Here is a 57,671-nt window from a genome sequence, read left to right on the forward strand (position 1 = left end):
TGGATTCAGCCAAGTGATACTAATCGCTCGATCGGCTTGACCATATTACAATATACACGTGCTAAACGTGTATGTCATTGAAAGCATTGTTTGTTAACTTATATGTCGTATACAAATGTTGGGAGAAGCTCTGAATGGAAAAGTTCAGGGCTTTTTTTAGTTGTGAGAATTTTTTTCTTCAATCTCAGGTTACCCTTGCAGAATGTATTTCCATCGGAGGCGGCGCAGGATTGCGGAGCTCGCGAGTCTGGGCAAGGACGCCCAGTCGAGCAGGAGATGGGAAGGCATTCTGCTGTGTCTCCGCAGGCTTTCCCTCGATCCTGGTTGATAAGAATCAATTCTGGAAAAGGAAAAGAACAGAACCTCTGTCGTATACATTTGTTGGGAGAAGCCTTTGGTCATAAGATCAAGGGCTTTTTTTATGTCTTGAGGGGAGAGTGGTTAAAGCTTTAAATCTGTTCAGGGGTAAATAGATGGCTTCGTATAATACGATTTCTTAGCTTTTCATGTTGGTGAAAAGTAAATCTATATTTTTGACAAATGTATGGAAGAAATAAAATTGCCAATCATGGGCATTCTAAATGATTAAATATCGGCCTGAGATAGATGGTTTACGCGCAGTCGCAGTAATATCTGTTATCTTTTTCCATGCAGGTTTTACCTTCTTTGAAGGCGGATTCATCGGTGTTGATGTTTTTTTTGTAATTAGCGGATTTCTTGTAACATCTACAATACTAACGGAATTGGAGAAAGACCAATTTTCTATCATTAACTTTTATGAAAGACGTGCGCGGCGAATATTGCCAGCTTTGTTTTTTCTTTTAGCTATCAGCTTCCCTATTGCATGGATTGTTTTTTTACCCAAAGACCTTGAAAGCTATCTTAAAAGCTTAAGTGCAATTCCAATATTTAGTGCAAACGTTTTTTTTTTAAAGGATGTTGAGTATTTTTCAACGGCATCAGAATTAAAGCCACTACTACATACATGGAGTCTTGCTGTTGAGGAGCAGTATTATATTTTTTTTCCTCTACTAATTTTGTTTACTAGAACAAGAAACAAAAAAAGCAAGAGACAAATTTTATTCGTTATTTTGCTTTTTCTTGCCAGCGTAAGTTTAATCTATTCGCAGAATTTGTCTTCCTCAAAAGTCTCTACAAACTTCTATTTACTTCCAAGTAGATTTTGGGAAATTGCAATAGGTTCTATTCTTGCATTCATTCCTACATCTGTTTATATGATTTCAACTTCGAAAAAACAATTACTAAGCTTTGTTGGTATTAGTTTGATTCTTCTTTCGGTAGTTATGTTTAGGCGAGATACACCTTGGCCAAGTTTTTATACTTTGATTCCGACTATTGGAACAGTATTCATTATTATGTTTGCAAATACTTCTGATACATTTGTTGGGAGTCTATTGAGTAATAAATTTTTTGTACAGATAGGGCTTATTTCTTACAGTGCTTATTTATGGCATCAACCAATTTTTGCATTTAGTCGTTATACCTTTAGTTCAAATTATTTAAATACATATACTATGTTTATTTTATCTTTTCTTTCGATGTTCCTTGCTTATAGTAGCTGGAAATATTTTGAGCTGCCTTTTCGAGATAAAATACGATTCCCTCGCGTGCTTTTGTTTAGACTAAGTTTAATTCTCAGTTTATTCTTTATTGTGTTTGGCTATTCACTTTCCAGGGTATTTCGTTATTTTCAAGGAGAATCAATTGTCGCAAAACAATTATTAAGTAAGGGATTCGCCTATGCAAAACTCATTTCAGATGAGCGTATTTTTGTAAGGGAGCGAATTCATCTCCAAGATAAAAGTCCTGATATACTGATTATTGGGTCATCAAGAATCATGTCTATTGATGGTATTTTGGGTAAAGAGTCTTTGGGACTTGGAGTAAGTGGTGCCTCAATTGAAGATGACATTGCAATCGTATACATGAGTACTAGGAAATTGAACCCTAGCAAAATTTTGATCGGTGCAGATCCTTGGCTGTTTAATCTAAATTGCGGTCATGAACGCTGGAAATCCTTAGCAAGTGAGTATTATGAAGCCCTTGGAGAAAAAACTCAAAACAAAAATAGTCCAAAAGAAATCAACTCATTAGGATATTCAATAATCAATTTATATGAAACATTAAATTTTTCTTTGAAAAACTCCCCAATAGATGATGCGACTGAGTTTCATGCTAAGATTCGTCGTGATGGGTATCATATTTATGACCTTATCTATAGTTCTAAGTCGCAAAAGGAAATTGAATCTGAATTTAATGCTCAGATAAACTATGGTATGGATCAATATGTTTTTTCGCCTAAAGCTAAAATGGAATTTATAGATATGCTTCGAGAGCAGTCTCAAAAAAGGGAAGTAGCTTTAATTTTGACGCCATACCACCCGCAGTTATATGAGAAAATGAAGAAAGAAAAGCCGATTTTTCTAATAATCGAAAAAGAGTTTCGGGATCTCGCTAGGGAAAATAATATTTTAATCATTGGTTCATATGATCCAGATAAAGTAGGTTGTGCAGCGGATGAGTTTTATGACGGAATGCACCCTCGTGCCCAATGTATGAAAAAAGTAATGAGTCAAACATCATTTTCTCATAAGAAATAGATCCGAATTTGCTTTGTTAGAATTCAAAGATTAAATTTAGCCATAGAGTTATTCCTTTCTTCTAATACACCTGGATTAGCTCTGAATGACAGAACTCCCGAAGGTGTATCTTTAGAAAAAAATCTCTTTTTACTCAATACAACGTACTCTGGACTCTCGACTTATGATTTCGGATTTCATTTATCGATTTGGGAGAAGTTCTTAGGTAAGTTTAACTGAGTATGGTTCGTATTTTAAAGGAGCCTATGGAATTTTAGGAATGATGATTTTAGGGATGGGGCTTTCCGGTTTAAAAGGTGGAGGTCATCTTGATTGGAAATTTATTAACCTTTCTCTTGTTTTTAAGTTTATTCTTTGGCCACTTTTAATGTTTGGTTTGATTGCATTGGATCATTATATCCTTCACTATCTAAATCCAGAGTTTTATATAGTGGCGATCATATTTGCATTAGTGCCAATGGCAGGGAATACGGTGACTCTCGCGGTTTTACTCAAGACGAAACCGGAAAAAGCTTCCATCGTCGTTTTTATTAGTACGGTGATTGCGATTCTTTATATTCCCCTTATGCTTGTTCTTACAAGTTTACTTCCGTTTCCAGTTCCTCCGGACTTTCTACCCACAATGCATGGACAGTATCAAAAAATTCTTTTACCTTCCGTATCTTGCCTTCTTGTAAGGTAAAGAGAAAATGATAATGGTTGTTATACTGTTTCCCTGTGGACTTTCGAATTCCGAGTGATTCTGCAACTACGCTCACTCGGTCTTCTTCTGCCGTCATTTCTTTCAAGGTGAACTGGAAGTTTTCAAATGCTCTAAAGATCATTTTAAATCCAAAGGATATCTTTTTTAAGTCGTAATCACCAGAAACCGGTATATTTCCTAAAATCCACCAATGTAAGTCATCATCTAATAATGCGAATGCTTCTTTCATATTTCGTTCATTCAGATGATTAAAAAAATCGGTAACTATCTTTTTATTAGCAGGTAAGTTCATATGAAATTCCTTCCCAATCGGTATTTTTTGAAAACCAGAGTTAATATGTAGACCAATTGGTCTACGTTTAGTAGCAGGTGCATCTTCTGTCGATCGAAAACTATCGTAAAAAAATATCATCCATTATTTACGTAATTTTGATTCGCGTAAATCAACCTATAAACTTTATGTAGCACTTTTGCTTCTCGGAATGTTTGGTTTTCTGACAAGAAAATGGATGAGGTGGAAAAGGAATCGTCCATTACGGCTAAATCAAATTTTTACTACATACTTGGTTTAATCTTATTTTTGTTCTAAGTTGCTAAACATATCACTTCATATACGGTAATTGGTTTTGATTTTCCTTTGACAATGACTTGGTCAATTTCTCGAATTTCAAAACCATCCTCTAACGAATATTTACCGTCTACTTGTTTGAAAGTAGACTCGGAAATAAGTATAGGGCAATTGTAATGTTTTGTTAATCCTTCAATCCTAGAAGCTAAGTTTACATTGTCACCGATTACTGTGTAATCTAATCTTCTATCTGAGCCAATATTACCAACGATTGCCTCTCCTGTATGGATTCCAATTCCGACTTCTAGTTTGTCTACAGGACTATTCATTCTCAGATTTAACTTTTCTAATTCACGAATCATGGAAACAGCGGATTTGACGGCACGGAGAGCATCATCGTCTCGTTTGATAGGGGCGCCGAATATAGTCATGATAGCATCTCCGATAAACTTATCAATGGTCCCGTTAAATCTAAAAATTACATCTGTCATACGAGACAAATATTCATTTAAAAATTGAACAACTTCTTCGGCAGATCTTTGTTCTGCAAATTTTGTAAAAGATCGGATATCGGAAAAAAGAATGGTTACTTCCTTATTTTCTCCACCTGGTTCAAGTTGTACTTTGTTTTTGTAAAACTCGCTGACTAGTTGGGAAGGAAGATATCTTTCCATCATTTGTTTTGCATTTGCTTCTTTCACCATTTCGATATTGGAAACAGTAGTCACATAACCAACTGCTAAGATCATTCCGAAACCGATCATCATCGGTATTAAATCAAATGGATAACCTTCCCCTAATCCGATGGAAATCACCAGAAAATAAACAAAAGCAATGAAAGCCCCGAAGATGGTTCCGATTTTAGAATGTCTCAATAGATTGAACTGGTAAATGAAAATAGCACTAGTCATTGCGATAAAATAAATGAGTCCATTCTCTTTTTGGATGGTCGGATCTAAATAGATCATTAGGCCAATAATAAAATAATCGATGGTGATTGTGAAAAATTTTAAGTAATGTTTGTAAGGTAAAAATGTTACAACAGGCAATACGATACTAGCAAAAATAAGAAATATAAAGTCGAGTGTAACTGTTACTAAACTTGGGGTAACAATTGTGTATTTGATCCAACCAAGATACGATAATGAATCCATAATAGATGTTATGGAAAATAAAACGAACCTGACAAGGGCCACTGTCTTTTCGTTTTTCATCTCCCTTGAAATCAAAATCTCATCAACGATTGATTGTTTCATTTATCATTCCCTATATAAAATTCATAAAGTATTTCTAAACATAAGATTTTATGTTTAGGGTATTTTGAGACGCAATCGCCATTGTAGGTATGGAGTAGATGCAGTGGCGACTCAATTTTACTTCTTAAGGATTTTGTCTTACTGTAAAGGAAATAGGTAAGGGTTGTTCTAGATCCAACCAAACATTTCGAATGGTCCGATCCGATTCGCGGTAGTTTTGACCAAATCGGTTTCGCTGTGGCAAAGATTCGAGAAAATTTAATTCGAAAAGCGGTTTTCTTTATCTAAAGAATGGAAATTTTTTTTCCATAGAATTTACTTTCTGGAATCTAAATCGAATTGCGTTATTGAAAAGATATGTTAAGATACCCGATAACTTTCGACTGGTAAAGGATCTTATGAAAAAAATTATTTCATATTTTATTTTCTTCCTTTGTGTTTCTTTCTGTCCCGCACTTCGAAGTGAAACCCTCCTTTTGAAATCCGGAGAGAAATTGGAAGGCAATATCGTCGACCAAGACAAGGATTATGTGACCTTCAAACTTGCTGACGGAACTACAAAAGTTTATAAAAAAACTCAGATCAAAAAGATTTCATATGCTAAGGTCGTAGATCAGGCTTCCAAAAAGGAGGAGGCGCAGAAGATTGAAAAAGAGGAAGCCGAGAAAAAGAAAATAAAAGAAATGGAGCTAGCAGAAAAACAGAAAGCGGATTTCGAAAATAATAAACTCGAGGAGGAAAAACGCAAAGCCAACGAAGAAAAAGCCAAAAGAAGAGATGAGGAATTAGCAAAAACTAAACGTCATTATTTGGAAGCTTCATTCGGAATAGGAAATGGGAAAGAACAATCAGAATTAAGGCCATTTTACCAAACCATTCAATACGCTGGACTTTTATTTAGTAGCTCTGGTCAGGCAGAGATTCTTACCAATCCATATAAGACAGCTAACAATAGTAAATCTGGTAGAATTAAATATGTTTGGAATCGATTCTCACTTGAACTAAAAGGGATAGAAGCGAAGGGAATCATTGAACCCAATGGTTTTCAAACTTTATCTTTCGGAAGCGGTGGCGGATCTGGTGGTTCTTCTGGAGAAAGAGTTGTTAATATTCTTTTAGGTGATGCAAATTCAAAATTCCAAAAAGTTTCCTCTCGAATTGGTTTTACTCCTTATCCTTTGCCTTCTTTAGATCTCCAGGTAGTAGGTGGGATCGATAGGATTTGGACGAGTGCTAGTGAAGAAGTGGATAGCGTAGGAGGAATCACACCAACAGGTATGAATCCTGTTCGAATCAGTTATCGTGAATATTCTAGCAGTTTCCGAGGTGGAAGTTTAGGAATCGGATTTGAATACGAGTTTTTAGATCGATTTACTCTTCAAGGGCAATTTGTTCATATCAGTGGCAAAACTATATCCTCTGCAAAAAACTATGAATACAGGGCAAATGGGTCTAATGGAAGTTTTCTTCCTAATGCGACAGGTTTGGATTACTGGTGGACATCTAAGGGAAGAGAATTGAACCTAAGACTTTCGGCGAGAGTATATAATAACCTGAGCGTATTTATCGAAGCAAGTGATATGATATTGAAGAACACTTTGCAAACTGGTTATATATCAGATAATGAAGGTAGCTCTGATCAAATTGGTTTAAAATTGTTTGGACCAAAAATCATTATTCCTATTTTACACGATTCTAAAACAATACTTACCTACTACCAAATAGGTGCAAATTATCGTTTTGATTTTTGAAGTTTTCTGGAATTTCGCAAACTTCAATTTGGCTAATTCTTGTTCTGTTTTTGAAGGAATAAATAAGAAACAAAAATGATTACGAGTATCGAATCAAAAACAAGGGCAATGCCGGACCTCATAAGAAAAGATGTTCCATAAATAAGATTGAGTATCACAAAAATACTTTTGCTTACGGAAGCCACTACCAGAACCAAGTTGCGAGTATGTTCGTGATAGGCTCCATAAATCAGCATTCCACCAACAATGGCTATCAAAGCAGCCCAATTGCGAACAATAATATTGGCCAAATCTCCATTCAATGTATCACCAAATGTTAATGTTAGTCCTAAACTTGGGTGGAGTGCAGAAAGGAGCATGGAGCAGGTGATGATTCCTGAGCCGAGCATGATCCATTTGATATTAGAAAAGATTAAATTCATATTGAATACCTGGGTATTCAATGAAATAGAAGTCAAGAGAAATGTTTGATTTATTTTTTATCAATTTGAATTAGATTTATCTTTTGTTATCTTTTGAAACGATAAAACCTTGCGTTAGGAATCCGTAGGGCTTGGTCACCTGCCATCGTTAGATGGCTGGGGACGGGAGCGAACGCGCACCCCGAAGGAGTCCGACCCGAATTCTATCGGAACACGAAATTGAAATTCATTGGGAACGCTCAGAGATAAATTTGTAACGCTCACTATGAGATAATCGTCTAATATGTAAGTTCTATTTTTTTAAACCGGATATTCTAATGATTTCTTTGTTTTTTCTGATGCTCGGGAAAACTCTTCCTCTTTATTTCAATGTTCTGATCGGTTATCTTGCATCTAAAAAACTGGGTGTAGAGAGGGAGTCTATTGCAAGCCTTCTCATTTATGTGATTGGTCCGGTCGTTGTTTTTTTTGCGACGGTAAGCGTAAAGATAGATCTAGCACTCGCGTTGTTTCCTTTATTGCTTTTTATTCTCTCCAGTGTTCTTGCATTTGTAGTTTACTACTCTTGTCGAAAATATTGGCAGGATGGAACGGGTAATATCTTAGCGTTCACTGCAGGAACTGGGAATACTGGTTTTTTTGGGATTCCACTTGCGATGGTACTATTACCTTCGCATTTGGCGGATATTTATGTGTTTGCTGTTTTATCCTCTTTGTTGTATGAAAGTAGCACAGGTTTTTATGTTACCGCAAAAGGCAAACTAACAACGACAGATGTCCTTCGTAAGATACTTCGTTTGCCACCTCTTTATGCTTTTCTTCTCGCTTTAGTCTTCAATTTATTCGGATTGGAAATCCCTCGTGTATTATTTGAGTATGGTTCCTACTTTAAAGGAGCCTATGGAATTTTAGGGATGATGATTTTAGGAATGGGGCTTTCCGGTTTAAAAGATGGAGGTCATCTTGATTGGAAATTTATTAACCTTTCTCTTGTTTTTAAGTTTATTCTTTGGCCACTTTTAATGTTTGGTTTGATTGCATTGGATCATTATATCCTTCACTATCTAAATCCAGAGTTTTATATAGTGGCGATCATATTTGCATTAGTGCCAATGGCAGGGAATACGGTGACTCTCGCGGTTTTACTCAAGACGAAACCGGAAAAAGCTTCCATCGCCGTTTTTATTAGTACGGTGATTGCGATTCTTTATATTCCCCTTATGCTTGTTCTTACAGGTTTACTTCCGTTTCCAGTTCCATTGGATTTTAACAAATTATAGATCAGAATTGGTTGTGAATCAATCGTGAGACCGCTTGACATCTTTCTAAGGAAACAGCTCTTATTAAGTTTATTGGGAACGACCAAAAGAAAAGAATTAGGTTCCTTTTGGCTTAAGCAATTTTTCCCATACGTTTTAATACGTGTTCTGCCATCCCGCCAGCTATCTGTTGTTCGCTGAGGAAAATTTTTCCAATTGCTTCTTCGGTCCACAACTTGGCCTCATCTTCGTTGTGGGTGCGAATCACAGTTTCGATTTTTGGATTCAACTTCCTTGCGATTTCAACCATCTGGCGCACATGGAATGTATTGGATGTTGCAGCCACGAGTAAACTTGCATTTGCAATGTGTGCTTGCACTAATACATTTGGGTCGGAAGCATCACCACATACTGCGGGTATTTCTCGTGCGCGCAATTTTTCCACAACTTCACGGTTTGATTCCGCAACAACGTACGGGATTTTGTGTTCATCTAGAATATTGGCAATGCGTCTTCCGACTCGTCCATAACCAACTAATACCACCTGGCCAGATAAAAAAACATTCGCCGTAGACATTGGAAGCATGGAAAGTGGATCATCGGGCATTTCGAGTTTCCGCGCGAATGACGAATGTTTGCGAATCCATTTTTGAAACGGCTCAAGTACAGTAAACAATGTAGAATTAAATGCAATCGAAACTAAGGCACCTGCTACAATTAGATTTTGACCATCGATATCTAAAAGTCCAAGACTCAATCCTAACCCGGCCAAAATAAAAGAGAATTCACCAATTTGGGCGAGACTTGCACCTACCGTCAAAGCAGTGTTTAACGGATAACGAAAGATTAATACTAATCCAATAGCCACAAGTGTTTTTCCAAACATAATGATGGCTATTACTGTAATCACTTTTAAGGGTTGTTCCAGTAAGATGTGTGGATCAAAAATCATTCCGACGGAAACAAAAAATAATACAGCGAAGGCATCGCGTAGTGGTAATGATTCTTCTGCAGCACGATGACTGAACTCGGACTCACGCAACATCATACCAGCAAAAAAAGCACCTAAAGCAAAAGATACATCGAAGAGTAATGCCGAACCGTAAGCAACACCAACTGCAGTGGCAATTACGCATAAACTAAATAGTTCCCGTGAACCAGTACCTGTAACCCACCAAAGTACTTTCGGTAACAAACGTTTTCCTACGACTAACATTACAATTATGAATGTGATGACTTTCGCAAGAGTGACCACAAGGGTAACCAGTATGTTTGCATCAGTTGGAAGTTGGATGCCGTCAGCCTTGCTTCCCATGATACCAGCTAATGGCGGTAATAATACAAGCACAAGTACCATGACTAAATCTTCCACAACTAGCCAACCAATGGCGATGCGACCATTGATACTATCAATGACTCCTCGTGCTTCTAGGGCCTTAAGAAGTACAACCGTACTCGCAACGGAAAGTGCTAAACCAAATACGCAAGCCTCTCCCCAACTCCCTCCCCAAAATAGGATGGCGCCGGCTCCCATAGAAGTTGCTACAAGAATTTGTACAATGGCACCCGGAATGGCAATGCGTTTTACCGACATTAAGTCTTCGATGGAGAAGTGAAGTCCTACACCGAACATAAGCAACATGACACCTATCTCAGCAAGTTGTGCAGTTAGTGCTGCATCGGCAACGAATCCAGGAACATAGGGACCAACAATGATACCGGAAATTAAATATCCCACGAGTGGTGGCATTCGTAGGCGGATTGAGATAAATCCCAAGATCATTGCTAGGCCAAAGCCGACAGCAACTGTAGAGATCAGGTTTACTTCGTGGGGCATATAAAATTAGAATGATATGAGTCTTCTTGTTACAATCTTTTTTTGTGACTTTGGAAAGCTTCTGTGTGTTGATCAGGTCACTTCCTCGTGGTCTTTTACGTCAACACTACAACCATTGATATATATCAATGAGGTCTGAATGGGTATAAAATTTCACTGGCAAAATTGTGTGATTTCTTTTTTTAGTCTGCTGATTAAAATGATTCCTATCTTTACTCTCTGTGTTTCCTTTGTCTTGTGAAGTATCGGTTTTATTTAGGATTCTTTGCTGTTATCATTCTAAATTTTTATTGTTCTAAAGTAGAATCTCGGATTGTCAATGAAGTATCAGAATTTGAGATGGTGGAACCTCCGCCAGATTTTCGCCTATCTTCTGTTTGTCCCTCTGGTTTGAAACAAGAGAAGGGTTATTGTGTTATTGATTATCAGTATGTGATCCCACTTGAGAAAAATGGTGGTCTTGGACAACCTCTACCTCAGGTGAAACTTGATCCCAAAATCATTGACTTAGGTAGGTATTTATTTTTTGATCCGGTTCTTTCTGGAGATAAACAATTATCCTGTGCCCACTGCCACCATCCAGCCCATAGTTTGTCTGACGGACGAAAACAAAGTATAGGGAAAGGAGGAAGTGGTTATGGTCCTTATCGGAAAGATGGACTTCTGTTAAAAAGATCAGCCCCGAGTCTCTGGAATGTTCTTTATATGAAACATTTATTTTGGGATGGAAGGGCATCGAATCTGGAAGACCAAACAGAAGGACCTCTTTATTCTCCTGATGAAATGGGAAGTTCACCTGAGATCGTTGAATCTCGGTTAAACGAAATTCCTTTGTATCAAAAAATGTTTCGTGAGGCCTATGGTCCTAAGGGTTCGAAGGTAACGGCAGATCTCGTCATCAATGCTATTTCAAATTTTGAAAGATCACTGGTTTCTTTTAGTAGTCGGTTTGACAAGTGGTCTTCTGGAGATAAGGATGCATTGAGTCCTGAAGAACTTCTTGGTTACAATGTCTTTCGTTCTTTTGTTGCAAGATGTGCTGAATGCCACCCACCACCAATGTTTACCAATAATGTATTTGCTACTATCGGTGTTTTGGATTCTGGAGAAAGGGATTTCGGAAGAGAAGCCATCACGGGACAAGATTTACTGAGAGGCTCCTTTCGAGTGCCTACACTGAGAAATATAACAAAGACAGCACCTTATATGCATTCTGGGAATTTAGAAACCTTAGAAGAGGTTGTTCATTTTTATAATGAAGGTGGGGGTCGAGGGAATGGTGCTCCTAGAGACCTTAGGATTCATTGGCATGTCAGAAAAATGGGCCTTAGTCAAACTGAAATAAAGTCTCTTGTTTCCTTTCTTGGCGCATTAACTGACGAAACAAGTATGCCAAAATTTCCTAAGTCAGTTCCTTCTGGTTTGCCTGTTGCATTAGATTTTCAATCAAATATCCATCGGAGTTCCAAGTAGTAATGAGTTTTCAAAAAACATCGTTTTCCAATCAAACATCTAAGAATTATAAAATTTTTTACCAGCTATGGTTTCTGATTCTTTCTATATTGTTCATGCCGCAGAGTATGTTTTCACGTACAGTTGAGGTTCGAGAAGGAGAGTCCATTCAAAAAGCAATTGATTCATTGGACAAGGGAGATACGGTAAAAGTTTTTCCTGGTGTTTACCATGAGTTTTTATTTGTAGATAAAACACATTTTACTCTCTCTGGTGTGATCGTAAATGGTAAGTGGCCCATTTTAGATGGGGAAGGGAAACTAAATGATGGGGTCATTGGATCAGGTGCCAATTTTATCATAGAAAACTTTCATATAAAACATTATAAAGCGAATGGTGTGATGACACAAGGTGCAGGAAATATCACCATGCGTAAACTCATTGTCGAAAACACTGGTATTTACGGAATTTATCCAACGATGGGTACAAATGTATTAGTAGAAGATACTGTTAGTCTTGGAATTGCTGATGCTGCTATTTATATCGGAATGTGCCATAATGTTGATGTTAGACGAAATGAAGTATATGGAAGTGTTATTGGGATTGAAATAGAAAATTCAACAAACGTTTTGATAGAAGGTAATACTGTTTACGATAACTCAGCAGGAATTGTTGCTTTTGCTTTGCCTGGACTTCCCTTAAAAAAAGTTGAAAACGTAATCATTCGAAATAACTTCATTTTTGATAACAATCATAGAAACTTTGCTGAACCAGGAGCTCTTGTTGCCGGAGTTCCACCTGGGATTGGGATCGGTGTGATGGCAGGGGATGCTGTCACCATTGAAGGAAACATCATACGCAGAAATAGTTTTGCCGGTATTGGAATTGGAGATAATAATTTGCTTCCTAATTCCAAATCACCAGATCCAGATGTGGAACCAAATCCTGATCGAAATAAAATTTTAGATAATGTTTTTATCGACAATGGGGTTAGGAAATGGAATGATTTTGTTTCTTGGATCTTTTATGTGATCCGAGTCCTTTTCTCAGGGAATCCCATCCCAGAATCTCCTAACGGTGGGAAGGTGGGAATTTTCCCCGAAGGGTATGACGTAGTTGCTTCTGGGAAAGGAAAGGGTAATTGTTTGATCTCCCCGGATTCCGTAACCAAAATTGGAACTGCAGATTACGGAATTTGCCAACCACAAGAAACAAGTGTAAAAATCAAAACAATGATCGGTGATCCAAAACTTGGAGAAGCCAAATCAGATGCCAGAGAATTAGGAAAACAAGTGTTTGGTGCTGTTTGTTCTGGATGCCATTCGATGACACTTCGAACTGTTGGTCCTCCCATCAAAGAAATACAAGAGAAATACAAAAAAAATGTGTTTGGGGTGGTTTCTTTTGCATCTATGCCAAAGAAAGTCAGACCAGGTTTTATTGAAATGCCTTCTCAGAAATATTTGGGGAACGAAAAGTTAACAGCAGTCGCAAATTATATTTTGAATTTGAAAGATGAAGAGAATAGAGGGGTCGCAAAATAATATGAATGCAGAAAAAGTCCAACCTCAGATGAATCCATTTCGCGGTGGACTCATCGCCGTCATTCGACTGCTCGCTCCATCTATTCTAACAACCATCTTGATTTTGTTTATTCGGTTCGCTTCAAGTGATGTATCATGGAAACGTAATGTTCTAACTGTATCTTTTCTTTGTTATTATATTGCTGTTTCTCTGATCGGAACGTTGCGGGCGGGATCTGCCCCGGAAGAAATTCTAGGAGAGGACGAAACCCAGACAGACCGTATTTCTCTTATGAGACGTGTTCGACATTTTATCCGAATCTTCTTTTCGCTTTGGTTTGTGGGAGGGATTGCGATTCTTGCGGGTTTGTATGTCGGAATGAGTAAAGATCGTTGGGATATGCCCATTCCTCTTCCTTCTTTACAAATCCTTAGTTCCATTATATGGGCAATTCTTTCTTCGTTGTTATTGCAGTTAATGAGTTTTCAGAGAGGGCTTTATCTGGCGAAAGGTGGCTCCGCAAAAGGTTATATCTCCCAGAGTATTTTTATTTATGGTTTTCTTATCTTACTTTTTCCCATTTATTTTATATTATATGCCGGGAATGGAAAGATAGTTAATATCCCATATCTTGTTGCTTTCACTTTGCCGACGAATATTCTGTTGGCTTATTTGATTTTAAAAAAATACAAATCTGTTCTCTTTATTCTCGGTGAAAACAGGGATTTGTTTTTTCATCCTGATTCCAAATTCGCCGCCAAAAGAGCGTTTGGTGTTTTTTTGTTTTTATTTCTTTTTGTGGGTTTATTCTTTTTGGATTATTCGCGAAGAAAAAAAATACTTTGGATCTATGCTGCAAAAGAAAATCATTCCATTTTGTTTCAATCACTTCGTTTGATAGGAGTTGACACCAATGAACGTGATGAACATCTTTACACTCCATTGTTTTGGGCGATCCAAGGAGGTTCTCTTGAATTTGTTCGTTCCATTGTCAAAGAAGGGGCTGATTTAGAGGCAATCAACGAATTTGGTCAAACTCCATTGATATTAGCGGTATTATTGAATGATGAAGAGATTGTAAAAGAACTCGTTTCTCTTGGGTCTGATGCTAACAAGGCCGATACGATTGAAGGACAAACTCCTTTGATTTTAGCCGCAAGAGATGGGAATTCTCAGATCGTAAAATTCCTTTTAGAGAATCAAACAAATCCTTTGCATAAGAATAAAAAAGGACAGAGTGCACTGAGTCTTGCTCAGGAGAATGGTCATCAAAATATTGTGGATATGCTCTTAAATCAGAATTCCAAAAAATAATCAGAGAGGTTTCGGAAGTTTTTTTCTGAAACTTTTCATCCATACCATAGAAGAAAGTGATCTATTTTTTGTTTGCAAAAACAAACAAACCAAGGCTAATCGATACAGCTTGGAATGGTAGGGGTCAGTATGGAAAAACGATTTAAAACCTGGGTAGAAATTCTTGATATTGCAATTCTAATTGGTTCCTCCGTTTTGCTCATTGCATGGTTTTTGGGTTATCCTTTATTTTATCGAACCGATGGGCCTGTATTATCTATTTTTACAGCCATTTCGCTATTTGTCATTGCTGGTCTACGACTTGCGACAAGACATTTTTATCTTTGGCCTTTTACAGCTAACCTCGCTTTTTTAATGATCGTTGGTGGTGGAAATATATCATCTATACTAATGTTATTGTCAGCACCTTCCGTTCATATCAATCCCAAATCTTATTTAGTAATGACATCGATTTTTACTTCGATAGGTCTTGTTTTATTTAGTGTTTACGAAATTCTATTGTATTTAAGAAAAACTCCGAAAAGTCCATGGATTTTGGACGATATCTTAATCCACTTAGCACTTGTTCCTGGGGGAATAAGTTTGATCGGCCATCTCTTTCAAAACCCAACGTATCTTAGTATGTCTATAGATCCAAGAGTTGGTATCTCTCCTCTCGAAATGGTATTTATGGCAACCTTAGCTCTTTCTACTATATTATCCAATCCAAACTTGTTTCTCTGGAGATTTCTAAAAGGGGGACTCACCAATCAATTGATCTTCCTTGGTTTGTTTATCAATCAATACATTGCTCCCGTAGTTTATTTGTTATTTGCCGGAGCCAATTGGCATTCGGAACCATTCGGACTAGAGTTGTTTATTTTTTTTGGTGGGGTGATTGCCACTTTAGGTTTTTTATTGATTCAGGCAAAACTAGATAAGAACTTTTCCGATCCTGATATGTTAGAAACATAGGTAGGATTCAATTTTGTTTAGAATTGTTCTAATAAAGTTTCGAACCTTGTAAAATATCATCTATTGGATTTTTTGACTTTTGTTGACTGATTAGTCAACATGGATGTACATTTTAGTCAGTATCAAATTAGAATGTATAGAGGTTGGTTTACTTATGTGGACTTTTAATGCAGAGGCGGGGACATCGACTGCGCAAGGATTTGGAATATGGCTCCTTGTGTTTGTTGCACTTTTTATTTTCAATGAATTTGCTAGAAGATGGAAATGGGCTGGGTTTTTTAGTTTTTTTGTTCTTCCTAGTTTTCTGACCATCCTTTGGTTCTTCTTTATGAAAGAACACACCTATACGGATTGGTTTCACTTAGTAAAAGTCTATTCTGCGACTGCGGGATGTATTATTTTTTGGGCGATCCGGCACATCCAAAAAAAAGATAAAAAGGGATATGTTAGGTGGCGATTGGCAAATGTAAAAGTGGCTCTTATTTTTCCTGCTGCCATTCTTGCCATTAATATCATCGAAGCTGTGACTCGTGACTTTCAAGTGGGCAAAATCTATTGGAACAATTTTTCAGGTCCAATTGAGGGTGAGGTTGTGGGAGTTCTTGGTGGTCCTTGGAACTACATGAATGCGATAGCTGGAATTCTTAATACGGTAACAATCACTGGATGGTTTGGGATCGTCATTCGCAAAGAAACGGAGACAGACAAAAGCCGAGATATGCTTTGGCCAGATATGTTATGGTTTTGGATCATTGCCTATGATTTATGGAATTTTTGTTATACATACAATTGTATTCCAACACATTCTTGGTATGCAGGTTTGGCACTTCTCATTGCTCCTACATTATGTGCGTTTACTCTAGGAAAAGGAGCGTGGTTACAACACCGGGCCCAAACCCTTGCGATTTGGTGTATGTTTGCCCAGACATTTCCAGCATTTTTGGATTCTGGAGCTTATGTAGTAAAGTCAACCTATAACCCTTGGATTTATAATGTAGTGGGTGCGATTGCGTTAGCAAGTAACGTAGCAGTTTTCTGTTATATGGTTTATAAATGGGTAAAAACAAAAAGAAATCCTTACACAGGTGAAATATTTACTGATTTAAATGAGTATAAAGCGATCAAAGCTCTTGCTGAATGATACAGTAAAAACTAAATTCTTAAGGGTCGTTTTTCTACGGCTCTTAAGGAAATCTCCTTCCCTTTTTTAACTTTTGTATTGCCAGGGTTTGGATCCTCGGGTTAAAAAGGAATTCCCCACCATGAAAGTTAGTAAAAATATTTTACAGTTTTTGTCCGAATTAAAGTTAAACAACAATCGAAATTGGTTTCTTGAAAATAAGGACAGGTTTGTAACGATCCAAAATGAATTGTTACTCTTGACGGGGTATTTTTTATCTGAAATTGAAAGGTTTGATAAAACTGTCAAAGGTGTTGACCCTAAGTCCTGTATCTTTCGAATCTATAAAGATGTTCGTTTCTCTAAAGACAAAAGTCCTTATAAAACCCACTTCGGAATTTTTATGAGAGGGGGCGGTAAACAAATTGAAGGTACTGGTTATTATTTACATATAGAACCTAACGGATCTTTGCTTGGTGGTGGTTGTTACAAACCCGATCCAAAATCTCTATTCAAAATCAGAGAAAGCATGATCAGTCATTCAAAAGCTTTTAAAGGAATTTTGGAAAATCGTAAATTCGTGAATGAATTTGGAACTGAATTTTATGCAGAGAAATTGAAAACCGCTCCCAAAGGTTTTGATAAAGATCATCCCATGATTGATTTTTTAAAATACAAAGGATTTGCCGTTGCCAAAAAATTAAAAAATTCTGATTTAACTTCCGATCAGTTTGTTCCTGAGGCAATCAAATCATTTCAAAATTTATATCCTTTGAATCAATTTTTGGAAGAGGCAATGAGGAAATAATAAAGGAATCAAAATATTATGATTTTACCTTTCCTGCTGATGGTTCTTTTCTTTTTTTCCTGTGGTGAACCTGTCACAGAAGATCGATTCCTTCCTGATTCTTTACCGACGGAAGAAGTTGTTAAAGATTCACTATCGGCTGACTCCTATTTAAGGAAATTACAGGAAGCCGCAAAGTTAGAAGGTAAAACTTTATCGGAATGGAAGGAGTCGGAACGTGGACAAGTTTCAGACCAAGAAATCACCAAATACTGGCAGATGGAAAGAAAATCCTTACCAAGGGAAGGTTCAGATACGGATGCCATTGATAGGCTCAGAGAATCCATTCGCATTCGGATTGTTTGGAGTCGAATTTTTCATAAGGTAGGTCTTCCGTGGAAAGGAAAATCTACTAGAATCTTAGATCAAGATCTATTGAAAAAATTGGATCTTCGGAATTCGCCTAAGTTTGGTTTGCTGGATAAGAATACTCGGTGGGTGATTGTGGAGTGGAGTGACTATCTATGTAATTACTGCCGCGAAACATTTCCACATACTAGGAGTATGCTATCAAAATATGGATCAAAAATTTTTTACGTTCATAAAGATTATCCCTTAGATGATGAATCTAAAGAGGGAATTTTCCCCTTGGCTGTTGGTAGGTGTCTCTGGGAAAAGGATCCAAATCAATTTCCAAATCATATGCAGGTTTTGTATACCAATGCAAAAAAAATATTTCGTGGAGAAACTTTTTCTGTAGTTGGCTCGGAATCATTGGAATCCTGCCAGAAGGTAGACCTCGATACCAAATATTTTGACCAAGTTCGAAAAGATATGAAAGAAGCTTCCGCACTTGGCGTAAGTTCTGTCCCCACTTTTTGGGTGAATGGTCGGTGGATTGTGGGGGCACTTAATGCCCAAACATGGGAAAGAGTTTTAAAAGATACAGCGCACTAGTCATTAAAATATTTCTTGCCTTCTTTCTATGGTAGGTTCTCCTTGATCCACGTTTTCTGAGGACAGGTTATGAAATTTAAACCCTATTTGATTCCTTTTTTAAGTTTACTTTTTCTGATGAATTGTGGTAAAAAACTCCACTTTTCTATGGTCACTTCCACATCGATGGAAAATGGACTTCCTTTTTTTGTGTTAGATGGTAAAGAGTGGAAGGCAGAACCTGGAGCAGAGTTTGTCAAATTACATTTTTATGCGGACAATGCGTTCTCTTTAAGTAAAGTATCTATTGAGTCTTGTTCTGGTCCATTCAAGGATCGTGTTGCTGCTTATGTAAACTTTGATGAAGTTTATGCTAGTACTGATGTTCAGAAATCCAATTCAGAAGTAATGTTTGATCCAGTTGTTCAGGCAAGGTCGGTTACTTTGAATTTTCAAAGAAATCAAAACATTTGCCTTAAGTCAGTAAAGTTTTATGATGAAAAGAATAAGGCTTATCGAACATACGCACCGGAAATTATTTCTGGTTCAGTGACTGCTTCCGAAACTGCTTCCCCGGAACCAACTTATTCCGTTATGAATCTATTTGATTCCAAATATGAAAATGGATACGCATCGGTTAAAGGTGGAGTAGGCGTTACTTTTAACTTTGATTTTGCGGAAAAGAAAAAAATATCAATGATCAAGATCTGGAATGGATACCAACGTTCTGATGTTCATTGTATTAAAAACGGAAGGGTTAAGTCTTTCCTTCTCACTGGAGATGATGGATATTCTGCAAAAATCAATGTAGAAGATTCGATGGGTAGCCAAGAGATTTCACTTCCCACTCCTTATAAGGGCCAAAAACTATCTATGAAAGTAGAGGAAATTTATCCCGGACTCACTGAAAAAGGAATCGTACTATCCGAGCTCAGGTTCGGTCATGATGGTGATTGGTTTGCGATGGACACTCTTCCGAAATCCAAGGAAACCGCTGCCAGAAATTTTGATGCTTTCACAAAAGCTTCACTCAGGAAAGTTTTGAATCGCGGTTTGACAGGGAAGGAAGTGACAGAGGTGGCAGAAGGAGAAGTAACCGATTTACCTGCTGGAGCCGATAACGAAGTTGCAGTGGAAGAAAATTTAAATCCTCCGACTGCTTCTGATTGGACGATCCGATTGCGTTCTGATGGAACTTTCTTTTTGGAAGGTTCAACAGCTCGTACGAACTATGATGCCGGTGAAGAAAGTTCACAGAGATTTTACGGAATGGGTAATTACGAAGTCAAAGAAACTACTCCAGGAAAAATTGAACTTCGTATTTTTGGATTTCTTCGCAAACAAACATTCACTAATTTTTTGGACTATGGGGAAGGAGATTGTAACGGTTGTGGTCGCGATTGTAACCAAGTGAAAAATCCAGATCCAAACAACACAGAGAAAATTTTCCAAGAGTTTGTGACCTTGCAAGTCAGAGGAAAACAATACTATTTAACCAATTCCAAAAAAACAGACAATCTGGACTTTTCAACATTGGAACTTAGTTTGGAATAAAAGGATGAAATCTGTGTTTTTTCGTTTAATCTCTGTTATCCCATTTTTTCTTATTTTGGTTGGATTTTCTTGCGGTGGTGAATCAGAAAAAAAAGAGAATTTTCAAACACAAAACTCGGTTTCTAATCCAAACAAAGCAAATAAGGTTTCCCTGTTTATCAAATGGGAAACCACGGGCCTTCCTTTGGAAATGGAAATCCGAGAACCGAGTGGAGCTCAAGCTCTAACTTTATGGACAACAGGATCAGTTAAAGAAGGAAAAAAAACGCCTTTTGGTGATTTGATTCCTGAGAGCAAACTTGTTCTCAAACCGGGTTCCAAAAAACAATTTTTACTCGTGATGAAAAATCCGACAGATTCTCCGGTTTATTTTTTTGCGGCTCCCCATTCTGCAATCCCAGTAGAACATAGTTTTGGATTTAAATTCAAATGCCTTTGTGTGAATCATGCGTTTACTGTCCCTGCAGGGGAAACTTGGTTTCGCGTGGTTGAGATCCGTCTTGCTCCCGATTTTTTAGGTGACCATCTTACCTTAACTCACAATTTAATTGGAGTTAGTCGAGAAAGGATGTTACAATTCGAGAAGAGTGCTGGTAGTTCTATCCCGAGTGAGATGGATTGAGATTGGTCACTGCAACTTTCCGTCCCGGTATCTTTTCCCCTTGGTTGGAACTTTAAGGAAATTATATAAATGAATGAACCTTCCGTTTTAAGGGCAGGTATGATTTACAGGGAGATTGTATTTATTGGAGAGATAACACTCTACAATATGCCGGTCACTCGTACTTAGTACTTGGTCGAAGTAGATCAAATCTCCCATAAAACCTTCGAGATAATCGCCATCACCTGGCGGAGTACCAAGCCAAGCATATTTACCAATAGATAAGTTTCCGCTGCTACAATTGTAAGTGGGTGGCCCAGAACTGGAGGAACTAACCGAGTTTCCCCCTTTGTAGAGATTTCCAGAAGTACCATTATGATCTAGAGACAAAAGGACGAATTCATTGATATTATAGAATGAGGCATTGGAATAAACTCGTGAAGCATTCGATTGTAAATCAAATAAGCTAACAATTTTCCCGCCTCCTCCATTTGGTAAGTATAATAACTTACCAAATTCTCCATTGTGAAAAATTCCATCGCTTCCTCCGTATTTCATATCGTTGAACACGGCAAAGATGGTATTGGCAGGAGTGTTGAGTTCAGGGGTACAGGCTCTCGTGAGAAACGTTCCTACAAGTGCCACATAGCGCAGACTTTTTGATCCGTTGATACCTGTGGCATTAAAGATTGGTTGTTGGCTGCCAGTGCCTTGGCTGACATGAAATCCGTTTCCGCTCCGGTCATCCATAATACTGACACAGTTCGTTCCTCCAGAGCAAGATCCTGGACCAAAAGAGGCAGCTTCCGGCATTAGAAAGAATTTTAAGCTACTGCTAGCAGGTGTTTGGTTCCATGAACTTACTTGTGTGGGATAATGGCCAGATAGAACTCGGATCTCTGCATCAGTAAGGACGCGGTTATAGATTCTGATTTCATCAAGATCACCAGAAAAATTTCCCACTCCATCAAGGCGCCTACCCACTTCCAGACTTGGCCCAGGGACTGTGGACCAGGATTTCGACCCTGAAGCACGTAAAACTCCATTTTCGTAGACTTCCGTGTTTGTGGAATTGAAAGTTCCGCAGAGATGCATCCACTGGTTTCGAAAACCTTCATGAAAGGTTGTGACATCATCTGCCACACCAAACATCCCTGTGACAGTATCGGAAACAACAAGTCCATTACCTTGCGAAGTATTGAAGGTACCATATCCCACTATATATTCACCAAGGGAACTTGATTTATTAAACCAAGCGCAAATGGTCCTTGGGTTATTTCCTGAAGGCAAACCGTTTGGACTTAACTTTTGCATAAAGGAGGCACCATTAAAATAATAAGCTCCGCTTGGGTGGCCGTTGCGATCGTTTGTGGTGATGGCCCCTGTTATGTTTAAGTTGTTTCCTGCGCTCCCATAGTCCTTTGCATTTCCATTGAACGGATAGTAGGTGATGAGTCCTGAAGGAATTTGTACACCTAGTCTCTGGATGTCATCATTGTCTAAAGCTCCGTTAAAAAAACGAACATCCGATATTTTGCCCTTAAAATAAAAACCATTGCCAGCATCTCCCACCTTGAATGTGTTTGCTGGTGCAATGGGATTACTTGTAAAGACAATGGAGTCTTGTTTACCGTTAATAAAAATTTGCCAATTGGGATTTGATCGTCTGAGAACGACATGAGCCCATTGATTTAACGGTAATTTCATTGTTGTATTACCACTAGGACCAACTGCTCCAAGTGAGACACTGAGAGTTCTTGATCCTCCAATGTAGGTCAAACCATACCCGTTCACACCACCTTGACCGTTGTAGAAGATAAACTGAGTTCCAGTCGTACTTTCAGGATAAACCCAAGCGGAAACGGTCAAATTATCGGTGATTGCTGGGGTAATGTTAGAAGTGGATTGGATGAGTTCTCCACTGCCTTGAAATTCATAGGCGCCATTGGCAAGGCCATTTTCATCCATGGTAGGAGTGGGGGCACCAGTCACCAAACCATTGTTTGTTCCAATGGAATCGTTCGTATTTCCATCAAACGTGTATCTTAATAATTCTGATGGTTCTAGATAACGTACCGAATGGTTTCCTGTGTCAGAGATATATACACTCAGGCCATCGGACAATAAATGACCTGGAAAATTTAGAAGTCCATTCCCTCCTGTATTATCAGCATATCCAGTGGTACTTCCTGCAAGAGTAGTGACTTTATTTGTGGATAGATTTAAATGCCTGATTTTATGTCCTGACCATTCCGAGACAAACAAATTTGTCCCATCAGTCGTCAGTCCATGAGGATCATTGAACTGGGCAGCGGTTCCAATTCCATCGGTGGATGCTTGTACACCGTCACCAGCAATAGTATCGACAGCATTGGTTCCCGTAAGATTAATCCTACGAATTTTATGCCCACCACCAGCTCCAAGATCAGTAATGTAAAGGAATCCTCCCAGGCCAACGGCTGTTATAGGAGACACGAAACGAGCGTTTGTCCCTATGGTATTATCGGTAAAAGTACAGAGAGAAGGGCTACCGGCAATCGTACTGACTGCAGTTGTGGTAGGGTTTACAACTCGAATCGTACAATTTCCTCGATCTACAATATAAAGACTTCCGTTAAAAAGTGTAATTGAAGATGGGTTATTGAAAGAGGCGAGAATCCCTGAAATGTTATCAGCAGAAGCTGCACTCCCACTGCCGGCAAATGTAGAAACTACGGAGGTGGCCAGATTAACCTTTCTAATCCTTCCGCCAGAAGATTCCAAAACAAACAAATTGTTGCCGTTTGTTGTTAGTCCAACAATTCCATTAAACTGTGCGGCAGTTCCTATTCCATCTTGGCAATTGGTTGTGACAGTACCCGGACAGGTTGTACCACCACCGGCATTTCCTCCGGCAAGGACCGTGGTAGTTCCGTTGGATTTATCAATCTTACGAATCACTGCGTTTGCCGTATCGGCAACATAGACAAAATTACCATCTGTGGTAATCATACTTGGCCCATTGAATCGTGCAGCTGTAGGTCCTGCTGATGCAACAGCTCCACCGGTAATGGCACCACCACCACCAGCATTCGTAGGATACGATCCCACTCTAGTTCTAATAAATGATCTTCGTCCGATTAAGTTTGTTCCAATATCTGTGCTTGCATTAGGGTGGATATTCCCACCGACAATGTAGCCGGTCACACAAGTGATGAATATAGTTACGTTGGCCGATGCCATGGTTCCAATAGAAAGATTTGGATCATCAAAAGAACAGATTGTACCGGCAGGTTGGGCCGTGAGTGTCACTGCATAATTGGAACCAGTTGCTACAAGAGTTGTAAATTTTGTAAGACCTGTAGTTGCTATGTTTAAAGTATCGGCTCCATTATTCTCTACGGTGATTGTTCCGCTAAGGCCGGAGACATTCACGCCCACTTCATAAAAATTGGCCCCGAGTCCACATGTAACACTTACGTTTGTTATGTTGTTACTTTGTACAACACCTTGGGCGTTGGCAATGGAACAGATGAGTCCTGCGCCATTCGTGACAAAACTGATAGAGTAACTTTGGCCTGAACTGAGTTTTGTTGGGAAGGTGAAGTTTCCATCTTCGGATACAGTGACCGACTCCTGGTTGTTGGTCAAAGTGACCGATGTTCCGGGAATGAGGCCAGAGACGGCGCCACCAATACTATGTCCTGTAAACTGCGGGCCTGAAAAAAAGCGTAGGAAAGCCAGAAACTCTAAGGGGCTCCGAGTCAGAGAAGGGAGGGAACAGGAAGAGAGGAATAGGAATACAAAGGGTAATGTAAATCTCTTCATGGGATTTTTTCTCTTCCTAATGGAAGAATGGAATCTATTGGAATTTAATCAAGAAATTTCGACTATCAAATTTGGAAGTTTTCAATTTTGGATACATCCTGATTAATTCCCTGCATTTTCGTTGTGTTTTTACCTAATTTCCGTTCGGGAAAGTCGTTTCTAATTCATTAAAATTTAAGAGTCAAAATCAAAATTTGAGGAAATCAAATGTCAGTAAATATATATGTAGGCAACCTTTCTTACGAAATGACGGAAAACAAGTTAAATGAACTTTTTTCAGTCACGGCGCAGTTTCATCTGCTAAAATCATTACAGACCAGTAAACAGGTGGTTCAAAAGGTTTCGGCTTTATCGAAATGAAAGAACGTGGCGATGCAGATAAAGCAATTAGTGATTTGAATGGAAAAAACATTCTTAACCGCGAAATGAAAGTGAACATCACGAAACCAAAAACAAACAACTGGAATTAAGTTTTAAAAAAATTATTTTTAATAAATAAATCAACAAAGATATTCCTATTTGGAATATCTTTGTTAACACTTTTCTCTTGGACGTATTATTTAAATACAATTCAAAAGACACTACGAATAAGGATTAGCTTTTGAAATTTATAAAAATGAATTTTCATGATTTCTAAAATCTTCTCTAAATTTTCTCGGAGTTGTACCTGTCCAATTTTTAAATGCATGATAAAAGTTTGCAGGGTCACTGTATCCCAGCTTTTCTGATATTTTTTCAATGCTAAGATTCGTAGATTCTAACAATCGAAATGCTTTATTTTTTATGATATCATTTGCAATATGTTTATAAGTTATTCCCTCGTTTTTAAGTCTCCTTCTTAATGTCCTCGTTGAAATTTTCATTTTTTTAGCCATTTCTTCCATTGTATTTTCTATACCATTGATACGAAATCTTTCATTCACCTTTTCATAGAGCGACTTCTCTGATCTTAAATAATTGTATTTTTCGTTGCATTCGGCGGCATATTTTTTTTGTAATAAACCATTTGCTTTGGGAAGATGTTGGTGCAAATGGTTTGCATCAATAACGAATTGATTTCTTTGTTTTCCAAATTCAACCGGGCAATTAAAAATTTCTTTGTATAAGTTTATATATTTTGGTTTTTCGTAGGTTAATGATACTAGTTTTATTTTTAATGGAGTACCTAGTATATCAGAACAGAATCTAATAATTGAGGAAAATTCTCTTTCGCAAAGAAATATTCGTAAATCGCTTAAATCCAAAAGCTCTTTTGCATTAAGGTAAAGATAACCGCCCTTAACAAATAGTTCATATTCAAAAAATGTTAGAGTGAGTTCTGTATATTTAAATAATAATTTTAGTGCCTCATAGAGAGTATTGGACAACATAGCAGCCATTCCTAAATCTCCCATTAGACCAATGTGATACTCTTTCCCAAGTAATAAACCTAACTCCGGTATTTGAGCCACACGTTGAATGTTTCTTAATAACTGTAATTCTTCTTCTGTTTGAATGTATTTTTCAGGGTTGGACAAATCATTAGGTAATAGCTTTGTACCTTCGAATATTCTCTTAAGCGGTATTTTATGAGATTTTAGAATTTCAATTGTATGAGATATGGAATTAATGCTCCGCCTGTAAGGAAGTTTCCCGTTGCTTTTTAAAATCAAATCCATATCTAATTCGTTCCTTGTCCTGAATTCACAGATATTTTGTCCGTTAGTACAATTGTCATTATTAATTTTTCGATTATCATTGTTTGAATCACTATGATTGGCTTTGGAGGGCGAATAATAAAATGGAAAACGAAAATTTTATTTTAAGAAATGGAACGATCGTTGATGGAACTAATAAACCTAGATTTATCGGAGATGTTTTAGTTCAGAATCATAGAATTCAATTAGTTAAAGAAGGAACGAAAGTATCAGATGCAAAATCAATTGATTGTAATAATAAAATTATTTGTCCAGGGTTTATTGATGTGCATAGCCACATGGATTATTTTGCAATATCCAATCAGAAAGAAAACTTCGATCCTTTTATATCTCAAGGAATAACTACTATGGTAGTAGGAAATTGTGGATTTAGTCCTTTCGGTTTTAAAAAAAATACCATACATCTTCCTTTGATTGAAAAATCACTTTTTAAAGAAGGACATGGATCTATCCATTGGCATGATTTTAATGGATACAAAAAAAGAATCGATAGCTATGGTACGCCAGTAAATCTTTTGAATTTAGTGGGTCATGGAGTATGCAGAACTTCATTTAACGGGTTTTCACCAGTGGAACTAAACCAATCAGATTTGGAAGAGATGTTGCTTTTATTGGAAGATGCTCTTGATCAAGGTGCTGCAGGTGTTTCACTTGGTTTGCAATATAAACCTGGTGTATTTTCGTCAATGGATGAATTAAGGCAAGTTGCTAGGCTTGTAAAACGAAAAGGAAAAATACTCACCGTACACGCTAAGTCTTATTCAGTGCTTTCTGGCACTTATCCTATGAATCCTTTTGGAACTCCACATAATTTGCTTGCAATTGATGACTTAATTTCTTTGGCTAAAGACACTGGTGTCTCTTTGCAGATTTCGCACTTATTGTTTGCCGGAGAGAAGACTTGGCCAACAACAGAAGAAGCATTGAATCGAATTTCCATTGCTTGTGATAAAGGAATCGATGTAAAATTCGATATTTTTCCCAACTGTTTCGGTGCTACACTGCTAAACACTTTATTACCTGAATGGGTAATGGCAGGGATGCCTAAAATTTTGGAAAACAGACTTGCTATGATGAGATTGCAATTAGAGGCAAATCTTGCATTCCATTTGGTAGGTATTGGGTTTAATGATATTCAGATTTCCAATGCTAGTTGTGCAGAGTATCATGAATATAATGGAAAATCAATCGGTGAAATTGCTCGTTTAACATCAAAGTCTCCTTTTCGTATTCTTGTGGAAATATTAAAGTTTTCCAATGCAGAAGCTCGGATGATATTACATAAATACTATCATGAAAATTTAATCCCTTTACTAATGAAACATCCCGCATCTTTATTTATGACAGATGCATGGCCGGAACCCTCAGGAGTGCAAAACGCAAGCGCCTATGGAGCATTTCCAAAATTTTTAAGTATTGCCCGAGATACAAAATGTCTCTCATTAGAGGAAACTATATATAAGATGACGGGCTTGGCGGCAAACAGATTTAAATTAAAAAAACGTGGTATAATTGCTGATGGTTATTTTGCGGATCTAGTTGTTTTTGATTGGGATAAAATTCAGGATAACACATCTCCCGAGAATAGCGATGCAACGCCATCAGGGATTGATCATGTATTTATAAACGGTAAACCTTGTTTGTTGAATTCGAAGTTAACGAATCAAATGCCTAGTGGTGAGTTCATAACGTCATAATAAGCGAATCTAAAGCATTCAATTTTTATTAAATACTACTTAGGAATGTAGGGAATAGTATCTTTTTGGGCATTCGGCAGAATGCTAATTCTTTCGGAAATTAGTTCTGAAATATATATCGGAACGACCAGTATCGGAAAATACCATATACTTCTGCAGCAAGATGAAAAAACGAAAAAACAACCTTGCGCAGTTCTCTTTCCCTACCATTGATTTTTTCTGGATAATTCTGTTTACTGCTTTTTCGTTTAGTTTTTGTCAGCGTACCGATTTGGAGAATGCAAGTGATCTTTATAGTCGCGAATTTACTGAAACACAAATTCTAAACTGTATGCTGAAAGGCCCTTTTTGTTCTCGCAGTGGCGATGCGAATTCAGTGCCGATCCAACCGCTGCTGCAATATGATTTTACCAACGGTAGTGTGGTGAATGCTGGATCATTAACCATTGCCTTATCAACACCGGAAGCGACACCATCCCTCACTCTCGGTAAAGACGGTGATACGAATGGAGCAATCAATTATACTGCAAATAACCAATATTATTCAAGTGGCGATGTCGGTTTGCCTATGGGTACAAATCCTCGGACTTTTTGTGCTTGGATCAAACCTACTTCGCTTCCTGCCAATGGTTCTCATCGTGTGGTTTTTCGTTATGGTTCCATTACTACCGGTAATTTCGCCGTTTTAGCAATTTCAACGGCAACTGGAAATAAAATTTCATTTTTAGGATATGGTTATGATGCCCTCGCGGATTATACCATACTGGTGAATACCTGGTCTCATTTATGTGCATCATATAGCGGAGGTAATGCGGCAGATTTTTATGTGAATGGAAACTTTATTGCCAGTCCATCTTTTGTCGGTTCAGGACCTCTTAATACGATCAGCGGATCACTTGCGATAGGGACCTGGACCGGAGGTGGAGGACCAGCAGACTACTGGCAAGGTGCTATGGATGATATACGGATTTACGGGATGGCGCTGAGTGCTAAACAAATCGGTCAAATCTATCAAATGGGGGTGGCATACGTAGAATAGTCAAAAAGAACGAATCGAAAAAAGGTATCTCTCATTACTTTTCTTTAACATCGTCAGACTGTCTATATAGTAATGGGCTTACACCCGTTGCTTTTTTAAATTCCACATTGAAAGCAGTTTTGGATCCAAAACCTGTTGCATAGGCAATGGTAAGGATAGACAAACCCGGTTTTTCTTTTAAGATTTTTTTAGCTTCAGTGATTCTAAACGAATTGAGATAACTTCGAAAACTAACTCCTAGTTTGGAATTAAGTAATTCTGAAGTTTGTTGGACAGTAAGGCCTATCGCAAAGGACGCAATTTCCAAATCCAGTTTTTCATCCAGATAGGGTCTTGATTCTCGCATCCACGATTCTAATTTGGCAAGTGATTTTTCTGTATCGATTGAGTTTAACTTTGATTTCGCGTAACGTGTAGTTGGCGCATTGTTTAGGGTGACAATTCGATGAAGGATTTCATTTCGCTCGCCCTCTAGTTTTTCATATTTTTGTAAGAGATTAAATAATAAAAAGAATAAATCGATAGGAAAAATAAACACAGCCGAATAGAGGAGGGGGGTGGAATAAGGTAAGATTCCCAAAAAATAAAACATCGTATTGTAACTAATGATAAAATACGTTCCCCAACTGATCAGAAAAAAAAGAATTTTCTTATCCCCTTTGAAATAATTTCGTAAGGCAGTTCCAAGTATAAGAGGGATAGAGATTAGATAAATATAAGTTGCAATTCTAGAAAAATTTTTGGTTGTATAAGAAGTAAGAATCGCTACAACACAAAAGATTGCAACAATCCCAATGATCAGCAAAATTTTATCAATCCGCGGATTGTTTACTTTTGTATTTAAGAACATTCGCACAAATTGAAAAGAAAAAGGAATTCCTAAAGTAGAAAATACTAATATGGCTTTGTTCTGCCACCAAGGAGATTCAGGCCATAAAACATCGTAAGCATTCCCGTATTGGCCATTGTACCAAAGAACGGTACAAACTACATACGCAGCATAAAAGAAAAATTCACTGAGACCAAAAGCAAAAAAGTAAAATAACGCAAACACGAACATCACCGTGCAGACTCCTAAAATAAGCCATGTAATTGCTGTTTCTAGAATCATACGTTTGTTAAGTGATTTTTCGTCCAAGGAACGAATGGGAAAAGAGATTAGCGATTTCGAGTGGATTCTGATATAAAAGTATTCTCCATAATTTTCTTCCGGGATTTCGAAACTTGGGTAGAGGGCTTCAGGGAATGTCCATTTGGACTTAGGAATTGTATCTCCTGTGTCAAAGGATTTGTATTCGTTCCGATGGACGGGATAATACAAAGTAGCAAAGTCGAGTGCTTTCCATTCTAAAGAGAGAATCCTACCTTGAGAGAATCCTTCTCCAGTTGTTTTTGCGCGAAGCCAGATAACATCATTGGAAAAATTAAAGGAAAGTTGGCCTTTCGAAATCGGATTCCAAATTTGTTGTTTTTGGATTTTTTCAAAAACGATTTCTGTGGAAGGGTCTTGGAAAAATTCGAACTGATTGGTTATGTTTTGATCTCCTGATCCATGGGGAGAACAAGAGGTTCCGAGAATCGTAACGAACAAAATGAACGCCCAGGAAATTTTTTTCATCGAGGACAATAGTCATTCCTGCTTTTAAAGTCTGGCAAGACAAATACATCGGTTCGTAGATGTTTTTGCCGATCTATTCCCCTTTGGGAAACTCTAAGGTAAAAATACTTCCGTTACCTGGCTCTGACTGCACTCGGATATTCCCTTGGTGTAGGCGCATCAGTTCAAAACAGAGTTTCAATCCGATTCCAAATCCTTTTTCGTCGAGAGTTCCGCGAGAACTCATTTGTTTGTAAAACAAATCTTTTTGTCGTTCTTTTGTGATTCCTTCTCCATTATCTTGTATGATAATTTCAGTGAAATCTTTGTGATCTTGGTAAGTCACTCGAATCCAACCTTCTGGATTACTAAATTTAATTGCGTTTGCAATCATGTTACGAAGGATTTCGAAAAGAATCGATTCATCCGCATAAACATTTGCAGTGTTGGAAAGGGATAACTCTACCTGTATTGATTTTTTCCCTAGTTCGAATGAGAAAGAATCGATTAAAGATTGAGTCAATTCTAGTAGCTGAATGTGTTTTAAGTTTAAATGGATTTTCCCTTTGTGGAATCGGTTTAGATTGAGCAAATGTTCTATCGCCGACATCGCATTTTCCAAAATCACAAAGATTTGTTTGAAAATATGTTTTTTTTCTTCTTCTTTCGAATCTTTATCTAAAATTAATGTTAGTGCTGAGTAGACGGTGCTTAAGGGCGAACGAAGATCGTGAGCAACTAAAGATATAAATTTATCTTTCCATTCATTGGCTTCTTCAGCGATTTGTTTGGCTTCTTTGTATTCTTTTGTACGAAGGGAAATTGTTTTTTCTAAGGATTCATTAAGTCTTTTAAGTTCTATTCCTAGAACCTCTGCTTTTATAAATGACTTTGTGAAATAAGAAGCCAAAACTAATGCTTGGAATAAAACAGTGATTAGGTAAGAATATTTTAATACTAAGAAATTGTTTGAGATTCCATAGAGGTAAAGAGTGTCATTAATTGCACTTAGGAATAAAAAAATTTGGATTAGTAGCAGGGGTAATGCCAATTCTTTTTTTTGGAAAGCAGCATAAGTGATACAGACAATGGAATAAAATAATCCAAAGATTGTGAGGAATATACCGTAGAAGGTGGTTACAGATCCTAACTCCGAAGGGGCAATCAAAACAAAAAGAAATAAGATAGAGCAGGTGAATACAAAAAATAGATTTCCACTTTTCGGGAAGTTTTCCGGGAATAACTGACCTAAAAAAGAAAGATAAAAAAGAATACCCAAGTAAAAAATTAAAGAAAGGGAAAAAGCTAAATGATAAGGAACATCTGGGAATAAATAATATAAAGAGTCTCCGTTTAAAGAAATCGAGTGGAGGGCGATCATGAAACTATACATTCCAAAATAAAAAATTAAGGATCGGTGCCTTCTGAAGAAAAAAACTATAAAATGATAAAATGCCATAAAGAGTAAGGCACCCGTGAGTAGAGAATCTCTAATTAATTCGTTGAATAGTTGTTTGTTTATGTTTTTATATAAACCTATCATTGGTGGATACCAGAAGGCACCATCATCATGATAGAAATTGGAAATATGGACTAAAACATTGATTTCTGGTTTGGGATTTGGGATGATGACCATCCCAGAACTACGAGTAGGAACCATGGTTTCTTTCGTGATACCAACTTTCCCTAGTTCTAACTGTAAATCCCCATCGATAAAAACGGAGATTGCGGCTCCTCCTGTTTGGAAAAAACGCATTGCATATATATTGTCTTTTGATGTTTCAGGGAATCTAATTTTTAATTGGTAAGTGGCATAACCAGTTCCTTCGCGAATGGTTTTCCACCTCTCTCCGATGACTTGAAAATTTTTCGATCCTTTCGAATTCTTCTTAAGGTGATTTTCGTTAATTGGGGTTTCTTCTGTTTGTGTTTTTTCTGGAATCAATTCTTTCCAATGGAAAGTCCATTCTCCCGAAAGTGGCAAAGGCTTTTCCAAATTCCAAGATCTTAAATCTAATACACCTTGTTTTGCGACGGGAACATCGGAAAAAGAAGTAAGCTGTGTGCAACTACAAAAACATACTAAGGATAGGGAGAGTTTCCAATTCATGCTTCGCAGAGTCCGAAATGACCCGTCTCTGCCATGCTGGAATTTGGAAAGATGCTGTCACAAGTTTATTTTTCCTTATCAAACTCAATCAGAATGAGATCAAGAGAATTGGGATCATGATCGGTAGAAACCAAATCAATTGTTTCTCCATCCCCTCCAAATTGAGCCGATTTTGATAATTTAGTTTTCGTTGCTGATTGGAATTTTTCTAAAAACGAAGGTGATTTGGATTTGTTCACTGCGGCATTGATGGATTTGTAATCTAGCTGCTGTTTTGCGAAAATAATTACGATACTATCCTTTTTCCCAAGGTTATCGACTTCTAAACTTTGTTTTTTAGGAAATACTCTGACTCCGCTTGTCCCACAATAGGGGCTATGTTTATCTGTATAAGGGAAAAGAACGTAAGAACTTCCGTCTGTTTCCTGTCCAAAAATATAGAGATAAATTGGTTTTTCGTTTTTTACGCTAACTTTAAAACGGGTTCCCATTTTGATCGGTTGTTTCGTTTGGTATATGTTATCTTTTACTTGTTTTAGTGGGATAAAGTCTTTTGTCGCGTTATCGACAAGACCAAGTTGGTAGGAGAAAGACTCATTCGGAGCAAATGTTCTCGGTGGATATAAGGCATAAGCTTCTCTTACAAATTGGTTGAAATCTTCGTAACGTAACCAAAAAATTCCTTTTTGGCCAAACCGTTCCCCCCAAGAATTCATAATTTGAATGGCTCCGCCTTCTTTATTGTCATCATACCCAATGGCAGTCATTGCGTGACCACCCCATTCTTCGGAAGAATCTTTTCCTTTTATATATCTTTTGACTGCTTTATAATCTTCTGAAGTAGGAAACCAAACTGCTTTGTTTAAATCTAAAAAACTGCCGCCGACTTCCATGGAGATCACTACGGGAGAACCTTGTGATATATATTGTTTTATTGATTCGATATCAGTATCGTATTTTTCGCCATCTTCTGTTAGGCGCTGATACCCTTCGATACGGAACTCTTTTGCCTTTTCTTTTTGTTCTTTTGTTGGTTTACTTCGGCATGAACTTTCGTTATATGGGAACTCTGAAAATTGTAAATTACCTTGTTTTTTTAAATCATCAAGTAAATCAACTGGGTAAGCACCATCGCAATCTTTATCAGTGTTTTGATTGAAAAGGTAGGCCGGACTAAAACTTACCTTATTTGGATCTTCTCCTGTTGCTTTTGCATGTAAGATTGTACGAGCTGCATACGATACTGCCCATCCCGTGCAAGAGCCTTGGTCTCCTTGGTTTTGTCGTTTAGGTGCATATTTGAGTAAGGATACTTCAGAAGGTAATCCCTCTCCATATTCATTCGAAAGAGGTTCGTAAACTGGAGCACGGTCATAACGTTCTGTATCAAACTTTGCTCCAAGTTTATGAGGACCAACTGACGCTGATTCGGTGGAATTATCATCCTCGGTTTCCGAATCATCAGAAAAACTACCAATACAAATAAGACCAAGTAAACCTAAAAGTAAAATCGGGATCATTACCTTTGGGTATTTAAAAATAAGTCCACCCAAAAAGGCAAAAATTGCGATTAGAAAAAAAGAACTTCCTTCTGATTTAGATTCTTCTTCTGGTTCCTTGTCGTCATCCGTCATTCGAATTGGCATTTCAGTTCCTACTTAAACTTGATTGTACTTTTTGATTTATTATTTGTGACAATTGCGGATTTTTTATTAAATAAAATCGAATCGATAGAATCGTGTTCTACAGGGAGGACAATTTTTCCCTTTCGATCAATAATTCCATATTTTCCACCAACAATTCTACTATGTTCATCACCATCCGATTGAATTTCGCATCCGTTACAAACGATAGAATACCCTTTTTCGAAAGGAAAAACAAAATCATAAGTGGCAGGAATTTGTTTTTTGCAACGAGAATCAAAAAATCCAAACTTTTTATTTTCGATAAAACGAGCCAGTTTTTCTGAATAATAATCGGGGCCGTTGTCATAATTAAAAGCTTCCAAGAGTTTGTTATTTTTTGTATCAATACAATACCATTTATTTTCATACACTACAAAACTAACCAATTCCTTGGTAAAGTCCATTGTGTGTTGGTATTGTGGTTTGATAATTACTTTCCCCGATTTGTTTTTAAAGCCATAAAGGTTATTTTCTTCAAAAGAAATGGGGAGGTTCGATTGTGAATATAACGACAGACAAAATAATAAAAAAGTAAAAAGAAATTTCATAATACCTACTGATTAAAAATTAGAAAGTAAACCATTGCGATGAGAGCCAAACAGGCCAAAATGGGAAAGATTACACCTGGAAAAGAAAATCCAAATACAATAAATAACCCGATCACAAGACCAAGAACAAAACCGATAGGCACGGTAATCATAGTAATCATAGACCATGCGGCACCATTTTGGTCAAACTGAGCAATGATAAAGGGACCAAAGAACCCAATAAGGCCACCGATTACCATACAACCAGCAATCATTAAGATAGATTTTATTAATGTTCCAATCATATCTTTACTTGACGCAGTCCCAACCAGTTTGCCAATTACGGTCGTTTGTATGGTTCCACTTTCCTGTTAAGTGAGTTGGATCTGGGGTCATACGTTTGATTGCAAGTTCGAATTCGAAAGCTCCTGAATCACCCGTTTCTGATTCAGACCAAACACCGCTAAATGTATTGCCAGTAATTGTTCCTCTTAGGCTACCACCATTAGAATCATAAACACCAGTGACTGAAATTCCGGTTTGTTTGAGTGTGAGTTTTCCAAAATTTCCGCAGTCCCAAACTCCCGATACTTTTTTAGTAAATCCACCCTCTGGTCTTGCTTCATATTGTTGTCCTTTCTGTGCAGGAATGGATACAATCAGCGTAAAAAAAATACAAACTGAAACGATTGTTGAAAATTTGAATTTCATTTAGTCTCCTTTAGATTACAAAACTTTAAAGTTCTAAAACTATATGTCAAGTTCTTTGGGTTTCTTTATTTGCTCTTGTTCTTTCAAACAATTTTGGTCATCGCTTGGAAATAAAATTTTTATTTGTGACTAGTAGTTCACCGTATATTTTGTCTTTGTGTTCCCATGCGGTTTCAATCTGAAAGTAAAAATTTATTCTTAGTTAATTCTCTTAAGACTAACCTGCGAATGATTGTTTGGTCTTTCTTCTTTGTTTCTGAATGTATTCGCTCCTTATTCGATTGACATTCTGCTTACCTCCGATAGTGTTCCTGGAAATGTTCTCTTATCTTCGTCATTCGATCCTCTTTCTGTTTCTCTGTTTTTTTTCTGTTTGTTCGAATGGTGCAGAGAATCTCCAGAATCCCGTTGCTATCTCTGGAGTTTTGGATTTGAGTGGATGGGATTGGAGACGGGGAACTGTTTCCTTGGATGGAGTGTGGACTCTTGACGAAATTCCATGGGAACTGCCTTCGACTCAAGGTTTTCATGGTGCTCCCATGGGTTTTGGGATTTATCAACTAAAAATTAAATTGCCAGAGAACTCAACTCATTTAGCACTTTTGTCTCCATTGGTTGGAACCGCCTTTTCTTTGTCAGTTGATGGGAAGGTTCTTGCAGAGGAGGGAAAGGTTTCCAAAACACAAGAGGGAAGTTTACCATCTTATCGCCCTAGAGTCATTTTGCTTCCAGGTACCGATCAACAAGAAATAAATCTCACTATAGAAGTTTCTAATTGGGACGATCAATTTGGCGGTATATATTATAGTTTAAAAATCGGAACATTGGAACAAATCCAATCCATAAGAACCCAAGCTGTGATCTGGGAAGCTTTCCTTTTTGGTGCGATTTTTCTTATGGGACTTTATCATTGTGGTTCGTTTTTCTTTCGCAATCAAAATAGGGCCCCTCTTTGGTTTGGATTATTTTGTATCATGATTTCTTTTCGGTCTACTTTTTATAGTGAAACTTTATTTTTAGAAATATTCCCAGATGTGAGTTGGTATTTTATCATTCGAGGGGTGTATGTGACGATGGCTCTGGCTCTCGTTTGTTTTGCCGCCTTTGTTGATAGGTTGTATCCAAAACTTTCTTTTCGGCCAGCAGTAATCTTAACAGTTGTTGGTGGAGTTATTTATGCCTTTATTAATTTGTTTGCTCCCATCGTTTGGACTACAGCACTTCTTGTTCCATTTCAGTTGTTACTTCTTTCCTTTGGAGTTTATAGTTTAGCCACTGTTGGACGGGCTCTTTATTACAAAGAACCGGGTGCGGGTTTATTTGTGGGAGGAACAGTTATATTTTTATTAACCGTATTACTCGATATCATTAAAAGTCATTTCTTTTGGAATTTACCTTCTTTAGTAAATGTAGGCACATTTATATTTTTGTTAGCACAGTCCCTAGTGGTTGCAAGGCTTTTTGCAAATGCTTTTGCAACTAGTGAGATGCATTCTGCTGCTCTTGAAAAAATAAATTCCTCTCTTGAGAGATTTATCCCTCGTGAAGTTTTGGGTTTCTTAAATAAAAAAAGTATCACCGAAATTGTATTAGGGGATTTTTCAGAACTAAAGATGACTGTCTTTTTTTTGGATATCCGTAATTTTACTGGTTTGTCAGAGTCGATGAGTCCAAAGGAAAATTTTAAATTCATCAATTCGTTTCTTAAATTATTTGGGCCAATCATTCGAGATCATAATGGTTTTGTGGATAAATATTTAGGTGATGGGATGATGGCTCTGTTTCCTGGACCACCTGACGAATCATTGGCGGCAGCAATTGCGATGAGGCATGCACTAAGAGAATACAATGAGGGTAGGACTAGAGGTGGTTACCAAACGGTAGAGTTTGGAATTGGTATTCATACTGGCCCTCTGATGCTTGGGACCATTGGCGAAAATCGAAGGATGGATTCCACTGTGATTAGTGATACTGTCAATGCAGCAAGTCGCTTGGAAGGACTGACAAAGAAATACGCAGTAGATATTCTGATTTCGGGAGCTACAATCCAAAGTTTGGAACATCCTGAAGTGTTTCGGACGAAGTTTGTGGCAGAGGAAACGGTAAAGGGGAAGTTGAAACCAATAGAGGTTTTCCTTCTTACCTATGAACCTTGATCAATGTAAATTTTCCCCTTTTGTATTCGCTAAAAATTTGGAATGATTATGATTCTCATGAATTATGTAGATCAATGGAATCATTTCGTTATTTAAAATTTGATTCTGTTCAATTTTTCATTATTCTTTAATCAATGTTTGCTGTTCTTTTTTTGTTTTTTTTGAATTTTTCTAAAATATCACCTCCTTCCTTTTTGTTCGTTCTATAAATTTTGTAGTTGGGATTTATCAGGAATTTGCATCCTATAAACAATTAGGATGTAAATAAATGGAACAACTGGTTCACCATAATGATTTGATGAAATTTTGGATGTCGGTGACCGACCGCATTCCTTGGTATCAAAAACCAACGAAAGCTTATGGAATCGCTGAGGATGGATTGAATCACTGGTTTCCTGATGGAAAATTAAATACTTCTTATCTTGCTTTGGATCATCAAGTGGAACAGGGGAGAGGTGAAGCTGTGGCCATTTATTATGATTCTCCAGTCACAAAATCCAAAACCAAATTATCATATAAAGAACTTTTAGAATCAGTAGAAAAGATGGCTTTTGTTTTGGATTCCCTTAACGTTAAAAAGGGAGATACCGTTGTTATTTATATGCCAATGATCCCTGAGGCTTTAGTTTCGATGTTGGCTTGTGCGAGAATCGGTGCAGTCCACTCAGTGGTATTTGGTGGTTTTGCACCTCATGAGTTAGCGGTTCGGCTTGATGATTGTCGTCCTAAAGTTGTGATTACCGCTTCTTATGGAATTGAAGTATCAAAAATTATTCCTTATAAACCACTGTTAGATGAAGCAATGCATCTCTCAGCACATAAACCCGAGTCTGTCATCCTTAAGTCACGCCCTAATTTAGAAGTGATTATGCATACAGGAAGAGATTTTGATTGGGACGAACTTATGGAAACTGCAGGAAGAAAAAAGTCGGTTCCGGTTTCTTCTGCGGATCCTTTGTACATATTATATACTTCTGGTACAACAGGAAAACCCAAAGGTGTTGTGCGTGATAACGGTGGTCATGCGATTGCAATGCACTATTCCATGGAAAAAATCTATGATATGAAACCGACAGAAGTGTTTTTTGCTGCTTCTGATGTTGGTTGGGTTGTAGGTCATTCGTATATCGTATATGCACCATTGATTTATGGTTGTTCTACTGTTTTGTATGAGGGGAAACCTGTAAAGACACCGGATGCAGGTGCTTTTTATAGGATCATAGAAGAGTATAAAGTGAAAACTTTGTTCTGCGCACCCACAGCTTTTCGAGCGATTCGGAAAGAAGATCCAAATGGTAAAGAGTTGTCAAAATACAATATATCTTCGCTAAAATATCTTTTTTTGGCAGGGGAAAGAACCGATCCCGTGACCTATGATTGGGCTTGTGACCTTTTAAAGGTTCCCGTTGTTGATCACTGGTGGCAAACAGAAACAGGATGGGCGATCGCAGCCAATATGATGGGCGAATCACCATTGCCAGCTAAGGCTGGTTCGGCGACAAAGCCTGTTAAAGGATTTGATGTTCGCATTCTAGATGAAGAAGGACATGAATTGAAAAATGGGGAAAAAGGAAATATTGTGATCAAATTACCTTTGCCTCCGGGTTGTTTGCCAACTCTTTGGAATGACTATCCAAATTTTGAATCTTCTTATCTTTCTCATTATCCTGGTTATTATTTAACAGGTGATGGTGGTTACTTTGATGAAGATGGATATTTATTCATTCTTGGGCGTATCGATGATGTGATCAATGTGGCCGGCCATAGACTTTCTACTGGAGAAATGGAAGAAATCGTCGCAGAAAATCATTCGATTGCGGAATCGGCTGTGATTGGAATTGGTGATGAGATCAAAGGTCAGGTTCCCATTGCCATTGTTGTTTGTAAAGATGGGCTTGTGATTGATCAAAAAGCCATTGATTCAGACTTAACTCATCGAATTAGAGAAAAGATTGGAGCAATTGCTTCTCTGAAGGCAGTTGTGTTTGTAAAAAGACTTCCAAAAACCAGATCAGGAAAAATCTTACGTAAAACAATGAGAAAGATGATCGATGGTGAGGAATATTCCATTCCTTCTACAATTGATGATCCTTCTATTTTGGATGAAGTAATGGATGCGGTTCGGTTGAAAATGCTGAAGTAATGGTTTGACTTATCATCAAAAATCATTGATCAGCAATTGAATCTAGGTCCAATCTGTGGAACTTAGTTTGGATCTAGAACAAACAAAAACAATTTTTGGTATTTCTAATTTCCGAGGAAACCAAGAAACCATCATTAAACATATCCAGTCTGGGGGGAATGCTCTTGTTCTTATGCCCACGGGAATGGGTAAGTCTCTATGTTATCAGATCCCTGCATTGATGATGCCAGGTTTGTGTATTGTTATTTCTCCACTCATTGCGCTTATGAAAGACCAAGTCTCTTCCTTAAAAAGAAAAGGTGTGGCTGCAGAATTTATCAATTCTAGTTTAGGAAAGTCGGAAAGGCTCCAACGTTATGATAAACTTGCATCAGGTGAATATAAAATATTATATGTTTCGCCAGAAAGGTTTCAAAAAAAAGATTTTTTAGATGCTTTGAGTAAACAAACCGTTTCCCTTCTTGCTATTGATGAAGCGCACTGTATTAGCCAATGGGGGCATGACTTTAGGCCTGACTATACAAAGATTGTTTGGTTTCGCGAAGTATTGGGATTCCCAACTACGATGGCACTCACCGCCACTGCATCAAAAAGAGTACAAGAAGATATCATTTCACAATTAGGAATTGAAAAGGATAAAATTCAGATTTTTGATGATGGTTTGTTTCGTCCTAATTTAAAATTATCTGTTCTGGATTGTTTTGATTCAGAATCAAAATTCAATACAATCTTGGGTGATTTGGAAAAACGCAAAGGTGCAACAATCATCTATTTTAGTTTGATCCAAGACTTAGAAAAATTCAGCCATTGGATGGATACTAAAAGGAAAAAACATTTAGTTTATCACGGTAAATTATCTGCAGACCAAAGAAATAAAGTACAATCTTTGTTTCTCAAATCTGAGGACGGAGTCCTCCTTGCCACAAATGCTTTTGGTATGGGTATCGATAAACCTAACATTCGTAATATTTTTCATGCACAAATTCCAGGTAGTATCGAATCATACTATCAAGAAATTGGTCGTGCTGGTAGAGACGGAGATCCATCTGATTGTATACTTTATTACCAACAAGATGATCTGGCTGTACAAATGGAATTTATTGAATGGCAAAATCCAGATAAATCTTATCTCCAAAAGTTATATAATGTCCTCACCCAAAAACAAGCAGAGTTGTCTGGTTTGGATTATGAAACATTACAATCTTATATGACTTTCAAAAACAAAGGTGATCATCGAATCCAAACAGCTTTAAGTTTGCTTACAAGTAAAGGACTTGTTTCTGGTGATTTGGAAAGAGGGACTTTACAAATAGAATCTTCTTGGTCAGATTCTATTTTTTCTGAAACGGAATTATTAGAGAGAAAAAAGGAAAATCAAAAAAGGTTGTACCAGACTGTCCTTTATACCAAAACAGAAAATTGTAGAAGAAAATTCATACATGAATATTTTGATTCTGCTTTTGGTGGTTGTGGGAATTGTGATTTGTGTTCTGCCAAGTTATGACCTGAATCTAGGGTCATCATAAATTCTATTGTTAGGCCTGTATCAACAGAAGAGTGCCTTCTCTTTATTTCTTGTTTAAATTGTTCGCTTTAAAAAAATGGACTTAATTCCGGGAGGAATGAGGTGTAAATCCTCAGCTGACGGCGCAACCGTGATTTCCATATAACTATTGGATAAGTCGGATCTTCCCGCAAATGAATCGCCCGTAAACGATCATTAGCACCGAAATTTATTTTCAGGGCCCCGGACAAATATGTCATTGGGTCGTTGTAAATGAAAAAATCACAACTTATCAATTCTGCGCTCCTAGTGACAACTATAGGAGACAAAATTGAAAATTCAAAAAAGTTTAATTCTCTTGGGCATTTCCGTGTTTTTAGTCTGGAATTGCGAAAAAAAACCATCTAACGTAGATTCTGCGCTACTGTTGCCACTTTTGCAAGTAGATCAAGTTGGAGACTCTGGCGATTCTACAAATCCTACGAATCCACCAACAAATTCATCTAATACCGGTAAGGGTGTTTGGTTAGCAGATACCGTCACCTCTGCACCTGGTCATACTGGTTCTGGAATTGGGAATAGTAACAATGCGGTGAATGGAGTCAGGGGGGTTGGCATTGGTGGTGGAGGTACGGATGTATTTTCATTATACTATACTTTAGCAAACGATCACATTATTTTAGAATGGGCTGGTCATAAAATTAAAAATGGCCCAGGTATCGATTTTATTGTTTTTGAAAATGCTTTTAAAGTATCAAATCCAAATACCTATTTTATGGATATCATCATTGTTGAGTTAAGTAATGATATGGTGAATTGGTGTGGATTTAATCCTAATTACATATTTTCGCCTGAAACAAGTTATTCGAAGATCCCTAGTGATTGGCCGAGGTTTGCTGGCCGTAATGCTGTTTTGTTTAATGAAACAACAAAAAACTTTGGATATGATCCTGATTTAGTTTTTGATACAGCCAATTCAGGTGGAGATGGGTTTGATTTAGACGAGCTCAGTGATGTATCGAATACGGCTGGTGGCTCTGGTTGTACTGTCAGTTTGAGAGATGAGTTAAAAGCAGGATTTACCTATATCAGACTATCTTCTGCATCTTCTGTTCGTTGGAAAAATCCAGATACAAATTTGGCTTTCGTAAAAGAAGCAATTTCCAATGGCCCAGACATTGATGGAGTGTATGCTAGATACAGAACTCCTAGATAAATAGATCGAACAACCTCTTTCGGCCATCCAAAGTTTTTAGGGAATTTCCTTTTGGATGGCTTTTCCCATTGTCAAAAATTTTAAATTCGATTTTATCTTTGTGACATTTTGTTCGTTTTTCGCAGAAAAATAATTTGAAATGACAAATTTTTTTCGTAAGTAATAATGAAGATACACTCTTTCGAATTTATCATTTCAAATGAAACAAAAAGTTTTTCTTAATATCGGCGAGGCTTATTTCACTTCAGGGGTCTACGAAATTCGTACAATTTTAGGATCCTGTGTTTCTGTATGTATGTACCACGAGAAAACAAAACATAGTGCCATCAATCATATCCTGTTACCAGGAAGTAATGATAAGGTAGAAGAGAAAAAAAGTTCACGGTATGGAATTACTTCGATGGAACTTTTGATCAACGAATTTGTAAAATTGAACATCCCTCGTACGGAATTAAAGGCAAAAATATTCGGTGGATCTCAAACTTTAAAACTAACAACGAGTAACGCTGGTCCAAAAAATATAAAATTCGTTAAAGACTTTTTACAAACAGAAAAAATTCCAATCATCAGTGAAGATACTGGTGGAGATTTATATAGAAAATTAGTTTTTCATACGGATTGTTATGATGTTTTTATCACAAGAATACCTGCGAACCAATCCACTGAAATTCTTACACAAGAAAGACATTTTGAAACGAAGGTTCGCGAAAGAATGGTTAAAAAAACTTCTATTTTTACATTTTAACCAGTGATTCGTTTGAGAACTTCAATCAAATCTTCATCATCAAAGGGTTTCACGATCCATGCTTTAACACCGGCATCTTTCCCTGCTTGGCGTAAATGGTCACTTGATTCTGTGGAAACAATGACAATATTCGCACCTGCACCTTTTGGGTGTGCTAAAAAATCACGAGATAACTCAATCCCATTTTTTCCAGGCATATTGACATCAAATACACAACCATCAAATGGTCCGTTAAGCTCTAAACTTTTCATTGCTTGTTCGGCATTTTCTGCTTTGAATATTTCATAACCTTCATCACCAAGAACCATTTCCATAAGTTTAAGGGCCGTTGGTGCATCATCACAAAGTAATATTTTTTTTGACATATTGAATCTCCTCGTTAACTATAAATATTGTAAAATAACATCAGGTATGGAAGAAAGACTTACTTGTCTATCAACAGCACCTAACAAAAATGCTTCTCTCGGCATACCATACACTACGCTGGATTCTTCATCTTGACCAATCGTACGGCCGCCAGAATCTTTTATTGCTTTTAAACCAACCGCTCCGTCTCTTCCCATCCCGGTAAGTAAGATGGCCAAACAATGGCTCCCCATTTTCCCTTGGGAAATAGAGTTAAACATTACATCTACGGAAGGTCGATGCCCACTCACTTTATCAAACATTTCTACTTCTAAATAAAAACGTCCTGCTAATCGACGTACCAAGAGGTGTTGGTCACCTGGTGCCAAATAAACATGACCTGGTTCTAATATATCTCCATGTTCAGCTTCTTTCACTGGTAGACCTGTGGTTTGGTTGAGTCTTTGTGCAAACAAAGTCGTAAAGTGTTCTGGCATATGTTGTACAATGACAATGGGAGGTAAGTCATTAGGTAATTTATGCAATATAAAATCTAATGCTTGTGTCCCTCCTGTGGAAGCACCAATCGCAATTAATTTAATGTTTGTTTGTTTGCCTTTTAATCCAGATAGTTTGGATTGATTACTCGTTATGTATTGTTTTGGTTTTGAACCAAGGCCAAATTTTTTAATTTTATTCTTTAATTCTTCTAACATTCTTAGAAAATCAGCTTCAGTCCCATCTGGTTTTTTGACAAAATCCATTGCTCCTTTTTCAAGAGCTTGGATGGTTGCATTGGCACCTGACACTGTATATGTGCTAAGCATAATGACAGGGATGGGAAAATTGGGAATTAACCAATCTAAAAATTCAATTCCAGTCATCCCAGGCATATCAACATCTAGGCTAATCACGTCTGGTAAAAGCTGTGGAACTAGACGTTTGGCTTCTAGTGCATTGGAAGCAGTTCCAACCACTTGAATATTTGGATCGTTGGAAAACATTTCCGTAAGAACATTTCTTACAACCGATTGATCATCAACAATGAGTAACTTAATCATCAGTCAATTCGTTGCATTTTTTGGAAAATGGATTTTACATCTAAAATCAAACTCACATTCCCACTTCCTAGGATGGTGAATCCATTGACCCCGTTCGCTTCCTCTAAAATTCCTTGTAATGGTTTGATGACAACGTTTTGGTTCCCAATGATTTCATCAACTCTGAGGCCAATGAGTTTCTTTTCATACTCAAGGACAATCATAAGAGGGTCTAAACCATCATAAAAAATTTCTTCCCTATGGTTTAGGATTTGGTTGATATCGAAGATAGGAATAAAAGTTCCGCGAACATCAATTACCTTCTGGTTGTCTTCTAATGGAATCTCTGTACGATCGCGAAGGCTAATAAATTCTCTTAGTTCTGTTGTTTGAATCGTAAAAAATTTGTTCCCAATTCTAACAACGGTTCCTTCCATAATTCCCAGCGATAATGGAATTCTTAAAATGAAACTTGTTCCTTTTCCTAGATGGCTATGGATTTCAATTTTTCCACCCATCCTCTCGATGTTTTGGCGAACAATATCCATTCCTACGCCACGGCCAGATATATCAGTTACCGATTCCGCAGTAGACAATCCAGGTACAAAGATTAAATTGTAAACCTCTCTATCCGAAAGTTGGTCTGTGTCTCCCGAAAGAATTCCTCTCTCTATGGATTTTTTAATGATTTTTTCTCTATTGAGTCCTCTGCCATCATCCCGAATCATTACCCAGACTTCGTTTACTGATTGCCTTGCGCTGAGTTGGATGGAACCTACTTCTGGTTTGTTTGCTAACGAACGTTCTTCGGCATTTTCAATTCCATGATCAATCGAGTTTCTTAAGATATGAATGATTGGATCTGCGATTAAATCCACTATCGATTTGTCGATTTCTGTTTCTTCGCCACTGATATAAAGTGCGACTTTTTTATTGGCCTTCTTTTGAAGATCTCTTATTAAACGAGACATCTTGTGGAAAACTCCACTGATCGGAATCATTCGCGTAGAGAGAGCAACTTCTTGTAAATCCAAAACAATTTTACGAAGCCGATTGATGGAAGAATTAAAATCTTCGTTTCGAAGTTTCTTCAGAAGAGGGTGTTGTGTTACATTGGATTCTGCAATTACAAGTTCACCTACCAGGTCCATGAGTGCATCTAACTTTTCGTTGGCGACTTTTATCTCTTTTTTGTGAACCGATGAAGAAGGACCTGTTACCTCTTTATCAACTGGTGTTTTCGTTTGGATGAGGGAATCTTGCGTTTGTTTGCCTAATACAGTTTGTGTTTCGACTGGTTCCGGTGTTTTGATATCTTCTATTGGCGAAGTGGTTTCTGATTCACCGAATATTTCAAAACTTTTTTTCTTTAACGGAACATCGGGTGAAACTTCAGATGTCTCTTCTCCAAAGATTTCGAAACTTTTTTTCTTTGTTGGTTTAGGTTCCGTTGGCGCATCGGTTGTTTCTGAGTTTAGTCGTTTGATTTCACGTTTTAAAACTTCGATGATTGCTTCCGATTCTTCATCCAATTCAGGATTGGATTTCGTTTCATCTACTTTTTGTAATAGTCTTCGTAACTGGTCGCAAGTATTGATTAATACCTGGCAAACATCTTCACTCGGAAGGAGTTTTTCCTTACGCAAAATATCCATTAAGGTTTCTGCTTCGTGTGAAATTTTTACTAAACTTTCTAATTTTAGTAATCCACTAGAACCCTTAAGTGTATGAACCGCTCGGAATAGATTATTGATTAACTCTTCATCATATTCACCTGATCTATCATTGATTTCTTCGATAGAGAGGATTGCGGATTCGCAAACCTCTATCAATTCAAATCCTTCAGGAATAAAGTCGAGTAAGAGCTGTTCTCTTCCCATAAATTAACTCAGAATTTTTCAGTTAAAGCGGCATGTTCGTGGCCAGAACTAAATGCATTAGCCTGTTTGTTGTTTTTCCCAAATTCAGCTGCAATGTTTTTTAGATCACCTGGTTTGTTTGTAATGGTTTTTTTCTGTTTAGCCACTAGTAGTTTTTCTTTGTCTATTTTGACTAAAGTTCCCATAATTTCCATTAGGTGGCCGGATTGTTCTTTTAACTCATTGGAAGTTGCTGCTAATTCTTCTGAAGAAGAAGCTGCAATCTGTGTTGTTTGATCCATTTGAGTCATCGCTAAGGAAATTTGGTTGATCCCGGAAGATTGTTCACTAGAAGCATCTGCAATCGACGAAACGAGTTCTGCCGTTTTTTGAATGCTTGGAACAATCTCTTCAATAACCTTTCCTGCCTCTTCTGCGAGTGATACACTATTGGAGGAAAGTTGGTTGATTTCTTGGGCTGCTACCTGGCTTCTTTCTGCTAGTTTTCTGACTTCATCCGCAACTACAGCAAAACCTTTTCCATGTTTCCCAGCACGAGCAGCTTCAATTGCAGCATTTAGCGCTAGTAAGTTGGTTTGGTAAGCGATTTCTTCGATAATTTTGATTTTCGAAGAGATGTTTTTCATCGCATCCAGAGTTTTAAATACAGCTTCTCTTCCTTTTGTAGTTTCTTTGGCAGAAGTGGAAGCGATTTCATTTGTTTCGTTTGCTGCTTGTGAGTTTTGTGTCACAGAAGAAGACATTTCTTCAATAGATGCGGTTGATTCTTCGATGGAAGCTGCTTGTTCACTTGCTCCTTGGCTAAGTGAGTAAGCAGTGGAAGAAACTTGTTCTGCTGCAGTGGAAACTGTTGTTGCGATTTCTACAGCAGAGTTAAGCGCTTTTGTGATGCTTACGATAATCCAAGCGGCAAGAAGAGCGGAAATGATTGCTGAGACTATAAATAGGCCTGCCATAAAAATGAATATACCTTGGTAGTATTCATCAGTAAGTCTATTTGCTTCGTCCATATCGGCTGCTGCCATCGCTGCAATGTCATCGGCAATGGCATCAAATCGATCTGCGGCAGGCCGACCTTTGGCTGAAGAAATATCTTGTGCTTGTTGTGTTAAATTTTTTAAAGCAATTACTTTTACTAGTTCAAAAGCATCCGCATAGTCCTTAAAAGCACCTCTAAGTTCTTCTAGTTTCTCTTTGTCTTTTTGATTTCCGATTTTTTCTAGTTCTTGGATGTAACTAAATAATTCTGAAGTGTAACGAACTCTATCACTTAAACGTTTGTTCATTAGTTCAACTGATTGATCAAGGATTAAGTTTTTCTCGTTTCTTGCGAGCCACATAAACTTTGTTCGTATTTTTTCCGAAAATTGAACCTTCGGTGAATAGATCAATACTAAATCAGTTACTTTGTTGTTAAATATATTAACACTGTAAATTCCTGAGCCAGTGCCGATACCGATAAAAACAATTAACAAGCTGAATCCGAGGATCAATTTTCCTTTAACTGTCATGGACTTTAGATTAAACATTTTTTTTCCTCTTTTATGTTTGATTGCTGATTGCTACATCTAATGCGAGTTGGTCTTCGTCTTTTAGAAGTTTTTCGATATTGAGTAAAACTTTTACATCATCGCTGACCTTAGCTATCGATTTAATAAACTGATTCCCTTGGTGGTCTCCAAATCTTGGAGCCTCTTCCATATTGGTTGGTGCAATTTTGATGACTTCTTTTACTGTGTCTACGATGAGACCGATTAGTTGTTGGTTTACGTTTAGAATGATGACACAGGTTTTGTCATTGTAACCGATGGACTGCATTCGAAATCTATCTCGAACGTCTATAAGAGCAATTACTTTTCCACGAAGATTGATGACACCTTTGATGAAGGTAGGCATATCAGGAATTTCAGTAATACTTTGCATCCCCACAATTTCTGTTATGAATTTAATTTCGATCCCGTAACTTCTATCTGCCAAAGAAAAAATTAGAAACCGACCATCTAGTGTGTCTTCATCATCAAAGTCATCATTGTCATCGGAAAGAGAATCCATATCTAAATTGTTCATAGTGTTACCTACTTATGATCGAAAAAAAGGAATATCTGAACTTGTCTAATCAAAATTATAAATCTACTTAATAAACCGGTTTTAAGCCACAATATCAAATTCCAAGGTTACGGATACTTCCGAGGATTTGTCCTTATAAATATTGGAATCTAAAACATTGAAGTAAATTTTTGCATTCATATCTTCTAGGATTTTTTTTACAATAGGTAAACCAAGTCCCAAACCAAATTCTTCTTTTGAATACCTTTCATCGACGTATCGATTGACTCGATAAAAAGGTTGAAATAAAATAATTTCTTCTGATTTTTTGAAATCAAATTGATGGATTGATGGATCCATTGGTGCATTTAAAATTTTAAGAGAAAGTTTATCTCCTGCTTTCATAAATAAAATATAAATACTCGAATTGTCCGGTCCATACTTCATTGCATTGATTAAGAGTTCGCGAATCGCAGTTCTTAATAGTTTTAAATGACAACGAAATTGATTCTCCTGTCCATTTTGTAAGTTAGAGATATGGAATCTTTGGTTTTTGATGATGGTCATATCTGAAAGATAACTTACTTCTTCTTGAATCAAACTATGTAAGTCTTTCAGGCTTGCAGGTTCCGTAGCACTTGCACTTCCTTCGAAAACGATTTGTGCTTCTGCTAAGGTCTGGACTAATTTTTTTGTACTACGAAAGTTATCGTCAATCAACTCAAAGATAGCAGAAGGAACTTCATAATGATCGTCTACTTTTTTTGCTTTCCTAACAAGGGACCCAACTGTAGTCACTAGTGCTCCTAAACCAGATCCTTGCATAAGCGAAGTGTTGAGATTGGGGAGGGCTTTTTCCATCCAATCTTTATGGCTTCCTTTGCCTTCGATTTCATGGCGCCAGTTGAAGATCTTTATGATTTCTTTATGTAAATTCTCTTCATATTGTACAACTGCCTTTTGGACTTGGGAGAGATCTTTCAGATTTCCCTCTGCAATTTCTAAAGCAGAGATCAGAAAAAACTTTTCTGTTTGGCCTGGAGAGGCAAATGGAGCTACTTTGATAAATAACTGAAACTCAGAAAAAGAAAAATGCGAGGCAAAAGGGATTCCTGTTCCTATTACTTCCGATATTGTTTCCCTCAGGTTGACATAGGATTCAGGAATGAATTCCTCTAAGGTCTGGCCAACAACATTGGAACCTAATTGCCAGGGAGTTGTTTCGGAAGAATAGGCTTCGATAATTTCGCCGGTTTCGGAAAGAAGGATGTAGGTTCCTGCGGGTAGGGATGGGAAAAGGGAACCCGCAAAAGATTTGATTGTATCATCCGTAGACATTTCCGTCATTTCGCCCTCAAGTTTAGAATTAGAACACATTTATAACGGACTATATTTATAACATAATTATTCATAAATTCAAGTAGGTGTATGAAAAAAAGTTCATAAATCCTCGTCTCCAATCATTTCTCGAATTATGTCGTATCTTTTTTGTGGCTCTATTTGGGTAACAGTTTTTTAGGTTACTCTTTGTTCTCCTTTCGTTGTTTGAACGATATATTTATTAATTATAATATACGGATAAGTTGATATGTTGAAGACTGTAGTCTTATTCGCTAAATCACTTCGTTGATACACTAAGATAAGACATGAATTGAAGTACGGTCGCGACCGGTTCCTTTAATTGTTCTTTTCTGATGAGTTTTCTAGTTAGTAAGAAACACAGCGTACATACAATGAATTATTTTTTGGGTGTCCTTCATAGATACTATTGAATGTTGTTGTGAAGTTGATATACCATGCATTGGAAGTCGCAGCATAGGTAGTCGATGTCCAATAATATCCGCTAGCGGAAGAGACTGTATTAGGAAATGTAACTTGGTCAATTGTAGGTCCAGTAGCTTTTGTAAAATCGTACAAACTCACTAGCTCATTACGGTTGGGAAGTTTCCAGGATTTAGATCCTAAAGACAAACTACTACAATAAGTAAGTGCAGTAGCCCAACTTGTTGGAGTTGCTCCACCGGAACAAGTGGAATCATTGTTTTGTCCGTAAGAGCATTTTTGCCAAGTAAGTCCTGTGGAATTGTCTTTTACCGTTCCATCTCCATGGTCGGTAAAGGAAAAAGTTTCGATTGGAGGTAGGGAAGCAACACAGCGGCCATAATATCCATTTGTGTTTATCGTTGCGTATGAATTTCCGGCACTATAGTCCAGATACCAACGATCAGTATTTGGAGGATAGGGAGTAGATGCCCAATAGGCAAAGTTGGCTGTAGAAGGGAGGGTCGTGGGATCTATGATTGTAAGGGATGTTTTGCTTGCGTCGTTAGTGGTTAATAACTCCTTCATGGTAGGGAGACGCCAGGTGTTGTATCCTGCATAACCATTTCCGGAATTCAAAGAATTGAGTGCATTACAGGAGGTAGTTAGAACTGTGATGCCACCAGTGGTCAGCCCCGGGCTGTTTATCGCACAAGTAGGTCCTTCTAAACCTTGCGAACATGTTTTCCAAATGATTCCCGTGGATTGATCCAAAGATATATAATCATTGGGGTAGGTTGCATTGGCACTAGGCCCAGTGTAATTCGTGGAAATTCCAGAGCCAAACGATCCATCATCGCCAGAGCTATAAATTGCAGTTTGTCCAGTTTTTAGAGGAAGGAGGGAATAGGTTCCTTCGACAATGGGACTATGGTCCATTCCTGGTTTGATGGCAATGGCACGAATCCTTTGGCCCGCAAGTCTCCAAATGGAAGATGGTGTTGCATACAGTGTAGATGCATCCGTCGGATCTGACCCATCTGTTGTGATGTAAATGGTGGCACCAGGGGTTATGGTGGAAATGGAAATAAAATGGGGTTCGTTGTAATGCCCTGGAGCTGGGGAAAAAAAAGGAGGCAATACTTGGTTTAAATTCACTGCACAATGTTTGGAAGTATTTCCAGAAAGGATTTTAAAAAGTATTGTTTCGTAGTAACCTTTGAAATTTGGATCACATTGGTTTTCTAAATCGGCTTGATTGCAGTTCGTATAAAAGATAGCAACACATAAGAAAAAAAGAGTGCGGACAAAAAAAACAAGGTAACGGCTCTGTTGCATATCTTAGGCTGCTGAATCGTCCAAATCTATCTTAGTAATTTCTAGATAAAAACAAAATCGTATGCTATTGACAAGTGATTTATCAAATTACAAAGCAATTCTCGGACAGTTTGCACTTAATTTAGGATAGATACTGAACTTGTGACTTTTGTAAACAAACCGGGAATCTAGAGGTTCTGGTTTTGATTATGGACGTGTTGTTTCTCGAAATTCGGATGCTGTAATTTTGAGTTCTTTTTTAAAAGCGTCATAAAAGCTGGAAAGAGATTTATACCCTACTTCAAATCCAATATCACTTACATTCTTTTCTGGGTATTGGATTAGAAGTTCTTTTGCTTCCCCGATGCGGTAACTATGCAGGAAGGAATGAAAAGTTGTTTGTTTTTTCCCGTTTAAAAATTCAGACAGTTGCCTTGGGTGTAATTCCAATTCACTCGCCAGAACTTCTAAAGATAGGTCTTCATTCCGATAAACCTTTTTCACTTCCATAAGATGGGACAAACGATTTTGTAGATCCTCTAGATCTACTTGTAATAAGCGCGATTTCGGAGTGTTTTGATTTGTGTTTTCTTTTTGATAAGTTGTGGCAAAATGGTTATACCTTTCTAGAGCCAATCGGAGTCGATCCTCCGAAATTGGTTTTGCAATGAAATCAATCACACCATATTCAAATGCACGGATTGCGTTGTCAGTATTTGCAGAAACGATAATGGTTATAGTTTTGGTAGTTGGAATTTGATCTAAAACTTCAAAACCATCGGATCCAAAGATATTTAAATCTAAAAAAAATAAATCAATAGGAAATTGGTTTAAGTAAGTATTTGCTTCTTGAATTGAAGTTACATGTTGAATTTCAGTTTTTGAAGGACTTAAAATTGAGTTTAGTAACTTAATTAGGTATTTAGCATGGACAGGTTCGTCTTCTAGAATCAATATTTTCATTTTAATTTTTTTGAATCAGAATCAAAACTCTGTATCCTTTTTTTGATTTTCCATGCGTTAACGACCACTTACCCGGATAGGATTCTTCTAAACGAAGCCGGATGTATTCTAGTCCAGTCCCAGTCCCTGCCGTAGTTGGTTTCGTTTCTTTTTCTTTATTGTGATGATACACTAAAAAATGATAAGAAGAATAGGATTTTTCATTTTCTGTAATATTTTTCATAAAGATACCGAAACTTAATTTTGCTTTTTCTGAATCTTCGTGAGTGAAGGCGTTTTCGATGAGTGTATGAAAAACCAGAGGAGGAATCATGTCTGTGGATTCGAAACGAGAAATTTTCAGTTTATAATCTTTTTCCATCCTTAACTTCATCACACCAATATGGTATTTACATAAATTGATTTCTTCGCTAACAGGAATTAATTGTTTAGAAGCTACTTTTAGGATGATGTGAAGTTCTTCCGCTAATGAATCTAGAATCAAAGCTGATTTCTCTGGATTTTCTGAGACCCAGTAACGAATTGCTGATAAGGAATTTAGTAAAAAATGTGGTTGGATTGTTTTTTTATATAATTCTAACTCCATTCTTTTGGAATGAATGTTTGTATGATGAATTTTATCTTTCAGGAAAACTGTCTGTTCCAGTTCTTTGTTTTGTTTTTCGACTGTAAAATAAAGTTTGGAACTTTTTTTAGATAAAAGAAATGATTGTGAGAAAAATAAAACAAATGTTCCTATCGGGGCATATACTTCTGTTTTGATGATATTTTTTTCAAATAGAATGTCGTTTAGGATCGTTAAGAATAAAAAAATATAACCCAGTAAAAATCCCCATGCATTTTCTCTTTTTTTGATCACTGCTTTGGATAGAATCCAAAGAATAAAAATACTACAAAATAACATAAAGATTTCTGCAGGGAGTAGTGTCTCTTCGACCCAAACAAAGTCACAAACCAATATGAAAATTGCAAACACTGTAAAAATAAATTGGAATGTATGCTTTGTTAATTGGTTTGTTTCTTCTGGAAAAACTTCTCCTATAAAACTGATTAGAAACGGTGGAGCTAAATAGACTGAAAGAAAAAAAATCTTAATCAGCCATTGCCATTCAAAATTAGGGAAGAGGATGATTAAAAAGAATTCTCCGCTTGTGAGTTTATAGACTAAACTGACACAAGAATAGATGGAGAAGTAAAGTAGGCTTCTGTCATTTTTTCGTAAAAGGAAGAGAGTAAAGTGGTAAAGCGAAATCACAAACAAACTTGCAATTAAAAAAATATCCAATGCTAATCGGATTTGTTTGGTTTGGATCATGGTTTCTTCTGATCCAAGTTCTATACTTTGTCTAAACCCGGAATTCAGTGCTTGGTAATTGGCAACATGAACGATGATTTCTATAAATTCTGAATGGGGAGTGAAAAAGGTCAGTTTGGGAAGCCAATGCTCTTTGGTTTCTGATGCAGATGTACCAACAATGCCATTTTCGGAAATTAAAATGCCATTTGCATACATACGGTAGGTATTAAATGCGTGAGGGATATAAAATGAAATTTGAGACTTTTCTAAAGATTTAGGCAATGTTAGTTGCATTCGAAAGGTTGCAAAACCATGCGTTGAATAGGATTTCCCATCTTTTTGTTTTTCGTTCCAAAATCCAGGTAAGGTAATCGTTTCTTTTTGTAAAGGTGGGTTTCGTTTTTGAAAATCTTCGGATAGGAGTAACTTTTCGTAATAGAAATCCCAATCTCCATCTAATTTTATAATGGTTTGGTTTTTTAAATAAAACGCACTCAGATCCATTTTTCCGTCGATCACTTTCGGTAAACCTTTGTCAGTTGATTCGGTTGTGCATGAAATCAGTGTTAGGGCCACAAGGAGAAGAAGTATGTGGGTAAGAGCGCTAGGGGGAATCCATGAAGTAGGCGATTGATTTTTCATTTGTTGGAAATGATATCGGAAATTCTGGTTCATTCTCCGGATTCCCGTCCTCGGACGACAGAATCCATCGATTGGATTAGAATACACACTAAGGTTTTCCATAGTGAAGAATCAATTCAATATTCTATATTTGTTTTTAAGTTTTCATTTACTTTTCTTAAATTTTCAGTGTCGTCCAACAGAGCTGAATTCTACATGTGATCCGGAAAGTAGAAGTTTCGTAATGTCCGCCTTGTTAGAGTTTGGTTCAAATGACGGTAAGTTTCTCTGTTCTGCTTTTAGTGGTTTGAATCCATTCCGTCTGCATTACAGTTCTGATTTTTTTGTAGTCCGTCAAAATGAGCCAACGACACCTCTGGTTCCTTTTGCCTCGGGGCCGATTGAAAGATGTCAAATTAGTCCTAGTTTACCGGCTGGTTTGACTTTAAACGAATCCAATTGTTTCATTTCGGGAACTCCTTTGGTCGGAATGAATTCCACCAAATATTTAATTACGGCGAGTTATGGGAATCAACAAGCAACAATACCTTTGGTGATCAAGTCTTTGTTTGCCCCAAAATATGCTTACGTTGTGAATACAACTTCTGCTTTGGTAAATTTATATTCAGTGAATGCAAACACTGGTGTCCTTTCTTCTATAGGTAACGTCGCAGTTGGAGGTGGCCCTGAGTCTATGGCAGTGAGTCCAAGCCAATTGTACTTAACTGTAGCAAATCGAAGCTCCAATGATATTAGCCAATTTGCCATCAATCAAAACAATGGAAATTTAACCATTTTACAAACGATAGAGAGTGGGGGAGTGTCTCCTCTCGCTATTACATACCATCCCTATAAAGATATATTTTACATTCGTCATCCCCAGAACATAACTACTTTTTTAGTAGATAAGGTAACTGGAAATCTTACACTGATTAGTACGATCCCAGCAAGTACAGGGGCTTCCAGTATTGCGATTGATCCTTTCGGCAATTATTTGTATGTTCCCAATTATAGTGGAAAGATGATCGATTCGTATCGTGTTGATCCATCGACAGGAATTCCTGATCCCAACGTGGTTCAATCTATCTCAACTGGCCTCCAACCAAGAAGCTTAGAAGTGCTTTCAAACGGCAAATATTTATATTTAGTGAATGAGTCAGATAATAATATCTCCGCTTACAAACTTGACTCGAGTACAGGGTTTTTGAATTCGATCGGTCCGGCCACTTCTCCTATGGGATTAATTTCTAGATCGGTCGCTACAGATCCAACTGGTAGATTTCTTTATATGACAAACCAAGGATCTGATTTTGTTTCTATTTATGGAATTGATCCTGTGACTGGTAGTTTGGTTCCGGGAGTCACAAGTTCGATAGGAACTGGTGATGGACCAACAGGTATCGCCACAGATTCTTCAGGAAAGTTTTTATATGTTACCAATTTTTATTCGAATACTGTTGATATGTTCAGAATCAACCAAACGGATGGAAGTTTAATTTCCAATGGGAGTGTGGGAACAAATACTTTACCAATTGCCATTGTGACAACAGGAACCAATCCTTAGCCAGTTTGAAATTTGGAAATTCGACTTGAAAGTTTTTGTTCAACCCAGCTCTCCCTTTTTTAGAATCATATCTCTATTTAAAATATTTCCAAGAAATTCAAAAAAATAGATGAAAGTTGCGTAAAATCCTTTTTTGTTCAAGGAATTGTTTCATTTTAAATTCCGCAAAGAGGGTTTTATGTTCGGTAAATCTTTTTATAAGTACATTTTGATGTTCTTATGTGTTTTATTTTTTTTGTTTTCCTGTTCTACGGAACCTGTCAAAGAAGTTGGATTCGAGTCTGCGGAAAAACCCAGATCCACCAAACGTGTTTGGAACCCTGAACCACAATGTTGTGACCTCCATTCTGAATTTTTAGGAGTGGTAGTTCTAAGTAAAGTTTGTGTATCAGAAACAGAAACCAAATTGGAATTGTACACAAAAGAATCTAAAAAAGTTTGTGTATTGAAAGAAGGAATGCTTTTCCAAGATGATTTGGGAACTTCTTATCCCTTTGTGAAATCCGAAGGAGTGGGACTTTGTCCTAAACGAACTCAGATGAAAAACACTCCGTTTACTTTGCATTTCCCAAGTATTTCATCGGAAGCAAAATCCTTTGATTTGATTGAAGATAAAAATGCAAAACATGCTCATAAACCTTGGGTTTTTCAAAAGGTAGATCTCACGGAGTGCATTTGGAAATAAAAAAGATTCTAAACTATTTTTAAGATTTTTGTGACCAAGCAGAACACCATCCGCGTGAAGAAACAACTCCTGCAGAAATGATATTACATTTTCCCCAGTTTTCATTTAACTTGGAAAATTGGGCACAGTGCTTACAAACTTGGTTCTTCGCTGATTTTTCTTTTCTTTCTGGATACAGATTGAAGTCTGTATGTTTGGCATCCTGATGAAATCCCAAGGCCTTTGCTGTGGGATCGGATTCGGAAACAGGGTTTTGTCCTTCTGGTAAAGATTCTGGAAATTTTGTTTCTGCTTTTAACTCAGAGGTCAAACGGAAACCTCTCTCTACTAGCGAGAGAGAGGTTATCAAATACAAAGATTTGATTAAAAATTTTTTTCGTGAAGTTTTGGGCATTCTTATTTCTTCACATCAAATCGGTCGAGCATCATCACTTTGTTCCAAGCAGAAACAAAATCTTTTACAAACTTGTCTTTCCCATCGTCTGCTGCATAAATTTCAGCAACAGCCCGAAGTTCGGAATGAGAACCAAGGATTAAGTCGACTGAAGTTGCAGTCCACTTTTTAGCGCCTGTTTTGCGGTCAATTCCTTCGTAAACACCTTCTGTTTGGGAAGACTTTTGCCATTTTGTCGACATATCGAGTAAGTTGACAAAAAAGTCATTGCTAAGGACACCAGGGCGAGTTGTCAAAATCCCATGTTTTGATTTTCCTGAATTGGCATCTAGGGATCGTAATCCACCTAACAGAACTGTCATTTCTGGAATGGTTAGGGACAACATATTGGATCTATCCACTAACATCTCTGTTGGAGAAAGGGAATTACCAGCACCATAGTAGTTACGAAATGCATCTGCCTTT

The 57,671-nt window shown here is 37.3% G+C and carries 45 protein-coding genes and 1 pseudogene (1 of these 46 running past the window's edge); 23 read left to right on the plus strand and 23 right to left on the minus strand.

Features of this window, described 5'->3' with window-relative positions; translation table 11 throughout:
• Positions 1–581: 581 nt before the first annotated feature.
• Positions 582–2,621, plus strand: a complete 2,040-nt coding sequence (locus tag CH361_RS11495) for an acyltransferase family protein (protein WP_100790973.1) — start codon at positions 582–584, stop codon at positions 2,619–2,621.
• Positions 2,622–2,883: 262 nt separating this feature from the next.
• Complete coding sequence (locus CH361_RS19890; RefSeq protein WP_425268685.1) at positions 2,884–3,303, plus strand: AEC family transporter; 420 nt, start codon at positions 2,884–2,886, stop codon at positions 3,301–3,303.
• On the opposite strand, the gene CH361_RS11505 is transcribed toward CH361_RS19890, so the two are convergent.
• Together CH361_RS11505 and CH361_RS11510 are read right to left on the minus strand one after the other, a co-directional pair.
• Complete coding sequence (locus CH361_RS11505; protein ID WP_244279806.1) at positions 3,197–3,736, minus strand: nuclear transport factor 2 family protein; 540 nt, start codon at positions 3,734–3,736, stop codon at positions 3,197–3,199. The genes CH361_RS19890 and CH361_RS11505 overlap by 107 nt on opposite strands.
• 173 nt (positions 3,737–3,909) lie before the next feature.
• Complete coding sequence (locus tag CH361_RS11510) at positions 3,910–5,148, minus strand: adenylate/guanylate cyclase domain-containing protein (RefSeq protein ID WP_100790975.1); 1,239 nt, start codon at positions 5,146–5,148, stop codon at positions 3,910–3,912.
• 398 nt (positions 5,149–5,546) lie between these two features.
• Between CH361_RS11510 and CH361_RS11515 the strand changes: the two genes are divergently transcribed.
• The gene (locus CH361_RS11515) at positions 5,547–6,899 is read left to right on the plus strand and encodes an LA_0442/LA_0875 N-terminal domain-containing protein (RefSeq protein WP_100790976.1); all 1,353 of its coding nucleotides are present in this window, start codon (positions 5,547–5,549) and stop codon (positions 6,897–6,899) included.
• Positions 6,900–6,931: 32 nt separating this feature from the next.
• Here CH361_RS11515 and CH361_RS11520 read toward each other — a convergent pair whose 3' ends face one another.
• Positions 6,932–7,321, minus strand: coding sequence for a hypothetical protein (locus CH361_RS11520; RefSeq protein WP_100790977.1), 390 nt, complete (start codon positions 7,319–7,321; stop codon positions 6,932–6,934).
• Between the two features lie 317 nt (positions 7,322–7,638).
• Here CH361_RS11520 and CH361_RS11525 point away from each other — a divergent pair, with 317 nt between their 5' ends.
• Positions 7,639–8,601 carry an AEC family transporter gene (locus CH361_RS11525; RefSeq protein ID WP_208861431.1) on the plus strand — a complete coding sequence of 321 codons (963 nt, stop codon included), beginning with the start codon at positions 7,639–7,641 and terminating at the stop codon, positions 8,599–8,601.
• Between the two features lie 112 nt (positions 8,602–8,713).
• On the opposite strand, the gene CH361_RS11530 is transcribed toward CH361_RS11525, so the two are convergent.
• Entirely contained in the window at positions 8,714–10,417 is a 1,704-nt protein-coding gene (locus CH361_RS11530) for a cation:proton antiporter domain-containing protein (RefSeq protein WP_100790978.1), read from the minus strand.
• Between the two features lie 237 nt (positions 10,418–10,654).
• On the opposite strand from CH361_RS11530, the gene CH361_RS11535 reads away from it, so the two are divergent.
• From CH361_RS11535 to lsa20, 9 genes are all read left to right on the plus strand, one after another.
• Complete coding sequence (locus CH361_RS11535; protein WP_100790979.1) at positions 10,655–11,890, plus strand: cytochrome-c peroxidase; 1,236 nt, start codon at positions 10,655–10,657, stop codon at positions 11,888–11,890.
• A gap of 107 nt (positions 11,891–11,997) precedes the next feature.
• On the plus strand, positions 11,998–13,413 hold the full coding sequence (locus CH361_RS11540) for a parallel beta-helix domain-containing protein (protein ID WP_244279808.1): 1,416 nt from the start codon (positions 11,998–12,000) through the stop codon (positions 13,411–13,413).
• A gap of 1 nt (position 13,414) precedes the next feature.
• Positions 13,415–14,707 carry an ankyrin repeat domain-containing protein gene (locus CH361_RS11545; RefSeq protein WP_100790981.1) on the plus strand — a complete coding sequence of 431 codons (1,293 nt, stop codon included), beginning with the start codon at positions 13,415–13,417 and terminating at the stop codon, positions 14,705–14,707.
• Positions 14,708–14,836: 129 nt separating this feature from the next.
• The gene (locus CH361_RS11550; protein ID WP_100790982.1) at positions 14,837–15,661 is read left to right on the plus strand and encodes a hypothetical protein; all 825 of its coding nucleotides are present in this window, start codon (positions 14,837–14,839) and stop codon (positions 15,659–15,661) included.
• Between the two features lie 154 nt (positions 15,662–15,815).
• Positions 15,816–16,802 carry a DUF5692 family protein gene (locus tag CH361_RS11555; RefSeq protein ID WP_100790983.1) on the plus strand — a complete coding sequence of 329 codons (987 nt, stop codon included), beginning with the start codon at positions 15,816–15,818 and terminating at the stop codon, positions 16,800–16,802.
• Positions 16,803–16,923: 121 nt separating this feature from the next.
• Positions 16,924–17,589, plus strand: coding sequence for a DUF2461 domain-containing protein (locus CH361_RS11560; RefSeq protein WP_100791253.1), 666 nt, complete (start codon positions 16,924–16,926; stop codon positions 17,587–17,589).
• A gap of 18 nt (positions 17,590–17,607) precedes the next feature.
• Positions 17,608–18,525 (plus strand): thioredoxin domain-containing protein, encoded by a 918-nt coding sequence (locus tag CH361_RS11565; protein ID WP_100790984.1) that lies wholly within the window; start codon positions 17,608–17,610, stop codon positions 18,523–18,525.
• A gap of 69 nt (positions 18,526–18,594) precedes the next feature.
• Entirely contained in the window at positions 18,595–20,058 is a 1,464-nt protein-coding gene (locus tag CH361_RS11570) for an NADase-type glycan-binding domain-containing protein (RefSeq protein WP_208861432.1), read from the plus strand.
• Between the two features lie 4 nt (positions 20,059–20,062).
• Complete coding sequence (gene lsa20, locus CH361_RS11575; protein WP_165782259.1) at positions 20,063–20,680, plus strand: LIC11469 family lipoprotein adhesin Lsa20; 618 nt, start codon at positions 20,063–20,065, stop codon at positions 20,678–20,680.
• Positions 20,681–20,767: 87 nt separating this feature from the next.
• On the opposite strand, the gene CH361_RS11580 is transcribed toward lsa20, so the two are convergent.
• Positions 20,768–24,466, minus strand: a complete 3,699-nt coding sequence (locus CH361_RS11580) for a LamG-like jellyroll fold domain-containing protein (protein WP_100790985.1) — start codon at positions 24,464–24,466, stop codon at positions 20,768–20,770.
• Between the two features lie 207 nt (positions 24,467–24,673).
• Between CH361_RS11580 and CH361_RS19700 the strand changes: the two are divergent.
• Positions 24,674–24,936 (plus strand): annotated as a pseudogene (locus CH361_RS19700) (RNA recognition motif domain-containing protein).
• 138 nt (positions 24,937–25,074) lie between these two features.
• Here the strand turns inward: CH361_RS19700 and CH361_RS11590 are convergent.
• Positions 25,075–26,124: an AraC family transcriptional regulator gene (locus CH361_RS11590; RefSeq protein ID WP_100736057.1), complete on the minus strand. Its 1,050-nt coding sequence runs from the start codon at positions 26,122–26,124 to the stop codon at positions 25,075–25,077.
• 122 nt (positions 26,125–26,246) lie between these two features.
• Here CH361_RS11590 and CH361_RS11595 point away from each other — a divergent pair, with 122 nt between their 5' ends.
• Positions 26,247–27,860, plus strand: a complete 1,614-nt coding sequence (locus CH361_RS11595) for an N-acyl-D-amino-acid deacylase family protein (RefSeq protein WP_100736056.1) — start codon at positions 26,247–26,249, stop codon at positions 27,858–27,860.
• Positions 27,861–28,023: 163 nt separating this feature from the next.
• Complete coding sequence (locus tag CH361_RS11600) at positions 28,024–28,899, plus strand: LamG domain-containing protein (RefSeq protein WP_100790986.1); 876 nt, start codon at positions 28,024–28,026, stop codon at positions 28,897–28,899.
• 34 nt (positions 28,900–28,933) lie between these two features.
• Here CH361_RS11600 and CH361_RS11605 read toward each other — a convergent pair whose 3' ends face one another.
• From CH361_RS11605 to CH361_RS11630, 6 genes are all read right to left on the minus strand, one after another.
• On the minus strand, positions 28,934–30,517 hold the full coding sequence (locus CH361_RS11605; protein ID WP_100790987.1) for a 7TM diverse intracellular signaling domain-containing protein: 1,584 nt from the start codon (positions 30,515–30,517) through the stop codon (positions 28,934–28,936).
• 73 nt (positions 30,518–30,590) lie between these two features.
• A complete protein-coding gene (locus CH361_RS11610) occupies positions 30,591–32,606 on the minus strand; it encodes a sensor histidine kinase (RefSeq protein ID WP_100790988.1) in 2,016 nt (671 codons plus the stop codon).
• A gap of 65 nt (positions 32,607–32,671) precedes the next feature.
• Positions 32,672–34,252, minus strand: coding sequence for a C1 family peptidase (locus CH361_RS11615; protein WP_100790989.1), 1,581 nt, complete (start codon positions 34,250–34,252; stop codon positions 32,672–32,674).
• An 8-nt stretch (positions 34,253–34,260) separates the two neighbouring features.
• Positions 34,261–34,839 carry a WG repeat-containing protein gene (locus CH361_RS11620; protein ID WP_100790990.1) on the minus strand — a complete coding sequence of 193 codons (579 nt, stop codon included), beginning with the start codon at positions 34,837–34,839 and terminating at the stop codon, positions 34,261–34,263.
• A 5-nt stretch (positions 34,840–34,844) separates the two neighbouring features.
• The gene (locus tag CH361_RS11625; RefSeq protein ID WP_100790991.1) at positions 34,845–35,123 is read right to left on the minus strand and encodes a hypothetical protein; all 279 of its coding nucleotides are present in this window, start codon (positions 35,121–35,123) and stop codon (positions 34,845–34,847) included.
• Between the two features lie 4 nt (positions 35,124–35,127).
• Entirely contained in the window at positions 35,128–35,529 is a 402-nt protein-coding gene (locus CH361_RS11630) for a hypothetical protein (protein ID WP_100790992.1), read from the minus strand.
• Between the two features lie 317 nt (positions 35,530–35,846).
• Here CH361_RS11630 and CH361_RS11635 point away from each other — a divergent pair, with 317 nt between their 5' ends.
• The 5 genes from CH361_RS11635 (at position 35,847) to CH361_RS11655 (ending at position 43,293) form a co-directional block, all read left to right on the plus strand.
• Complete coding sequence (locus CH361_RS11635) at positions 35,847–37,685, plus strand: adenylate/guanylate cyclase domain-containing protein (protein ID WP_165782260.1); 1,839 nt, start codon at positions 35,847–35,849, stop codon at positions 37,683–37,685.
• 268 nt (positions 37,686–37,953) lie between these two features.
• Complete coding sequence (locus CH361_RS11640) at positions 37,954–39,828, plus strand: AMP-binding protein (RefSeq protein ID WP_100790994.1); 1,875 nt, start codon at positions 37,954–37,956, stop codon at positions 39,826–39,828.
• 55 nt (positions 39,829–39,883) lie between these two features.
• A complete protein-coding gene (locus CH361_RS11645; protein ID WP_425268682.1) occupies positions 39,884–41,332 on the plus strand; it encodes a RecQ family ATP-dependent DNA helicase in 1,449 nt (482 codons plus the stop codon).
• A gap of 331 nt (positions 41,333–41,663) precedes the next feature.
• A complete protein-coding gene (locus tag CH361_RS11650) occupies positions 41,664–42,548 on the plus strand; it encodes an LIC_13355 family lipoprotein (RefSeq protein WP_100790995.1) in 885 nt (294 codons plus the stop codon).
• A 199-nt stretch (positions 42,549–42,747) separates the two neighbouring features.
• Positions 42,748–43,293 (plus strand): chemotaxis protein CheD, encoded by a 546-nt coding sequence (locus CH361_RS11655; protein WP_100790996.1) that lies wholly within the window; start codon positions 42,748–42,750, stop codon positions 43,291–43,293.
• Here the strand turns inward: CH361_RS11655 and CH361_RS11660 are convergent.
• The 9 genes from CH361_RS11660 to CH361_RS11700 all read right to left on the minus strand — a co-directional run bounded on the left by CH361_RS11660 (position 43,290) and on the right by CH361_RS11700 (position 54,617).
• On the minus strand, positions 43,290–43,658 hold the full coding sequence (locus tag CH361_RS11660; protein WP_100790997.1) for a response regulator: 369 nt from the start codon (positions 43,656–43,658) through the stop codon (positions 43,290–43,292). The two genes, CH361_RS11655 and CH361_RS11660, sit on opposite strands and share 4 nt — an antisense overlap.
• A gap of 18 nt (positions 43,659–43,676) precedes the next feature.
• Positions 43,677–44,699 carry a protein-glutamate methylesterase/protein-glutamine glutaminase gene (locus CH361_RS11665; protein ID WP_100790998.1) on the minus strand — a complete coding sequence of 341 codons (1,023 nt, stop codon included), beginning with the start codon at positions 44,697–44,699 and terminating at the stop codon, positions 43,677–43,679.
• On the minus strand, positions 44,699–46,558 hold the full coding sequence (locus tag CH361_RS11670) for a chemotaxis protein CheA (RefSeq protein ID WP_100790999.1): 1,860 nt from the start codon (positions 46,556–46,558) through the stop codon (positions 44,699–44,701). Before CH361_RS11670 ends, CH361_RS11665 begins: the two co-directional genes overlap by 1 nt.
• A gap of 8 nt (positions 46,559–46,566) precedes the next feature.
• On the minus strand, positions 46,567–48,087 hold the full coding sequence (locus CH361_RS19880; RefSeq protein WP_100791000.1) for a HAMP domain-containing methyl-accepting chemotaxis protein: 1,521 nt from the start codon (positions 48,085–48,087) through the stop codon (positions 46,567–46,569).
• A 13-nt stretch (positions 48,088–48,100) separates the two neighbouring features.
• Positions 48,101–48,625: a chemotaxis protein CheW gene (locus tag CH361_RS11680; protein WP_100791001.1), complete on the minus strand. Its 525-nt coding sequence runs from the start codon at positions 48,623–48,625 to the stop codon at positions 48,101–48,103.
• 81 nt (positions 48,626–48,706) lie between these two features.
• Positions 48,707–49,981: a sensor histidine kinase gene (locus CH361_RS11685; protein WP_244279810.1), complete on the minus strand. Its 1,275-nt coding sequence runs from the start codon at positions 49,979–49,981 to the stop codon at positions 48,707–48,709.
• 330 nt (positions 49,982–50,311) lie between these two features.
• A complete protein-coding gene (locus CH361_RS11690) occupies positions 50,312–51,703 on the minus strand; it encodes an Lcl domain-containing protein (RefSeq protein WP_100791003.1) in 1,392 nt (463 codons plus the stop codon).
• Positions 51,704–51,889: 186 nt separating this feature from the next.
• Positions 51,890–52,645 carry a response regulator transcription factor gene (locus CH361_RS11695; protein ID WP_100791004.1) on the minus strand — a complete coding sequence of 252 codons (756 nt, stop codon included), beginning with the start codon at positions 52,643–52,645 and terminating at the stop codon, positions 51,890–51,892.
• Between the two features lies 1 nt (position 52,646).
• Entirely contained in the window at positions 52,647–54,617 is a 1,971-nt protein-coding gene (locus CH361_RS11700; RefSeq protein ID WP_244279820.1) for a sensor histidine kinase, read from the minus strand.
• 190 nt (positions 54,618–54,807) lie between these two features.
• On the opposite strand from CH361_RS11700, the gene CH361_RS11705 reads away from it, so the two are divergent.
• Entirely contained in the window at positions 54,808–56,127 is a 1,320-nt protein-coding gene (locus tag CH361_RS11705) for a lactonase family protein (RefSeq protein ID WP_100791005.1), read from the plus strand.
• A gap of 178 nt (positions 56,128–56,305) precedes the next feature.
• On the plus strand, positions 56,306–56,812 hold the full coding sequence (locus CH361_RS19850; RefSeq protein ID WP_244279822.1) for a hypothetical protein: 507 nt from the start codon (positions 56,306–56,308) through the stop codon (positions 56,810–56,812).
• Between the two features lie 19 nt (positions 56,813–56,831).
• On the opposite strand, the gene CH361_RS11715 is transcribed toward CH361_RS19850, so the two are convergent.
• Together CH361_RS11715 and katG are read right to left on the minus strand one after the other, a co-directional pair.
• Positions 56,832–57,122, minus strand: coding sequence for a high-potential iron-sulfur protein (locus tag CH361_RS11715; RefSeq protein ID WP_244279823.1), 291 nt, complete (start codon positions 57,120–57,122; stop codon positions 56,832–56,834).
• 86 nt (positions 57,123–57,208) lie between these two features.
• Positions 57,209–57,671 carry the 3' end of a catalase/peroxidase HPI gene (gene katG, locus CH361_RS11720; RefSeq protein ID WP_100791008.1) on the minus strand. Its footprint extends 1,769 nt past the window's final position, so only the last 463 of its 2,232 coding nucleotides appear in the window; its start codon lies off the right edge, out of view; the stop codon is at positions 57,209–57,211.

The organism is Leptospira brenneri (assembly GCF_002812125.1).
GTDB lineage: Bacteria > Spirochaetota > Leptospiria > Leptospirales > Leptospiraceae > Leptospira_A > Leptospira_A brenneri.

Coding starts and splice junctions, on each gene's coding strand:
- CH361_RS11495 (WP_100790973.1), top strand. CDS start 582: ATGATTAAATATCGGCCTGAGATAGATGGTTTACGCGCAGTCGCAGTA.
- CH361_RS19890 (WP_425268685.1), top strand. CDS start 2,884: ATGATTTTAGGGATGGGGCTTTCCGGTTTAAAAGGTGGAGGTCATCTT.
- CH361_RS11505 (WP_244279806.1), bottom strand. CDS start 3,736: ATGATATTTTTTTACGATAGTTTTCGATCGACAGAAGATGCACCTGCT.
- CH361_RS11510 (WP_100790975.1), bottom strand. CDS start 5,148: ATGAAACAATCAATCGTTGATGAGATTTTGATTTCAAGGGAGATGAAA.
- CH361_RS11515 (WP_100790976.1), top strand. CDS start 5,547: ATGAAAAAAATTATTTCATATTTTATTTTCTTCCTTTGTGTTTCTTTC.
- CH361_RS11520 (WP_100790977.1), bottom strand. CDS start 7,321: ATGAATTTAATCTTTTCTAATATCAAATGGATCATGCTCGGCTCAGGA.
- CH361_RS11525 (WP_208861431.1), top strand. CDS start 7,639: ATGATTTCTTTGTTTTTTCTGATGCTCGGGAAAACTCTTCCTCTTTAT.
- CH361_RS11530 (WP_100790978.1), bottom strand. CDS start 10,417: ATGCCCCACGAAGTAAACCTGATCTCTACAGTTGCTGTCGGCTTTGGC.
- CH361_RS11540 (WP_244279808.1), top strand. CDS start 11,998: ATGTTTTCACGTACAGTTGAGGTTCGAGAAGGAGAGTCCATTCAAAAA.
- CH361_RS11545 (WP_100790981.1), top strand. CDS start 13,415: ATGAATGCAGAAAAAGTCCAACCTCAGATGAATCCATTTCGCGGTGGA.
- CH361_RS11550 (WP_100790982.1), top strand. CDS start 14,837: ATGGAAAAACGATTTAAAACCTGGGTAGAAATTCTTGATATTGCAATT.
- CH361_RS11555 (WP_100790983.1), top strand. CDS start 15,816: ATGTGGACTTTTAATGCAGAGGCGGGGACATCGACTGCGCAAGGATTT.
- CH361_RS11560 (WP_100791253.1), top strand. CDS start 16,924: ATGAAAGTTAGTAAAAATATTTTACAGTTTTTGTCCGAATTAAAGTTA.
- CH361_RS11565 (WP_100790984.1), top strand. CDS start 17,608: ATGATTTTACCTTTCCTGCTGATGGTTCTTTTCTTTTTTTCCTGTGGT.
- CH361_RS11570 (WP_208861432.1), top strand. CDS start 18,595: ATGAAATTTAAACCCTATTTGATTCCTTTTTTAAGTTTACTTTTTCTG.
- lsa20 (WP_165782259.1), top strand. CDS start 20,063: ATGAAATCTGTGTTTTTTCGTTTAATCTCTGTTATCCCATTTTTTCTT.
- CH361_RS11580 (WP_100790985.1), bottom strand. CDS start 24,466: ATGAAGAGATTTACATTACCCTTTGTATTCCTATTCCTCTCTTCCTGT.
- CH361_RS11590 (WP_100736057.1), bottom strand. CDS start 26,124: ATGGATTTGATTTTAAAAAGCAACGGGAAACTTCCTTACAGGCGGAGC.
- CH361_RS11595 (WP_100736056.1), top strand. CDS start 26,247: ATGGAAAACGAAAATTTTATTTTAAGAAATGGAACGATCGTTGATGGA.
- CH361_RS11600 (WP_100790986.1), top strand. CDS start 28,024: ATGAAAAAACGAAAAAACAACCTTGCGCAGTTCTCTTTCCCTACCATT.
- CH361_RS11605 (WP_100790987.1), bottom strand. CDS start 30,517: ATGAAAAAAATTTCCTGGGCGTTCATTTTGTTCGTTACGATTCTCGGA.
- CH361_RS11610 (WP_100790988.1), bottom strand. CDS start 32,606: ATGAATTGGAAACTCTCCCTATCCTTAGTATGTTTTTGTAGTTGCACA.
- CH361_RS11615 (WP_100790989.1), bottom strand. CDS start 34,252: ATGCCAATTCGAATGACGGATGACGACAAGGAACCAGAAGAAGAATCT.
- CH361_RS11620 (WP_100790990.1), bottom strand. CDS start 34,839: ATGAAATTTCTTTTTACTTTTTTATTATTTTGTCTGTCGTTATATTCA.
- CH361_RS11625 (WP_100790991.1), bottom strand. CDS start 35,123: ATGATTGGAACATTAATAAAATCTATCTTAATGATTGCTGGTTGTATG.
- CH361_RS11630 (WP_100790992.1), bottom strand. CDS start 35,529: ATGAAATTCAAATTTTCAACAATCGTTTCAGTTTGTATTTTTTTTACG.
- CH361_RS11635 (WP_165782260.1), top strand. CDS start 35,847: ATGTTCTCTTATCTTCGTCATTCGATCCTCTTTCTGTTTCTCTGTTTT.
- CH361_RS11640 (WP_100790994.1), top strand. CDS start 37,954: ATGGAACAACTGGTTCACCATAATGATTTGATGAAATTTTGGATGTCG.
- CH361_RS11655 (WP_100790996.1), top strand. CDS start 42,748: ATGAAACAAAAAGTTTTTCTTAATATCGGCGAGGCTTATTTCACTTCA.
- CH361_RS11660 (WP_100790997.1), bottom strand. CDS start 43,658: ATGTCAAAAAAAATATTACTTTGTGATGATGCACCAACGGCCCTTAAA.
- CH361_RS11665 (WP_100790998.1), bottom strand. CDS start 44,699: ATGATTAAGTTACTCATTGTTGATGATCAATCGGTTGTAAGAAATGTT.
- CH361_RS11670 (WP_100790999.1), bottom strand. CDS start 46,558: ATGGGAAGAGAACAGCTCTTACTCGACTTTATTCCTGAAGGATTTGAA.
- CH361_RS19880 (WP_100791000.1), bottom strand. CDS start 48,087: ATGTTTAATCTAAAGTCCATGACAGTTAAAGGAAAATTGATCCTCGGA.
- CH361_RS11680 (WP_100791001.1), bottom strand. CDS start 48,625: ATGAACAATTTAGATATGGATTCTCTTTCCGATGACAATGATGACTTT.
- CH361_RS11685 (WP_244279810.1), bottom strand. CDS start 49,981: ATGTGTTCTAATTCTAAACTTGAGGGCGAAATGACGGAAATGTCTACG.
- CH361_RS11690 (WP_100791003.1), bottom strand. CDS start 51,703: ATGCAACAGAGCCGTTACCTTGTTTTTTTTGTCCGCACTCTTTTTTTC.
- CH361_RS11695 (WP_100791004.1), bottom strand. CDS start 52,645: ATGAAAATATTGATTCTAGAAGACGAACCTGTCCATGCTAAATACCTA.
- CH361_RS11700 (WP_244279820.1), bottom strand. CDS start 54,617: ATGAACCAGAATTTCCGATATCATTTCCAACAAATGAAAAATCAATCG.
- CH361_RS11705 (WP_100791005.1), top strand. CDS start 54,808: ATGTCCGCCTTGTTAGAGTTTGGTTCAAATGACGGTAAGTTTCTCTGT.
- CH361_RS19850 (WP_244279822.1), top strand. CDS start 56,306: ATGTTCGGTAAATCTTTTTATAAGTACATTTTGATGTTCTTATGTGTT.